A 56,538-nucleotide genomic window follows, 5' to 3' on the forward strand; every position below is an offset into this window, starting at 1 on the left:
CACAGGCTCGCGCCCGTCAAGGTCGCGGTCCTGCCGCTGTCGCGCAACGCCGACCTGTCGCCCAAGGCCAAGGATCTGGCCGCCCAGCTGCGCAAGCGCTGGAACGTCGAGTTCGACGACGCGGGCGCCATCGGCCGCCGCTACCGGCGCCAGGACGAGATCGGCACGCCGTTCTGCATCACGGTCGACTTCGACACCCTCGAGGACCACGCCGTGACCATCCGCGAGCGCGACTCGATGGGCCAGGAGCGCATCGCGCTCGACCAGGTCGAGTCCTACCTGCGTCAGCATCTCAACGACTGATCCCTGAACCGGCGGGAGGGCGAGCCTCCCCTCTCGCCGGGCTCGTCGGCGTCGGATCTGAGTACCCCTGTACTCATGTGGGCCATCTGTGGCGCGATCTACGTTTCGGCCATGAGACGAGCAATCACCGTCGGGATGGCCGCCGCGCTCGCCGTCGCGGGCGCGGCGGCCCCCGCCCTGGCGCTTCCCGCCGTCCCCGCCTCCGCGCGGACGTGCGGCTTCGAGATCCGCGACCAGCAGATCCAGATCCGCTACGACCAGCTCGGCGGCCGTGCCGTACTCGGCTGCCCGGTCGGCGACGCGCAGGAGACCTTCGAGCCTCCGGGCCGGCGCCAGTCCTTCGACTACGGGCAGATCGCCTTCTCCCACGTCAACGGCCAGATGCGGGTGCTGTCGGTCAGCTTCGTCCGGCACCAGCGCAAGATCAGGTTCATGTTCGGGCGCGCCTTCGAGGGTGGCAGGTTCTCGATGCGCATCTGGGGGAACGGCGTCGCGCGCATCCCGAGGACGTTCACCACCTCGGCGGCCAAGCCCGTCGAGACCTACGACCTCGTCGACCCCTACTCGGCTCGCACGTACCGCTTCGACGTGCGGGCCGACGTCTGCGGCACGCAGCCGGGATGCTCGACCGGCACCTACAGGCAGCCGTGGGCGTGGGCCGAGTGGAAGTACCAGCTCAAGATCGACAACGGCTGACCTCAGGCCAGGTACGTGCCGAACCAGTCCGTGAGCCGCTGGTAGGCCTGGGCCGCCGCCTGCGCGTTGTACCGCGGGCCCGTGTCGTTGAAGAACGCGTGGCCGACGCCGGGGAAGGTGACGATCTCGTGCTTGAGACCCGCCTTCTCCAGCGCGGCCCTCGCGGCGTCGCGGGTGGCGTTCACCCTGTCGTCCAGTTGAGCGTAGACGGCGAGGACGGCCGCCTTGCTGCCGGTGAAGTCGGCGCCGTCGGGCAGCGGGCCGTAGAACGGCGCCGCCGCCGACAGCCGCGGTTCGGCGTTGGCCAGCAGCAGCCACGTCATGCCGCCGCCGAAGCAGAACCCCACCATGCCGAGCTTGGCGCCCTCCTCGCGCTTGCCCAGCTCGGTCACGGCCGCCTTCATGTCGGCGACGAACCGCTCGGGCGGGATCTCGCCGAGCTTGGCCATGACCTGCGCCGTGTCGCTGAAGGACTCCGTGCCGCCCTCGCGCGACAGCAGGTCGAGCGCCAGCGAGGAGTAGCCGTCGGCCGCCAGCCGTCCCGCGACCGAGCGGATGTGGTCGTTGAGCCCGCGGTTCTCGTGGATGACCAGGACCGCTCCCTTGGGCTCCCGCGCCTTCGCCCACGCTGCCCGCAGGGTCACGCCCTCGGGTCCGGCGAACGTGACGGCCTCGGTCGGGAGCGGTGCGGGCCCGGCGGGGGAGGCGGGCGCGCTGGACGCGGGGCTGGGGGTGGGCGTGGCCGTCGCGGCGACCTCCGCATCCGCCCCGCACGCGGCCAGCAGTGCGGTGGCGGCAGGCAGGCCGACTCCGAGCAGGCCGAGCCTGCGCAGTGCCTCACGGCGGGGGATGAGCCCTTCGACATGATCGAGTGCGATCTCTTCCGCGAGGTAGCGCTTGAAGGGTGACATCATGCCCGGATCGTAAGCCGCACCAGCGAAAGCCCCGGTAAAGCTCGCCATGGCCCGAGCGGTGCGCGACCGAAAATTCCGACAAAGGCAAGCGTCACGGCTGGAAGGCGGGGCGGGTCACGGCGTCGCGCGAGGGGCGGAGACGGCGGTGCCGACGATGATTCACTCGCCGAAGGTCGTCAACATATAGGTTGGCTCGGAATACGAGGACTTCTGAGCCATTGGCGGGAAATATGCCGGAAATGCTGGACGGGCGCTACCAGCTGGACGAGCCGATCGGGCGCGGCGGAATGGGCGAGGTCTGGCGGGGACACGACCCGCGGACCGGCAGGGCCGTCGCCGTCAAGATTCTCGCGCCGCAGGTGACGCAGCCCGCGGCCCGTGAGCGGTTCGCTCGCGAGGCGCGGGCCGCCGCCCAGATCGTGCACACGAACGTGGTGACCGTTTTCGACACCGGTGAGCAGAACGGGCGACCGTACCTGGTGATGGAGCTGCTGACGGGCCGCAGCCTTGCCGACGAGCTCGCCGACGGCCACCGGTACAACATCCCCGAGGTGTGCCGCCTGATGAGCCAGGCCGCCTCGGGGCTCGACGCCGCGCACAAGGCCGGGGTGGTCCACCGCGATGTGAAGCCCGCGAACCTGCACAGGACGGCGGACGGCACGCTCAAGATCGTCGACTTCGGCATCGCGCAGGTGGCCAGCGAGACCTCCCGCCTGACGACGGTCGGGACGGTCGTCGGCACGGCCGCCTACCTGGCCCCCGAGCAGATCAACGGCGAGCCCGGCACCGCGGCCTCCGACCTGTACGCGCTGGGCTGCGTCGCCTACGAGCTGCTCTGCGGCCAGCCGCCGTTCTCGGGCGGCGCGGCCGACCTCATGCGCAAGCACGTCTTCGAGGCGCCCGCCCCGCCCAGCCAGGTACGCCCCGACGTGCCCCCAGGCCTCGACAGGCTGGTGCTGTCGATGCTGGCCAAGGACCCCGCCGACCGGCCCGCCAACGCCGAGCAGGTACGGCAGGCCTTCGCCGCCTTCGCCTTCCCTGCGACCGTGCCGAACCCGCTGCCCCATGCCGCGCCGAACCCGACGGCCGTCCTGCCGTCCCATGACCACGCGCAGACGACGGACCTGCGCGGCACCCCCGCCGTGCCCGTGACGGGCGCGATGCTGACCGGCGGGGGTGCGCCGCCCGAGCCCTCGTCGCCCAACAAGAAACTGGCGCTCCAGGCGCTCGCCGGGGTGGCGGTGATCGCGGCGGTGGCGATCGGGGTGACGCTGCTCAACAGCGGAGGAGGGACACCGGACCCCACTCCCACTCCCACGCCCACGTCCGCGGCGGTCACGACCACCGAGCCGGAGCCGGCGCCCTCCGCCTCATCCACCCCCGAGCCGTCGTCGCTGATCGAGGCGGAGACGCCGGGGCCCGACGACGAGGAGAGCGACGAGGGCGACGACCCCTACGTGGGCGACGCCGGCGAATACACGCCTGCCGACGGCTGGGTGCCGTGGCTCGAAGGCTTCGACAAGGCGGTCTTTAAGCAGGAGGCGGCGGGCGGAATCGATCCTGGCCTGGCGAAGAAGGCCCACGACCACATTCGCGAGGCGGCCCGGCTGGCACAGAGCGGCGGCGAGGCGGAGGCGCGGGAGAAGGCACTCAGGGTCACCAGGGATCTGCTCAAGGCGGAGCAGAAGGGCAAGCTGAAGAACGGCCCGGTGCTGCAGTACGTGCGCAAGGCCGGTCTGGGCTAGAACGGGAACGAACGGCGCCGGAGATCACCTCCGGCGCCGTTGTCATGTCCGCCGACCGCGTTCAAAAAATTGGTTTAAACCAATTGGTATAAACCACTGAATTTACATTGGATTAGACCGGTAGATGTACCCTGAGCAGGAGAAACATCGACTTAACCGATGAGTGCAGTTTCGGGAGGTTCTTTATCGGTAGAGTCCGGAACGGAGGCGTTCGCAAAGGAGTTGTGGTGGCCAAGTACGTTTACGACTTCACCGAGGGCAACAAGGATCTCAAGGATCTTCTCGGGGGAAAGGGCGCCAATCTGGCCGAGATGACGAATCTCGGTCTGCCCGTCCCCCCTGGATTCACGATCACCTCTCAGGCGTGCCGCCACTATCTGGCGGAGGGCGCGGTCCCCGACGGGCTCGAGGCGGAGGTCGCCGAGCACCTGAAGGCGCTGGAGTCCGCCATGGGCAGGAAGCTCGGGCAGGCCGACGACCCATTGCTGGTCAGCGTGCGCTCAGGCGCCAAGTTCTCCATGCCGGGCATGATGGAGACGGTCCTGAACATCGGGCTCAACGACGAGTCGGTCCACGGCCTGGCCAAGCAGGCGGGCGGCAACGACCGCTTCGCGTGGGACTCCTACCGCAGGCTCATCCAGATGTTCGGCAAGACCGTGCAGGGCATCGACGGCGAGCTGTTCGAGCACGCCCTCGAGTCGCTCAAGGGCTCCCGCCAGGACACCGACCTGTCGGCCGAGGAACTGCAGGGCCTGGTCGAGACGTACAAGGGCATCGTGCGCGAGCAGACGGGCAAGGACTTCCCCGCCGACCCGCGCGAGCAGATGCGGCTGGCCGTCATGGCGGTCTTCGACTCGTGGAACGCTCCCCGCGCCGTTCTCTACCGCCGCCAGGAACGCATCCCCACCGACCTGGGCACCGCGGTCAACATCGTGGCCATGGTCTTCGGCAACCTCGGCGAGGACTCGGGCACCGGCGTCGCCTTCACCCGCGACCCCGGCTCGGGCCAGCAGGGCATCTACGGCGACTACCTCCAGAACGCACAGGGTGAGGACGTCGTCGCCGGCATCCGCAACACCATCCCGCTGCAGGAGCTCGAGCGCATCGACAAGACCTCCTACGACGAGCTGCTGCAGATCATGGAGAAGCTGGAGAACCACTACCGCGACCTGTGCGACATCGAGTTCACGATCGAGCGCGGCAAGCTCTGGATGCTGCAGACCCGAGTAGGCAAGCGGACCGCCGGCGCGGCGTTCCGCATCGCGACCCAGCTCGTCGACCAGGGACTCATCACCCTCGACGAGGCCGTGACCAGGGTCAGCGGCGACCAGCTCGCCCAGCTGATGTTCCCCAGGTTCTGCGCTGACGGCGAGCGCAAGCGCATCACCAAGGGCATGAACGCCTCGCCCGGCGCCGCCGTCGGCAAGGTGGTCTTCTCCTCCGAGCGGGCCGTGGAGCTGGCCGCCGCCGGCGAGGACGTGATCCTGGTCAGGCGCGAGACCAACCCCGACGACCTGGCGGGCATGATCGCCGCCCAGGGCGTGCTCACCTCGCGCGGCGGCAAGACCTCGCACGCGGCCGTGGTCGCGCGCGGCATGGGCAAGACCTGCGTCTGCGGGGCCGAGGAGCTGGAGGTCTCCACAGGCGAGCGCCGCTTCACCGCGCCGGGCGGCATCACCGTCAGTGAGGGCGACGTCATCTCCATCGACGGCAGCACGGGCGAGGTCTTCCTCGGCGAGGTGCCGGTGGTCGACTCGGCCGTCGTGGAGTACTTCGAGGGCAGCGAGCCGGCCGACGAGCTGGTCCGCGCGGTCGACCGGATCATGCGGCACGCCGACTCGGTGCGGCGGCTCGGGGTGCGGGCCAACGCCGACAACCCCGAGGACGCGGCCCGCGCCGTGCGGTTCGGGGCGGAGGGGATCGGGCTGTGCCGTACGGAGCACATGTTCCTCGGCGACCGCAGGCAGCTGGTAGAGGACCTCGTCCTGGCCGGTGACGCCGACGAGCGCCAGGCCGCGCTGGACGCTCTCGAACCTCTCCAGAAGTCCGACTTCATCGGGATCTTCGAGGCCATGGAGGGGCGGCCGGTCACCATCCGCCTCATCGACCCTCCGCTGCACGAGTTCCTGCCCGACCTCGTGGACCTGTCGGTCAAGGTCGCCAAGGGCGACGCCTCAGACAAGGACCGCGCGCTGCTGACCGCCGTCAAGCGGCTGCACGAGCAGAACCCGATGCTCGGCCTGCGAGGCGTACGGCTCGGCCTCGTCATCCCCGGCCTGTTCGCCATGCAGGTCAGGGCCATCGCCGACGCCGCTCGCGCGGTTCAGGGAGCCAGGCCGGAGATCATGATCCCGCTGGTCGCCGCCGTGCAGGAGCTGGAGGCGGTCCGCGAGGAGGCCGCCGCGATCCTGGAGGAGGCGGGCGTCGACGCGCTCATCGGCACCATGATCGAGACGCCGAGGGCCGCGCTCACCGCAGGTCAGATCGCCGAGGCCGCGGAGTTCTTCTCCTTCGGCACCAACGACCTGACCCAGATGACGTGGGGTTTCTCCCGCGACGACGTCGAGGCCGCGTTCTTCTCCCGCTACCTGGAGATGGGCATCTTCGGCGTCTCGCCGTTCGAGACCCTCGACAGGGACGGCGTCGGCCGCCTCGTCAGGATCGCGACGGAGGAGGGCAGGAAGTCCAATCCCGACGTCAAGCTCGGCATCTGCGGCGAGCACGGCGGCGACCCCGACTCCGTCCACTTCTGCCACGAGGCGGGGCTCGACTATGTGTCCTGCTCGCCGTTCCGCATCCCCGTGGCGCGCCTGGAGGCGGGCCGCGCGGTGCTGACCGGCGAATCCTCCGACACCCGCTGAGCCACCGTGCCGCCGGGCCCGCGACGGGCCCGGCGGCGCCCGGTCAGGGGCACGCCTGAGGCGGGCCCGCTCACGAGGGGACGAAGTCGGGCTCCACGCCCAGCCCCGCCAGCCACGAGCGCATCCCAGGCACGCCCGAGGGATCGGCGACCACCTGCGCGGCGTAGTCCGCCACCAGGACCTCCTCGCCGTCCTCGAACAGCAGCCTGGCGGGTCCCGACCACGACAGCGTCCACCGCGCCTGCCCGTGCTGGATGAGCGTCGCCTCGAGCGCCTGGCCCACGACGCCCGCGAGCAGCTGCTCTGAGGTGTTCCAGCCGAGCCCGCGCAGCTCGGCCTCCAGCGCCGCGTGCTGCCCGCGCGCCAGCGCCTCGAAGGCCGCGTCGAGGTACGGCACGCCCGCCCCCATGACCCGCTGCCCCGCCACGGCCAGGTCGCGCAGCGCCTCCTCGTTGCGCATCGCGTACATGCCGTAGGCGACCAGGTCCTCCCACGACACAGGGCGCAGGGTGGTGAGCGCCTCCTGCGTCCAGAACGACTGCTCGACCGCCTGCGCGGCCACCGACGCGTCCATCAGCAGCGCCGTGGCCGGGCGAGGATCGGGGACGTGGGCGGGCTCGGGCAGCAGTTCGATCGCGGCCAGGCGTTCGGCGAGGTTGGGGTGCGAGTCGTAGGGGGAGGTCTCCTCCGGCTGTTCGGCGATCTTGGCCAGCTCCGCCTGCCGTACGGGGTCGCCCATGAGCGCGCGGAAGCCGGCGAACACCGACGCGGGCCTGTTGCCCGCCAGGCCGGCCATGCCCATGTAGCGCTCCATGAACAGCTCCCACGCCTGCGCGGTGCCGTGGATCTTCGTGAGCGCGCCCGCCATCGCCGCCCTGCCCGCGATCGCGACGGCGAACGAGTCCGCCTCCAGCTCCTGGCGGCGCGAGACCGCCTGGGAGACGCGCAGGTAGAGCTTGGCGTAGTAGGAGAACAACCGCTGCACGAACGGGTGGTTGGCGAGCCCCTGCACGGCGGCGATCAGCGCCACCCTGCCCCGGTAGACGGGCGCGCCCAGGCGGGTGTGCGCGCCGCTGTAGTGGCCGAGCTCGTGCCCGAGCACGGCCCGCATCTCGTCGACCGTGAGCGTCTGCAGCAGCGGCAGCCCGATGTACATGCGCCGCCTGGACGCCACCAATCCGAGGAAGCGGGTGTCCTCGGCGACGGCGGCGTTGACCTCGCCTACCAGCCTGATCTCGTCCGGCGGCGCGGTCTTGACCCGCTGCGCGAGCTCCTCGACCGTCCGCCACAGCTCGGGCTCCTGCTCGCGGCCGACGGCCAGCCCCGGCTCCTCGCCCCCCTTCCTGCGGCTGACCATCCACAGGGCCCGCACCAGCGCGCCGGCGGCCAGGGTGAGCACGATCGCGAACTTGAGTCCCGCGGCGTGGAAGTCGAGGAAGAGGTAGACGTCGAAGAAGACGGCACCGGCCAGGATCAGGCCGACGAGCACGTAGAAACCGGCCAGCAAGGTGAAGGCCAGCACGGCACGGAACGCGGTGGTCACGCGGATGACCTTATAGGGCTATATGCCGTCTTCTGACCGGAAGGTTGACCGCCAGCCATGCCCCGCCGCGACCCGCCTCTCGCGGTTGCTCGTGGTCGTGGCCGTCAGCCGGTCGGCGACCGCGCACGCCTGGATCGCGGGGTCGTGGTGATCCAGTGCGGCCCTGATGGGTAAACTCACAGCACTTATGGGCCAATACACCGACCATGACCAGGAGCGATGGGTTCCGGAGCCCGCCGGTAACCCCGATCGGGGCGTGTTCGAACGCGACAGGGCCAGGGTCCTGCACAGCTCGGCCCTGCGCAGGCTCGCGGCCAAGACGCAGGTGGTGGGCCCTGGCGAGACGCTCGGCGTCGGCCAGCACATCCCGCGCACCAGGCTCACCCACTCGCTGGAGTGCGCCCAGGTCGGCAGGGAGATGGGCGCCACGCTCGGCGTCGACCCCGACCTGGTGGAGACGGCGTGTTTGGCCCACGACCTCGGCCACCCGCCCTTCGGCCACAACGGCGAGACCGCGCTCGACGAGCTGGCCGCGGCCTGCGGCGGGTTCGAGGGCAACGCCCAGAGCCTGCGCCTGCTCACCAGGCTCGAAGCCAAGGTGCTGACGGGGGACGGCCGCAGCGCGGGGCTCAACCTGACCCGCGCCTCGCTCGACGCCGCCGTGAAGTACCCGTGGACGCGCGGCAGCGGAGGCAAGTTCGGGGTCTACGACGACGACCTGCCGGTCTTCGAGTGGATCAGGGACGGCGCGCCCGCCGGAAGGGTGAGCTTCGAGGCCCAGATCATGGACTGGGCCGACGACGTCGCCTACTCCGTGCACGACCTGGAGGACGCGCTCCACTCGGGCCACGTCACCCCCGAGGCGCTCAGGTCGCGGGCCGAGCGCGAGGCCGTCTGCGAGCTGACCCGCCTTTGGTACGTTCCCGACGCCACCGGCGCGGAGCTGGAGGAGGCGTTCGACCGGTTGCTCGGCTTCTCGCTGTGGCCGCGCCGCTTCGAGGCCACGCTCGCCGACCTGGCCGGGCTCAAGGCCCTGACCAGCGGGCTGATCGGCAGGTTCTGCCGGTCGGCGCAGGCGGCGACCAAGGAGGCCTTCGGCTACCGGCACCGCGCCGACCTGGTGGTGCCGCGCGCGACGAGGCTGGAGTGCGCGCTGCTCAAGGGGGTGACCGCCCACTACGTCATGACGACGGAGGACCACCACGCCAACCAGGCCAGGCAGCGCGAGCTGATCTCCGAGCTGGCCTCGCTGATCACGCTGGGTGCGCCGCACACGCTCGAACCGGCGTTCAGACCGGCGTTCGTGGAGGCGAAGGACGACGCGGCGCGGGTGCGCGTGGTGATCGACCAGATCGCCTCCCTCACCGACACCTCGGCCGTGGCCTGGCACCGCCGCCTCTCCCGCTGACCCACCCCGACCTTAGGACTCTGGGCTGCTTCCGAGCGTCGGGCCTGCGGTGACGGCGTCGAAGGACGATACTCCAGAGCATGGCAACATTTGTGATCGTCGGCGCCGGGCTCGCAGGGGCCAAGGCGGCGCAGACGCTGCGGGAAGAGGGCTTCGACGGCGAGGTCGTGCTCATCGGGGCGGAGAACGAGCGCCCCTACGAGCGGCCGCCGCTGTCCAAGGACTACCTCCAAGGCAGGAGCGAGCGAGAGAAGATCTTCGTCCACCCGCCGGAGTGGTACGCCGACAACGCGGTCGACCTGCGGCTCGGCACCACCGTCACGGAGATCGACCTCGACGGTCACCAGGTCACGCTCTCCGACGACTCCCGCCGGCCGTACGACAAGCTGCTCATCGCCACCGGCGCCAGCCCGCGCCGCCTGCCGGGACGGGGACCCGTGCGGTACCTGCGGACGGTGGGCGACAGCGAGGCGCTCAAGGAGCGCTTCGCCGAGGGCGGCAGGGTCGTGATCGTCGGTGCGGGCTGGATCGGGCTGGAGACCGCGGCGGCGGCCCGCACAGCGGGCTGCGAGGTCACCGTCGTCGAACCCGAGCCCACCCCCCTGTTCAAGGTGATGGGGCCGGAGGTCGGCGGGATCTTCGCGGACGTCCACCGCGGTCACGGCGTCGACCTGCGGTTCGGCGTCTCGGCCGAGGAGGTGCTCGACGACGGCGTACGGCTGAGCTCGGGCGAGCTGCTGCCCGCCGACCTGGTGGTCGCCGGCATCGGCGCCGCGCCCGACGTGGAGCTGGCCCGCGAGGCAGGGCTCGAGGTGCGTGAGGGCATCGTCACCGACGCCGCCCTGCGCACCTCGCACCCCGACGTCCACGCGGCGGGGGACGTCGCCGAGACCTACAACCCGCTCTACGACAGGTGGCTGCGCGTCGAGCACTGGGCCAACGCGCTCAACGGCGGTCCCGCGGCGGCCAGGTCGATGCTGGGCCAGGAGGTCGTCTACGACCGCGTGCCGTACTTCTACACCGACCAGTTCGAGCTCGGTATGGAGTTCTCCGGCGACACCCACGGCTACGACGAGGTCTTCATCAAGGGCAAGGGGCTGGAGTTCATCGCCTACTGGCTGCGGGAGGGCTCGGTCATCGCGGGGATGAACGTGAACATCTGGGACGTCGTCGGCGACATCCAGAACCTCATCCGCTCCGGCGGGCCGCTACAACGTTGAGGTGTCGTTGAGCGACGGGGTCGGGGTGGGCGACGGAGTGGCCGGCTTCTTCTTGGGCGGCTTCTTCGTCTCCTCTTCTTCCTTCTGCGGCGTGCTCACCGACCTGCCGGCGCACAGCGTCGCACAGGCGGGCGTCTCGCCGACCTTGGTACGCAGCTTGAACGTCTCGTCCTTGGGGGAGAGCGTGCGGTTGCCCTTCAGCCACGCGTCCAGGTAGTCCCACGGCTCGACCATGCCGCGCCGTACCCACCAGAAGGCGGGGCCGGTCTTCCACGAGATCGCGAAGTAGAGGTTCGGGGCGGTGTCGCGGGCGTTGCCGGAGTTGCCGATCTGGCCGAGCTTCTGCCCCGCCTTCACCTTCGAGCCCGGCTTGAGCTTCGCGGAGACGGTGTCGAGGTGGCCGCCGAGATAGCGGACGCCGTCCTCCCCGATGATCGAGACGAATTTGCCCTCACGGTCGGGGCCGCGGTCGGTGGAGGGCGACCAGCGGTTGCTGAGGTTGATCTCGTCGACCACGCCGTCGATGGGCGCGATGAACGCGCAGCCCTTGTCGGCCCAGATCGTCGTCTTGGGAAGGATGAGCAGCTTACGCTGGTAGCTCGCCTTGCAGCCCTTGACGGGGAAGGCGTACTTGTACTTGGACACCTGGGGCGGCGGCACTTTCACGGGGTCGGCGGCGGCCGGGCGCTGCACGCTCGACTGCTCGTCGGTGCCGGGGGTGCCCGAGGGCGCGGGGGTGAGGGCCACGGCCTCGGCGGGGGCCTTCATGCTGACGCCCGCGACGCCGGTGGCGTGCGCACACCCTCCGGTCAGCAGGACGCCGACCACGACTGCACTGAGACGCCCCGATCGCATGATCTCCACCCGTGTCACAGTATCCAACGACAACCTTTACCTTTGTAACCGACCCGGGGAGCGGTCACGACCGGTTTCCACTTATCCGTCCGTCCTCGCCCGCCGTTACGTGCCCACCCCGGCGAAACTGTCGGACAGCGCCACTAGACTCGCGGCGTGGCAGGCCGGATCCGTGACGTCGACATCGCGCTCGTACGCGAGCGTTCCCCGATCGCCGACGTGATCGGGGAGCACATCCAGCTCCGCAACGCGGGCGGCGGCAATCTCAAGGGCCTGTGCCCGTTCCACGATGAGAAGAGCCCCTCCTTCAACGTCACCCCCGAACGCGGGATGTACTTCTGCTTCGGCTGCGCTGAGGGCGGCGACGTGATCACGTTCGTCGAGAAGATCGAGCACCTGTCCTTCCACGAGTCGGTCGAGCGGCTGGCGCAGCGGGCGGGCATCCAGCTGCAGTACGAGCAGGGCGGCTACGTCCCCAAGCGCGACCAGGGAGAGCGGGCCAGGCTGATCGAGGCGCACAAGGCGGCCGCCGAGTTCTATGTCGAGCGGCTGTTCTCGCCGGAGGCGGCACCGGGGCGCAGGTTCCTGTCCGAGCGCGGCTTCGAGCGGGCCGACGCGGAGCTGTTCGGCGTCGGCTACGCGCCCAACGAGTGGGAGGCGCTGACCCGCCACCTGCTCGGCAGGGGCTTCACCGCGCAGGAGATCGTCAAGGGTGGCCTGGCCAAGGAGGGCAGGCGCGGCCCCATCGACCGCTTCCGCGGGCGGCTGATCTGGCCGATCCGCGACGCGACGGGCGACGTGATCGGGTTCGGCGCGCGCAAGCTCCTCGACAGCGACGACGGCCCCAAGTACCTCAACACGCCCGAGTCTCCCCTCTACAAGAAGTCGCAGGTCCTCTACGGCATCGACCTGGCCAAGAGGGAGATCTCCAAGCGCTCCCAGGCGGTGATCGTCGAGGGCTACACCGACGTGATGGCCTGCTACCTGGCGGGCGTGCCGACCGCGGTGGCCACCTGCGGCACCTCCTTCGGCGAGGAGCACATCAAGATCCTGCGCCGGTTCCTGCTCGACCAGTCGGCGGCCACCGGCGAGGTGATCTTCACCTTCGACGGCGACGCGGCGGGGCAGAAGGCCGCGCTGCGGGCGTTCGCCGACGAGCAGAAGTTCGTCACGCAGACCTACGTCGCGGTGCAGGCCGACGGGCTCGACCCGTGCGACCTGCGGGTCAAGCAGGGCGACGCGGCCGTGCGCGACCTGGTGGCCAGCAGGGAACCGCTGTTCCAGTTCGCGATCCGCAGCACGATCTCCCGCTACGACCTGCGCACCAACGAGGGCAAGATCGCCGCGCTCGACGCGGCCGCGCCGATCGTCGCGGGCATCAAGGACACGGGACTGCGCAAGCGCTACGCGATCGACCTCGACAGGTGGCTCGGCTTCATGGACGAGCGGTTCGTCATCCAGCGCATCGCCGAGGTCGGCGGCGCGCAGGTGGCCAGGCGGCAGCGCGCCCCCCAAGCCGCGCTCGCCGAGCCGCACGTGCGCGTGGAGGGCGAGCTGCTCAAGCTGGCCGTACAGCGGCCCGCGCTGGTGGGGCCGCGCTTCGACGCCCTGGACGCCGGGGCGTTCACCACGCCCGAGCACGCCGCGATCCACTCCGTCATCACGGCGGCGGGCGGCGCCGTGGCGGGCGGCCCTGGTGGCAGGGAGTGGGTCGACCGGCTGCTGGAGCAAGCCCCCGACGAGACGGTGCGCGGGCTGGTCACCAAGTTCGCCGTCGAGGCCATCAAGGCCGACGCCGAGGTCGAGCAGCGCTACGGCACGGAGCTGCTGGCCGCCGTCGAGGGCATCGCGGTAGACCGGGCGATCGCACAGGTGAAGTCGAGACTGCAGCGGCTCAACCCGGTGGAGGAGCCCGAGGAGCACCGGCGGTTGTTCGGCGAGCTGCTGGGGCTCGAACGGCAGCGCAAGGCGCTCAGGGAAGGCGCGGTAGGCGGCTGACGGCCCGGCCCTCCCTGGGGCGCGCGCTTCCGTACGGCCGTACCGGTACACCATTCGGGAAGGCCGTAGAGGCACGGCTGAGACACGTCCGGCCGCAGCATTGCGAACTCGATCGCGTAATTGGCTTTTCTTTCCTGATCAAACTATGGCCAAACATTAATAAGATCTCGATTCGGTAATGATGCAGGGCTTACCTCAAGTGACAAAAATGGGTCTGCCATTTTATGGAAGCAATACTGCAGACTGTGTCCCGTGGGTGCATCGGTGCTGCCAAGTGGGCCGCCATCGGTAGACCAGGTGGCGGACCTTGTCGCGAAAGGAAGAGAGCGCGGAAGCGTAACCGTCGATGACGTAGCCGCCGCGCTCGACCGCTCCGAGCTGCCGTCCGACGCGCTGGAGCGCGTCGTGCGGATGCTCGCCGAGAACGGGGTGGAGGTTCTCGAGCCGCAGGGCGACGAGGAGACCGCACGCCCTGATGAGGAGGACGTAGGCAAGCGGGCGCCGACCAGCGATCTGGTCCGCATCTACCTGCGCGAGATCGGCCGGGTCCCGCTGCTCACCGCGGAGGAGGAGGTGGAGCTCGCCAAGTCCATCGAGGCCGGGCTGTTCGCCGAGGACAAGCTGACCAACGGGATCGCCAGGCTGGCCTTCCCGGAGTTCAGGGAGCTGGTCTGGCAGGGCACGCGGGCCAAGCAGCGCCTGATCGAGGCCAACCTGAGACTGGTGGTCTCCATAGCGAAACGGTATGTCGGGCGCGGCATGCTCTTCCTCGACCTGATCCAGGAGGGCAATCTCGGACTGATCCGCGCGGTCGAGAAATTCGACTACACCAAGGGCTACAAGTTCTCCACGTATGCCACGTGGTGGATTCGCCAGGCGATCACCCGGGCCATTGCCGACCAGGCGCGCACGATTCGAATTCCCGTGCACATGGTGGAAACGATCAACAAACTGGTTCGGGTGCAGCGTCAGCTCCACCAGGATCTAGGGCGGGAGCCCGCGCCCGAGGAGATCGCGCTCGAGATGGACCTGCCCGTCGACCGCGTGGTGGAGATCCAGCGGATCGCGCAGGAGCCGGTGTCGCTGCAGTCGCCGATCGGCGAAGAGGACTCCGACCTCGGTGACTTCATCGAGGACGCGGACGCGGTGGTGCCCATGGAGGCGGCCGCGTTCATCATGCTGCAGGACCAGCTCGACGACATCCTCGCCACGCTGTCCGAGCGGGAGCAGCGCATCATCCAGCTGCGCTTCGGCCTGGCCGACGGGCATCCGAGGACGCTGGAGGAGGTCGGCAGGGAGTTCGGCGTCACGCGGGAGCGCATTCGCCAGATCGAGTCGAAGACGCTCGCCAAGCTGCGTCACCCGACCCGCGCCCAGATGTTGCGCGACTACCTGGACTAGCCGTGCGTCAGTCGAGGGAGCCCCGGGAGGCATCTCCCGGGGCTCTCCTGTCGTCGGGCCCCCTCGGTACGGCAGGCGGTCAGGAGCAGCCCTCGAACTGCGGCACCGACACCGTGCCGATCTTCAGCCCCGAGGTCCCGAACCACTTGCGCAGCAGCATGCCCGCCGTCCCGTCCTGGTACATGTCGGTGATCGCGCGGTTGACCGCCTCGCACCCGTCCACGTCGCCCTTGCGCATCCCCACCCCCGTGCGCTGCTCGTTGAACTGCGTGTTCACCAGCCGCACGCCGCCGCCCTCACGCGCGGCCAGCCCGGCCAGGATCACGTCGTTCGTCGTGACGGCGTCGATCCGGCGGGACTTCAGCATCGCCATGCACTGGTCGTAGGTCGCCACCGGCACCACCGACGCCGGGATCTGCCGCTCGTCGATCACCCGCTGCGCCGCGTTCGACCCCTGCACCTCGCAGATCTTCCGCCCCGCCAGGTCGCGCACGTTCGCGATGCCCGAGGCGTCCTCGCGCACCAGGATGTCCTGGTACGACAGGTGGTAGGGCCCGGCGAAGGCCACCCTCGTCTTCCGCTCCTGGGTGATGGAGAAGGTGGCGAGCACCAGGTCGGCCTTTCCTTCGAGGAGCACCCGCTCCCTGTCGGCGGCCAGCGCGGACACGAAACGGGGGGTGGCGCCGAGCTTGCGCGCGATGTAGGTGGCCACGTCGACGTCGAACCCCTCGAAGCGGCCGTCCTTCCTGAATCCGATCGCGGGCAGGTCCGGCCGGACGCCGATGACGAGCGTCTCCTTGCCGATGATCGACGAGGCGTCGCCGGAGCCGCACCCGCCGGCCGCCGCCAGGACGATCGCGGACGCCAGGACGGCCAGCACCCGGGTGGTCAGCGTCTTGTTCACCGGTACTCCTTCAGCCGTGGCCACACCCCTGCGAACACGCCCACCGCGATGACGAGGATCCCGATCGGCAGCAGCACCCACAGGCCGCGCAGCCCGGTCTCGCCGTCGGCGATCGCGTCGGCGAAGGTCGTCTTGTGCTGTTCGCCCAGCCGTACCAGGGTGGCGTCGTAGTCGTCGAAGGCCGAGCGCACAGGACCGGTCAGCGCCGCGGTGGCCGCCGCGCCCGACTGGGCGCGCAGGGCCTGGTCGGCCTGCTGGAAGCGCTGCCAGGCGGCGGTGACGTCGCGTCCCCGCAGCATGCCGAGGAACCGGCCGTCCTTGAGCGCGCCGACCGCGCGCTGGTAGGCGGGCAGGTTCTCGGCGGCGACGTAGACGAGCGACTGCGACTTGTCGAAGAAGGTGTGCTGGTAGGTGTCGGCGCGCACGCTGTCGAGCAGGTAGCGGCTCTGGTCGGCGTGCAGGCTGTTGCTGATCGCGCGGGCCCTGGCGAGGGTCAGCACCGAGTCGAAGCCGTCGCGCTTGGCGGTCACCAGGGCGGAGGCCTCCTGCTCGAGCACGACCGCGCCCGTGATGGCGCAGGCGGCCGTGGCCAGGGTGGCGGCCAGCAGCGCGGGCCCGAAGACCCTGCGGAACCTGCGGGCGAGATACACCTGCAGCCAGACCAGGCAGCCCAGCGCGAGCGCGCCGCTGAGGAGGGCGATCACGCGTACGGTGACCACGGTGGCGTGGCCGTCCTCGTAGGCGTGCCTGACGATGGTGCCGCTCTCCAGGGTCAGGTTGTAGGCCTGGGGGAGCAGTTCCCGTGTCATGAGGTCGGTCGCCTGCCGGTAGGCGGCCAGCACCCTGTCGTCCTTGCCCGAGCCGTCCGAAGCGCCGGGGAGGGAGCTCAGGAGGAGGGCCTCGGCGGCGAGGCGTTCGTAGCGGCCGAGACCGTCGAGCACCGAGGCGATCGTGCGGCGTTCGGCGGGGTCGGCGCCCGCCAGGCTGTGCGCCTGCAGGAGCGCCGCCCCGACCTCCTTGCGCCGCCGGTCGTAGCGGGCCAGCGCGTCCTGCCGCCGCTCGCCGAGCAGCAGGGCGTCGGCCACCTGGGCGTCCATGTCGCTCAACCCCATGTAGAGGCCCGCCGTCGCCACCACCTGCGGCCCCGCGTCGAGCCCGATCACCCGCAGCCCCTCGCGGGCCGCGGCTGTGCCGTACGCGAGGGTGGAGAACAGCAGCGCGAGAGAGGCGACGGTGACCGCGGAGATCACCTTGATGCGTCCCGGCACCGTACGGCGGGCCAGGAACATCATGACCCGCTCGCACGGAGGGTGATGACCGTCCAGGCGCCGAGGTGGATCGTGTCGCCCTCGGCGACCGGCACGGGCACGTTGACCTGGAGGGGCTTGCCGTTGACGCGGGTGCCGTTCGCCGAGCCGGGGTCGACGAGGGTCCACGCGCCGTCGGGCTGGGCCATGAGGACGGCGTGCAGGTGGGAGATCCCCGGGTCGGCGGGCGGCAGGCCCAGGTCGATCTCGGGAGCGGTGCCGCGGGTACGGCTGGCACGGCCGATGCGCACCTGCTTGCCGATCATCGGGTAGGCGCGCTCGGGGCAGTAGGGAGGGAAGACCATGGCCCGGGCGTCGGGGCCGTTCAGGGCGATGACCTCGTCGAAGTAGGCCCGGTCGGCTCCGACCACGGCCTCCCACAGCGCGGGGGCGATCGGGTCGGGCAGCGGGGACTCGAAGTCGTGCCCGTCGACCTCGCAGAACCGGCCGCTCCTCGGGGTCTGACAGATCGGGCACACCTCCGCCGGAGAGCCCGGAGAGCCCGGAGAGCCCGAAGAATCGGGGGAGCCCGGAGAGCCGGAGACGCCCGGGGTGCCGGAAGGGCCGGAAGCTGCCGGGCTACCGGAGAGGCCAGGAGTCCCCTGGTGGCCCGGAGAAGGCGAGGCGAGCCCGGGGGAGGGGCCGCCCGACGCGGGCGAGCCGGACGGCATCGGAGCGCCGGACGACGGCAGCTGGGCGCCGCACACGTCGCAGTACTCCGCGTCCTCCGACGCATGCCCGTTCGGACACGTCACCGGCATCTCAGCCCTCCTGCCGCAGCTGGCTGGTCCGCGTCGACCCCGTGTCCAGCTCGATCTCGTCCGCCTTCTCCACATGGGTGCGCAGCCTGGCCGTACCGGTGCCGGGGTCGACCTCGACCACCTTGTCCAGCAGCCTGGCCGTGTCCTCACGCCCCGAGGAGTCCGCGAGCTGCTTGGCCTTGGCCAGCCTGGCGGTCGCGGTCGCCGTGTCGCCCGCCGCGCGGGCGCTCAACCCCTCCTGGATCAGCTCGTGCAGGTCCGCCTGGCCCGTGTAGTGCGCCACCTTCTTGTTGATCCGCGTCGAGGCGGCGAGGTCGTCCGTCCAGTGCGCCAGGACGTTGCCGCTGGCCAGCACGTCGCCCGTGTCCGGCCGCACCAGCTTGACCCACGCCGCCCTGATCTCCTGGCCCAGCGCGGACGGCGGCACCTCCACGCACAGGTGATACTCCCGCTCATCCGTGCCCCACGACCCCGTCGGGTAGTCGCCGGTCAGGGGGTTGACGTCGATCCGCTTGCCCGACAGGTCGAGCAGCGTCGGCGAGACCTGCTTGACGAACTTCAGCGTGGCGTCCTTGGGAATCCACACGCGCAGCGCGAGCTCGGCGATCGTCTTGCCCATCGACGCCTCGGTGATCCTGGTGAAGAAGGCCGCCAGGTCCTTCTGGTCGCGCACGAAGTCGAACGAGCCGAGCAGCGCCTCGGAGACCTTGCGCAGCTCGGCCGGCACCCAGTCGTCGCCCACGCCGAGGCTGTCGCAGACGAACCTGCCCTCGCAGTGCTTCAGCGCCTGCGCGAAAGCGTCGTCGCCCTCGTTGTTCTGCCCGTCGGTCATGAGCAGCGCGTGCTTGATCGCGCCAGGTCTGCTCTCCAGCAGGTCGGCGGCCAGCCGCAACCACTGTCCTATGGAGGTGCCGCCGTTGGCGTCCAGGTTCCCGATGGCCGTCTTGGCGTTGCTCCGCGTGCTGTAGTTCGCCGTGGCCAGCTTCTTCCCACGCGGGTAGATCATGCGGGCCGAGGTGTCCCCCGCGATCACCGCGAACTCCACCCCTTCGCGGAGCGCGTCGACGGCCGCCTTCGCCGCCTGCCTCGCCTCACGGATCTTGCTGCCGGTCATCGACCCCGAGGTGTCGATGATGATCACTTCGGCCGCCTCGGCGGGCTCGGGCGCCGCCGCCGCGCCCGCGACGGTGAGGACGGCGTGCACCTCCCTGCCGCCGATGGGCAGGTCCTTGTTCTGGTCGACGAACAGTGTGAAATCACTCATCAGGCTCTCCTGACCGGTATCAGAACGACGGTGACGTTGTCGCGCCCGCCGGAGGCGAGCGCGTGATGCACGAGCGCTCGGGCCCCTTCGACGGGTACGGCGGCGCGGATGGAGACGGGATCGTCGAGGTAGCCCCACAGCCCGTCCGTGCACACCATGAGCAGGCCCGGAGAGTCGGGCACGAAGCCGAGCGCGCGGCAGCCCGCGTTCCTGGCGTCCGCGCCCAGCCATGCCGTCAGTACTCCCGCCGTGGCGACGTCGTCGTCGGTGAGCAGGACCGCGGCCCCCTCGTCCGGCAGCCAGTAGGCGCGGCTGTCACCGACCCAGCCGACCGTGACCAGCTCGGGCCCCGCCACCGCCGAGACGTAGGTGCAGGCGGGGGCGTCGTCGGCGGAGGTGCCGAGCTCGGCGACGGCACGGGCGGCCCGCGCGTACGCCGCCCTGGTGGCCGCCTCCTGACTGGAGCCCGCCTTGAGCTCCTCGGCCAGGATGGCGACGCCGGTCTGCGCGGCCAGCGTCGAGGCGGTCTCGGGACGCGGCGACTGGGACACGCCGTCGCAGACCACGGCGATGACCCGCCCTTCGGCCTCGCCCAGCGCCATCGCGTCCTGGTTGCGGCTGTGGCGCAGGCCCCTGTCGCTGGCGCCCGCCGCGCCCGAGTCGAGGACGAGCTCGACATGGTCGGTGACGGCGGGCGCGCGCAGGCCGCACTGGACGCAGTAGCCGTCGGCGATCTCGCCGCCGCATGCCGTACAGGAGGCTGGTGGGCCCAGCGGGGAGCCGCACTGCTCGCAGAAGGCGTGGTTGGGCAGAACGGAGGCTCCGCACGCCGGGCAGTTCACAGCCACGTCCTGGGCCGGACCGTGTTGGCGCGGTCGACGAGGTCATGCCTTTCCCGCCTGGTGGCGGCGGCCCTGGCCAGCTCCCGGTAGACGCCTTCCAGCCTGCCGCGCACGCCGCGCTGGGTGAGCGGCGCGCCAAGCAGCGTCGTGGCGTGGGCGGGTGAGGGCGCGAACGCCGTCAGCCAGGTGAGCGCTGCCTCCAGCAGCTCGGCCGCCAGCTCGCCGCGGCGCCGCCCTTCCAGGTGTTTGAGCTGGTCAAGCCGCTCGCCGGCGGCGATCAGGTCGGCGGGGGCGAGCTCGGCGGCGGGCCGCCTGGCGGCGAGCGCTACCAGTGCGGTCTGCGCGGCAAGGTGCTGGCTCGACGAGGCCGGCACCTGGTCGAGGGCGGCCGCGGCGTCCCTGCCCTCGCCTGTCGCCAGCTTGGCCCTGGCCAGGCCGAACGCGGCGCTCACGTAGCCGCGGTCGGTGCGCCACACCGTGGCGTACCAGCGGGCGGCGGCGCGGTGGTCGCCGGCCTGCTCGTGCGCGAACCCCAGCGCCAGCTTCACGGCGGGCTCGCCGGGCAGCAGGCCGAAACACCGGTCGAACAGCGCGAGGTCAGGACTTCCCGACGCCAGCGTGCGCACCGCCTGATACCAGGTCACCCGCCAGTCGCCGTGGAGCGTGCGCGCCGCCTCGTCGAGGAAGTCGTCGCCGAGATCGTGCTCGGCCACCACCCTCGCCTTGGTCAGCAGTGTCTCGGTGGTGGCGGGCAGCGCCGAGACCCTGCTGAGCAGCTCGCGCGGGTCGCGCGCGATCAGCCCGGGCAGCAGGCCGGCCGCGGGGTCGGCGGGATCGACCAGCGGCACGGGCAGCGCCGCCACGGCCGCCTTCGGATCCAGTGGCTCGAACACGCCGGTGACGCCCTCCGCGACCCGCTCGGGCCCGAAGACCGCCGACTGGCTCGGGTACGGCACGCCGTCCTCGGCCGCGCGGACCTCCCTCAGCACCCCCGTGAGCTGCTCGGCCATGTCGGTGGCGTCGGGGAAGCGCTGGTCGGGATCGGGATGCGTCGAACGGACGAGGAAGCGGTGGAAGGACTCGTTCCCCCACGCCTCCGGCCCTGGCAGCGGCACCTCCGCACCGTCCCGCGCGGGGCTGAAGGGATGGCTCAGCACGGCCAGCGTCCGCGCCACCGTGTAGAGGTCGGAGGTGATCGAGGGCCCGGACGTGGCGATCTCGGGAGCGTGGTAGCCGACCGTGACGTAGGAGCTGCCGGTGCGCGCGCCGATGCGCTGGACGGCGCCCAGGTCGATGACCTTGAGCTGCTGCCTCACCTGGATGACGTTGGCGGGTTTCAGGTCGCAGTAGACGAGCCCGTTCTCGTGCAGGTAGTCGAAGGCCTTGAGCATCTCCAGCGCGTAGGGGATCGTCTGGCGCAGCGGCAGCGCCTTCCCCTCGCGCAGCCGCTGTTTGAGCAGGTCCTGCAGGGAGGGGCCGCCGACGTACTCCATGACGATGTAGCCGGCGCCCTCGTGCCGCTGGAAGTTGAAGATCTTGACGATGTTGGGGTGGTCGACCGTCGTAAGGAACCTGCGCTCGGCCTCCGCCGCCGCGAGCGCCTCGGTGTCGGCGGCGTTGAGTAGGCCCTTCAGCACCACCCATCGGCCGTCGAGGTTCTCGTCCGCTGCCAGGTAGATCCAGCCGAGACCGCCGTGCGCCAGGCAGCCGAGCACCCGGTACTGCCCCGCGACCAGCGCGCCAGGCGCGAGCTTGGGGGTGAAGCTGTAAGGGGAGCCGTCGTGCGGGCAGAATCCCTCGGTACGGCCCGGCACACCCTCGCGGCTGCGTCCCACCGGCCTGCCGCACGCCGAGCAGAACCGCTTGTCCTCCGGCACCTCAGGGTCGTCCATGACGGCGTCGGCCGGATCCCGGTACGGCGTCGGAGGCACGTCGACCAGGCCGTGCCCGAGCACGCCCTTCGACCGCCTGGCGGAGGACGACCTGCTGCCCGACGACACGCCGCTGGACGGCACGCTTCCCGATGGCACGCCGCCCGACCACACGGTGGACCCGCTCGGCGCGGACGCCGCGGGGCCGCTGCCCGCCGTCGCCAGAGGGGTGGGCGGGCTCGCGGCATGCCCGCAAAGGTCGCAGAAGCCGTCGTCGATCGTTCCCGTGCAGCCCGGCTGCCCGCACCTGGTCATCGGCGCCCTCCATGGATCGCGTCCTGGTAGTGGTCCACCGCGTCCGCCGCCTGGTTGAGGTCGCACGGGGCGGTCCACAGCAGCTCGTGGGCCCGCGTGAAACGGCGGGCGCTCTCGGAGTCCTCCGCGAGGCCGACGCGGACGGCCTTGGCCTGGGTGGCCAGCAGACGTCCGCGTAACTCGTCCCTGCGGGCCATCAGCCCGAGCAGGGCCGAGGTCGTGGTCTTGGCCCGGGTCAGCGCGTCCCGGGCGGCGTGCTCCACGCTCGACAGGCGTCTGGCCCGCTCCACCCATCCGCCGCCGGCGAGGGCGTCGCCCGAGGGCAGGGCGCCGGCGTCGGCGGCGAGGCGGTCGCTCGCGGGACGCGGCCTGGTCGAGGAGGGAAGGAGGATCTTGACCGCGACCAGCGTGTAGGTTCGGCGCGCCTCCGCCTCCGCGGTCCTGACCAGGGCGATCAGCTCGATCAGGGCGGTGTGCCGCGGGCCGTACGAACGTCTGAGGGCGTCGGCGCGGGACAGGTCGGCCAGCCGGGAGTCGAGTGCCGCGCTGAGCCTGTCGAGGTCGGCGGGGGAGCAGCCGAGGGGGTCGGCGGTGGCGGTGGAGCGGAGGCGGGCGAGCTCGGCCTCGTGCCCTGGTGCGAGGGGCGGCTCGCCGAGGTCGGCGGTGAGGCGGGTGATCTCGTCGAGGCGGGCCGCGGCCGACTCCAGCGGGGGCAGGAACGCCGTCCACGCCGCGTCGATCTCCGTCAGCGCCTCGCCGACCGAGCGGAACGCCTCGTCCATCTGGGCCACGGTCTCGTCGAGGCTCAGGCCTTGCACGGGTAAGGGGCGTAACGACCTCCGCTCGACCGGCTCGGCCTCGGCCGGCGGCCGTACGGAGGGGCCTGCGAGAAGGAACGTCAGCTCCTCCAGCTCGGCGGGCCCAGGGCGGGCGCGGCGGGCCCTGACGTCCTCGGCCTGCCGCAGCACCCCGCGGTAGGCGTCGTACAGCGTCCAGATCCGCGTCATGGCCTGCTGGGCCGACGTCCACACGGTCAGTGTCCTGCCGCGTAACGTGGCGCCCTTGAGCAGCTGGAATGAGGTGTGGGACTCCAAATCGAGCAGGTCGCCCGAGATTCGGTCTCGCTCCTCGCCGCGCGTGCGCAGGGCGTGGTCGGCGCCTTCCCTGCTCATCGGCGGCCCGGTCGGTTGCATCAACGTTCCCCCGTCGAAGTGAGGAGCCCCGCACCTCATTTACCGGGTCAACGTGTGACATGTCCAGAGGGGTTCCTGACCCTGAGAGGGTCTCCCTGACTTGTCCCTGATTCGCCCCGCGAACCAGGCCGCCAAGGGCCGCGGGGCCCTAGCGTGGACCACATGGCACGCATCCTTCTCATCATCGCCCTGGTCATTGTCGGCCTCATGCTGCTCGGCCCGATCCTGGGCTTCGCCCTCACGCTCCTGAAGTGGGCCCTGATCATCGGCGGCGTCGCCGTGGCCGCGATGTTCGTCTCCCGGTGGCTCAAGACGCGGTAGGTGACGAGCCCCGCTCTCGCGGCGGGGCGGTTCTCCTCGCCTGCAGGCGCGATCCCGAGCGCGGGTTCATCCCGATCACGGCCTGTGGGGATGCCCGCGCAGAGCGGGTCCTGGGGTCAGGGCCTGTTCAGCTAGGACAGACCGGAGCATAGTGGGCAGATGGAGGCGCGGCCCGCGGTCGATGACGCCGCGCTCGGGCGCGAAGCCCTGCACGTGCTCGAGGCGAACTGGATGGGGTCGGCCACCGTGCCCGCTCCAGGCCTCTACCCGCACCAGTGGAGCTGGGACTCCGCCTTCGTCGCCATCGGCCTGGCCAGGCACCGGCCCGAGCGCTCGATGGCCGAGCTGAACGGCCTGCTGCAGGGCCAGTGGGCGACGGGGATGATCCCGCACATCGTCTTCCACACCTCCGAGGCGTACTTTCCCGGGCCATCCGTCTGGCGCTCGTCCGACCACGCCGACGCGCCATCCGGCATCCTCACCTCTGGCCTGACCACCCCGCCGCTGCACGCGCTCGCCGTGTGGTGGCTGTGGCGCCACACCGCCGACACGGCCTACGTCAGGCGGGTCTTCCCCGCGCTCGCCGCGCAGCACGCCTACCTCGCCACCGCCCGCGACCTGGGCGGCGGCGGGCTGGCCTCGATCGTCCACCCGTGGGAGTCCGGCATGGACGACAGCCCCACGTGGGACGAGCCGCTGGCCGCCCTCCCCGAGATCCGGTACGGCTACCGCACCCCCGGCATGGACGAACGCCATCCCGCCAGCGACCACGACCGCTACGTCTGGCTCGCCATGCGCTACCGCGACGCCGGCTACCGCCACGAGTACCTGCGCGACGAGCACCCGTTCGCGGTCGAGGACCCGATGTTCAACGGCGTCTGGCTGGCCTCCTGCCACGCCCTGGCCGAGCTGGCCCCGCTCGTCGGCTTCGACCCCGCCCCGCACGCCGAACAGGCCGCCAGGATCAGGGCGGCCCTCGCCGAGCGCCTGTGGAACGGCTGCTTCTTCGCCCGCGACGTGCGCGCGAACCGCCTCATCCCGGTCACCACCGTCGGCGCCTTCGGCCCGCTGCTCGACCCCGAACTGCCCCGCGACACCGTCACCAGGCTGGTCGAGATCCTGGAGTCGGCCCGCTTCATGGGCGCCACCGGCTACCCGGTGCCGAGCTGCGAGATCCGCGCGCACCAGTTCGACCGCACCCGCTACTGGCGCGGCCCCTCCTGGGTCAACACCAACTGGCTCCTGCGCCGCGGGGCCATCCTCCACGACCTGCCCCAACTGGCCCAGCTGCTCACCGCAGGCACCCTCCGCCTGGTACGGCAGGCGGGCTTCCGCGAGTGCTTCGACCCCTTCGACGGCAGCGGCAGAGGGTGCAGGGACTTCTCGTGGAGTGCGGCGCTCACCCTGGATCTGCTCGCCGATACCTTGGCCTCATGAGCTTCTTCCGCCGCCTGCCGTCCGACGTGCGCAAAAGCCTGGCCACGACGACTGGAGAGCGCGTACTGACCTTCGCCCAGGCCGACGAAGGCTACGTGGTCGCCACCGACCTGGCGCTCTTCCTGCCCGACGGCGAACGCGTCCCGTGGGAGACGGTGGAGCAGGCCGGATGGGACGAGGACGGGCTCAACCTGACCACGTCGGACGGGCGCCGCCTGTCGGCGCGCATCGCCGAACCGCACCGGCTGCCCGAGGCGGTGCGCGAACGGGTCAACTCCACGATCGTGGTCAACAAGTACGTGCAGCTGCCGGGCAGGGGCGGGGTGCGCCTGGTGGCCCGCAGGACGCCCGGCGCCGACGCCTTCACCTGGACCTTCCACTTCGACGAGGGTCTCGACCCTGACGACCCGGGACTGCGCGCCCAAGCCGAACAGGCGTTGGAGGGCCTCAGGCGCAGCATGGGCGTCTGAGGCGGGTTCCGTCGAAAGGGGCCCGGCTCCTCCGGGCCCCCGCGCCTCTAGTACGACACGCCCGTGTCGTCGGCCTGCGCCTCTTTCTTGTCGTCGCCAGGCTTCTTGGACTCCGGCCAGCCCGTGCCCGTGTCGAGATGGTCGACCTCGCGCCCGTTCCTTCCCAGGAAGGGAATCTTGTCGACGAGTGTGTCGCCGACCTTCGCCCGCGCCACGCCGGCCACCTTCGAAACCTGCGCGCCCATCAGGCCCGCGGCCTCCTGCACCGTCGGACTGTCGGCGACCCGCTGGGCCGCTCGCTTGATCTGCTCGTAGCGTTCGCGACCAGCCCGGCTGCCCAGTACGTAGCCGACGGCCACACCGACAGCGAACATCATCCGATATCGCATTTTCCACCTCCGCTGTCTCCGGGCCTACCCCGCTCACGATGCGACACGCACTCCGGATGTGCGCTAATCTATTCCTGTGCCGAACGGGGGCCCCAACAGCCCGGCGGTGAGGCGCGAAAAGCTCAATCCCGTGTAGCTCAATCGGCAGAGCAGCCGGCTGTTAACCGGCAGGTTATAGGTTCGAGTCCTATCGCGGGAGCATGACAACGAGCCCGGGCCACTGGCCCGGGCTCGTTGTTTTTCACCGGCCGGGACACCGCGGAGAATATCGGCCGCCCGCGCGCGCTCCGCGGCGTCGGTCCCTCCCCGGCGGGGGTCAGGGCCGGGCGTCCCTCGTCCGGCCTCCGCTGCCGATGTAGCCGTAGACGGCCCACAGCGCCCCCACGACGATGCCGCCGATCGCCGCGAACGTGCCGATTCCATCGGTGCCCAGGATGGCCATGATCCCGATGGCGACGCCGTACAGGAAGGTCAGTGCGAGGAGGACGGTGCGCATAATGCTCTTGTTCATGAGCAACACGATCATCGATGATCGAGGCCGGTGGTATCCCCCGATCGGTGGACAGACATGCCTCCCGCAAGCCCCGCCGCGGCCCGCGCAGAGAACGCCTGGCTGCGCTCCTATCCCTTCTGGGACGGGTACTTCGCGACCGTACTGATCGCCACGATCGTCGTCGTCTCGTTCGACACCGGCGCGCCCGCCGCCAAGGCGGCGGCGATCGCGCTGTTGCTGCTGCAAGCCGCCGCCTACGTGGTCGTCGGGCGGAGCGCCGTGCGCAGCGAGGAGGTGCCCACCAGGCAGGCCTGGCAGTACGCGGCGATCACGGTCGTGCTCTTCACCTCCGCCGACGTGCTCGCCTCCGCCGCGGCGTTCGCGCTGTCGGCGTTGGTCGCCCAGTTGTTCATGTCGCTCAGGACGCACCAGGCCATCGCCCTGCTCGCGCTGCTGTTCCTGACGCCCGCGATCAACCTCTTCCGGCTGACCGGCATGGACCCCTTGGTGGCCACGGTCACCGCCATCACCATCCTGTCGAGCAGCGCGCTCCTCGGCACCTTCATCCAGCGCCTCGCCGTGCAGAACACCGGCCGCGCCCGCCTCATCGCCGAACTCGACCGCACTCGCGCCGACCTGGCCGAGGTCAGCAAGGAGGCGGGCGTGCTCGCCGAGAGGGAACGGCTGGCCGGCGACATCCACGACACGCTCGCCCAGGGCTTCGCCGGCATCATCACGCTGCTCCAGGCGGCCGAGGCCCAGCACGGGACCAGCAGGTACCTGTCGCTCGCCCTACAGACCGCGAAGGAGAACCTGGCGGAGACGCGGGCGCTCATCTCCGCGCTCTCGCCGCCCGCGCTCAGGGACGCCTCGCTCGACCAGGCGCTTCGGCGGCTGGCCGACGGCTTCGAGCCGCCCGCCGAGGTGAACGTGACCGGCACGCCCGCGCCGCTGGCCGCCACCACGGAGGTGGTGCTGCTGCGCGCGGCCCAGGAGGGTCTCACCAACGTCCGCAAGCACGCCGCCGCCCGCACGGTGCGGCTCACGCTGCACTACGCCCACGACACGGTACGGCTCACCGTCACCGACGACGGGGCAGGTCTGTCCTCCAACGGCGACGGCTACGGACTCGGCGTCATGAGGCGGCGGGTCGAGCAGGCGGGCGGCACGATGCGCCTGGAGAGCACGCCCGGCCAGACCATGTTGTCGGTGGAGGTGCCGTGCTCGGCGTGATGATCGTCGACGACCACCCGATCGTGCGCGAGGGGCTGCGCGGCATGCTCGCCGCCGAACCCGACATCACGGTCGTCGCCGAGGCGGGCTCGGGGCACGAGGCGGTGGCGATCGCGAGCAGGGCCGGGGCCGACGTGATCCTGATGGACCTGCGGATGCCTGACGGCGACGGGCTCAGCGCGATCCTGCGACTCGGCGCGACGTATCGGGTGATCGTCCTGACCACCTACGAGAACGACGCCGACATCCAGCGGGCGATCGCGGCGGGGGCGGCGGGCTACCTGCTGAAGGACGTCTCGCGGGCCGATCTGGCGGTGGCGGTGAGAGCGGCGGCCTCGGGCGAACGCGTGCTGGCGCCGGCCGTGGCGGCCCGGCTGTCGGCCAGGCCCGCCGCGGCTTCCGTGGTGCTGTCGCCCCGGGAAAGGGAGGTGCTGTCATTGGTGGCGGCGGGGCTGACGAACGTGGAGATCGGGCGGCGGCTGTTCATCGGAGAGGCGACGGTCAAGACGCATCTGCTGCGGGTGTTCGGGAAGCTGGGTGTGTCCGACCGCACGTCGGCGGTCCTCACGGCGATGGACCTCGGCCTGCTCTGACGGACCGGAGTCCTGGCCGGTTCTCCCGGTCCTTCCGGCGGGCGGGGCCGGGGTCAGAGGGGAGGGAAGCGGGGGGCGCGGCGTTCGAGGAAGCTGGCCACCCCCTCGGCGAAGTCCGGCCGCTCGAAGGAGGCGAGCATCTCGCGGACCGCCGTCCTGGCCGACTCCTCCAGTGTGTGGTCCCAGTCGCTCCACACCTGACGCTTGATGACGTCCATGGAAGCGGGCGAGCTGTGCACGGCCAGTTCGCGCGCGTACTCCTGCGCCACCGGCAGCAGCTCGTCACGCGGGACGGCCCGGTTCACCAGACCCATGGCGCAGGCCTCCGCGCCGGTGAACACCCGGCCCGACAGCAGCACGTCCATGGCCCGCTGCTGGCCCATGAGGCGCGGAAGCACCCACGACAGCCCGTACTCGGCCACCAGCCCCCTGCGCGGGAAGGCCGTCGTCCACTTGGCGTCCTCGGCGGTGAAGACCAGGTCGCACACCAGCGCGTGCACCATGCCGAGCCCCGCGCAAGCCCCGTTGACCGCGGCGATGATCGGCTTGCGGATGGTGGTGGGGAAGGTGTTCGGCCTGGAGTCGGGCTCCTCGTCGTAGGTGCCGGACCGGATCGCGTCGAGCGTCTGGAAGTCGGCGCCCGAGCAGAAGCCCTTGCCCGCGCCGGTGACGACGATAGCCCGCACCGCGGGGTCCTTCTCGGCCTGTTCGAGCAGGTCGAAGTAGCGGCGGCCCATGGCGTCGGTCCACGCGTTGAGGCGCTCGGGGCGGTTGAACGTCAGCGTCATCACGCCCTGGTCGATCGACGACAGCACCGGCTCCGACATCGCACACCCTCCAGGCGAGACCCTGTTACAGAACAACGTTCTACACCAAGGGGGGCGCCGTTGCCCACCCCGGCCGCGCGCGCCCGGGGAGCGTCCCTTGGACGGGCGGGACCCCGTGCCGGGCGGGGGCGCCTTCCCGTGCCTGCCGTACGGGAAGGATCGCCTGCCACCCGGCGACGGACGGCTACGCGTGGGCGGGGACGAAAGCCGGCGTGAGGCGGCGCTGGTCGTAGTAGCGGTGGAAGACGGGCGTGGCCGCGCCCGACATCGGTGGCACGATCCACGACCAGTCGGCCGGGCAGGCCCTGCCCGCCTTCTCCTCCCGCTCCAGGTGGGTCAGGAAGCGCCTGGACTCGGTGTGGTGGTCGGTCATCGTCACCCCCGCCGCCTCGAACGAGTGCAGCACGGCCACGTTGAGCTCCACCAGCGCGTGGTCGCGCCACAGGGTCCGCTCGTGGGAGGTGTCCAGCCCCAGTCGCCGGGCGATCACCGGCAGCTGGTCGTAGCGGTCGTGGTCGGCGAGGTTGCGGGCGCCGATCTCGGTCCCCATGTACCAGCCGTTGAACGGCGCGCACGGATAGCAGATGCCGCCGATCTCCAGGCACATGTTCGAGATGGCGGGTACGGCGTGCCAGCGCAGGTCCAGCTCCTCGAACCAGCGGTACTCGGGATGCCTGATCGGCACCTCGAGGATCGCGTCCCCCGGCACGTTGCACAGCAGCGGCCGCCCCTTGGCGGGCTGGACGACCAGCGGCAGCACGTCGAACCTCGTTCCCGCGCCGCCGCGCCAGCCCATCCTGAGCACCTGCTCGGTGAAGGCGACGTTGCGCGGGTCGCCGAGCACGGTGTCGTCCTTTCGCCGGTATCCGGCGTAGCGGATGAGCTGTTCGTTCACGACGCGCGGGCCGGGGCAGCCGGGGTGGTCCTGGGCGAACACGGTGATCATCGGTCTGATCCTGCCGCCGCCCGTCGCCTCTCTCAGGTGGGCGACGCATTCGACTGCCACGCCTTCGGCGCTGGAGACGTCCCTGCGGTCCCTGACCTTGAGCGAACGCCAGTAGAGCCGCCCGATGCAGCGGCTGCTGTTGCGCCAGGCCACTCTCGCGCCGAACTCCAGCTCCTCGGCGGTGTGGGTGTAGGTGCCGAACTTGGCCGCGTCCCGCGCGATCTGCCGCAGGCGCGCGTGGACGTCGCCCCCGGCCGGGTTCTCCGCGTGGAACAGGCGGATGAAGCGCTCCGCCTCACGGAAGTCGACGGTTCTCTCAGTGACGGTGTGGACATCGAAGGGACGAAGAGACCTCATCCACGTAAGCACGCAGCAACCAGCGCATTCCGGGTTCGCGGATCGCGCGACCGATTCCGGGTCGGAGGCACGGTCCTGTTGGCGTCGCCCTCACCACGTCGCCCTCATGTGGTCCGCAGCAGACCACATCTTCACCCGCGCAACACGATTTGTCCCCTAAACCGGGAAAACTGCGTGATCGCAGCACTCCGGAGCGTCACTCTCTCGGCGCGGATCAGGGGGTGAGCTTGTGAGCGCCCCTGGCCGGAGTGGCGGGCAGGAAGCGGGGCTCCTTCCAGCCGCGCTCCGCGTAGGCCCCCAGCACCGACTCCCGTACGGCAGGCACCCGCTCCTCCGCCACCAGCGCGATCGCCGACCCGCCGAACCCGCCACCGGTCATCCGCGCTCCACGGGCCCCGCCCCGGATGGCGGCCTCCACCGCGACGTCCAGCTCGGGGGAGGACACCTCGTACTGGTCCCGCAGCGACAGGTGCGAGGCGTTCAGCAGTGCCCCGATCTCGGCGACCGCTCCCGCCCGCAGCAGCCCGATGACCGCCTCGACGCGGTGGTTCTCCGTGACGACGTGCTGGACGCGCTTGCGCTCGTCACCCTGGAGCACGGCCAGCGCCCCGGCCAGGTCCGTCACGTCACGCAACGCGGCGACGCCGAGCTTGCGGGCGGCGGACTCGCAGTCGGCGCGGCGCTTGGCGTACTGGCCGTCGGCCAGCTCGTGGTGGACGCCGGTGTCGATGATGACGATCCGCATCCCGTGCGCGGCCACGTCGAGCGGGATGTTGCGGAAGCCGAGAGAGCGGCAGTCGAGGAACAGGGCCCTGCCTTCCTCGCAGAGCGCCGATGCCGCCTGGTCCATGATGCCGCAGGGCATGCCGACGAAGTCGTTCTCCGCCTTCTGGCCGAGCAGGGCGATCTCCATGGGGGTCAGGCCCAGGCCGTACACCTCGTTGAGGGCGGAGCCGATGACGACCTCGAGGGCCGCGCTGGAGCTCAGCCCCGCGCCCGCGGGCAGGTCGCCGTCGATGACGATGTCGGCGCCCCTGGTGCGTGAGCCGAGCATGGCCAGGACGCCGACGACGTAGCGGGTCCAGCCCCTCGCGGTGTCCCACGAGGCGATGACCTCGGGGTCGCCGGGGGACTGCAGCGACATGAGCCTGATCGTGCCGTCCGTGCGCGGGCTGAGCGCGGCGGTGATTCCCCACGGCACCGCGAAGGGCAGCACGAAGCCGTCGTTGTAGTCGGTGTGCTCGCCGATGAGGTTGACGCGCCCAGGCGCGCGCCACACGGTCGCCGGCTCGGCGGCGTAAGCACCACGGAAAGCTTCAACAACGCGCATAATCGAACACTCCTCAACAACGGTTCGACCGTAGACTAGCGCGATGGAGGAGATGAGGGATCCCCGGCTCGGGACGGTCAGGCTCTTCCTCAAGCACGACGACAACAAGACCCGCAAGCTCAAGTACAACCTGGGCCACCCGCGCGTGCTCAGCTTCGGCGGCGCCTACTCGGGGCACCTGCGCGCGCTGGCCAGGGCGGGCATGGAGCACGGCTTCGAGACGATCGGCGTGGTGCGCGGCGAGGAGCATCTGCCGCTCAACCCCTCACTGGCGTACGCCAGGGCGTGCGGGATGCGCCTGACCTATCTCGACAGGGCCGCCTACCGGCTCAAGCACACCCCGCAGGTCCTCGACGGGCTGCGCGAGGAGTTCGGGGACGTCGCGATCCTGCCAGAGGGAGGCAGCAACGCGGCGGCGGTGCGGGGCTGCGCCGAACTGCCGGGCGAGATCGACCTCGACTACGACGTGATCTGCTGCCCCGTCGGCACCGGCGGCACCCTGGCCGGCATCGCGGCCGGGTTGCCGGAAGGCAGGCGCGCGCTCGGCTTCGCCGTGCTGAAAGGGGCAGGGTTCCTCAACGACGAGGTGGCCAGGCTGCAGCGCGAGGCCTGTGGCACGGTCACCGGCAACTGGGCGGTCAACCTCGACTACCACTTCGGCGGCTACGCAAGGACCTCGCCCGCGCTGGACCCTTCCTTCGAGCAGGTCTACGTCGCCAAGATGATCTACGGGATCCTCGACCTGGCCGGGCAGGGCGCCTTCGCCCGCCACACCCGCGTCGTCGCCGTCGTCACGGGTCAGCCCTCGACTCCCGTCGCGCCATGGGGCGCGCCGACCGGTTTCGACTCGGGCGACCCGCGCTGACGCAGATAGATCGAGAGCACCACCATCGAGGCCACCGCGAGGAACTCCGACTGCCAGTTCTGCAGCGTCCTGCTCCAGAAATCGGCGCCCGTGACATAGGCGCCCCAGCTCTGCGGGTCGCGCAGTTCGGCGAGCCGCTGCGCGTTGTTCGCCGCGAGCCCGGCCACCGACTGCGCCAGCCACGACAGCACGAACACGGTGCCCATCACCCATCCGAGCGAGTTGCTGAACAGCGCCCTGCGCCAGCCGTCGGCCGTGGCCCATCCGGGTGACTCCCCCTGCGCGTGCCTGCCGACCATCTGCTCCTTGTCGGACCCGCCGCCCTCCTTGCCGACCTCCTTCGACTCGGGTGAGCCTCGCTGCACCAGCCACACCGTCGCGAGAATGAACAGGAGGAACTGCAGGTACTCCGACTGCCAGTTCTCCGCCACGTCGACCGCGAAGTCCGACGTCGTGACGTATTCGACCACCGAGATCGGTTGCCCGCCGTCCACGAGCCGCTGGTCGTTGTACTCGGCGTTGCCGGCGAACGCCTGGCCGATCAGCGCGAGAGCGAAGATCAGTAGGAAGAACAGCGACAGGGAGTTCTCCTTGAGGAAACGCTTCATCGGCGCATCAACCCCATCGCGAAGAACCAGGTAAGCCCCACGACGATGATGAGCATGGTCGTGACGAACACCGTGCGCATCAGTCCTCCACCTCGCACTCGTACGGCAGGTCGTCCCCCCGCGGCGCGCATCCCGCGGCCTTGACCCGCCAGCCGCCGCCGAAGCGGTGCAGGAAGAGGGTGTCGCCGTCCAGCCGTACCTGCGCCTCGTCGCCCCACACGGCGACCGACTTGACCGCGCCGCCGCGCAGCCCCACCTCGACGAGCGCCTGCGCGCAGGTCTGGCCCTTGTCCGGCAGCTTCTCCGCGGTCCTGCGGGCAAGCAGTTCGCAGGCGATCTCACCCTGCTGGGTGGTGGCCGCCGCGAGGAACCGCTCCGCCGTACGCGCGGGAGGGCCCGTGTCCACGGCGCATCCGGTGGCGGCGAGCAGGGCGAGCAGGACGACGGCTGTCTTCATGGCAGGGAGCTACCCAGGATGACTGCTGAGAAGCTTGGGACATGAAGAGAACAGATGTTCCACCACGGTGGGACGAGCGGGCCACCCTCCAGACCTTCCTTTCCTACGCGCGCGCGACCGCGGTGGCCAAGTGCGAGGGGATGAGTGACGAGGACGCGAGGAAGGCGCCTCTGCCCGACTCGCCGCTGATGACGGTCGCGGGGCTGGTCAGCCATCTGCGCTGGGTGGAGCACTGGTGGTTCGAGGTGGTGTTCCTCGGAGAGGAGGAGCGGGCGCCCTGGACGAAGGAGGCCCCCGACCTGGATTTCACGCCCGACCCCGCGCGGACGCTCGCCGACGTGGTCGCCGAGTACACCAGGGCCTGCGCGGAGATCGACGACAAGCTCGCCTCCGCCGACCTCGACGCCCTGTCGGCGGGCAAGGGCCGCGAGGGCGACGCGTTCACGCTGCGGTGGGTGATCGGGCACCTGATCGAGGAGACCTCGCGGCACAACGGCCACCTCGACGTCGTGCGCGAGCTGGTCGACGGGGTGAAGGGCGCCTAGAAGCGGTCGAGCAGGGGTGCGAGCAGCGCGTTGAGCTCCTTGACCAGCACGGCCAGCGCCCGATGCGCCGCCTCCTCCACACCGTCGTGCGGGCCCTGCGGCGCCGGTGGCAGCTCGTCCAGCGGGATCGGCGCCTGCACCAGCAGGGAGGCGCGCACGAACGGACCACGCGAGAGGTCCTGCTGGGTCGGCTCGACGTACTGGCCGAAGATCTCCTGCCAGCCCCGCCAGCCCCGGTCCCGCCACCACTCCCTTGAGCTGGTGAGCTGCTCGGGCAGCGGCGAGACGATGCGGACCTCGGCGATGAGCGTGCCGTCCCATGTGTTGCGCACGCAGGTCGCGTCGAGGACGCGCCTGTCCCACCTGATGTGCCCCGGTGAGATGGCGGGAGGGACGGCCATCCGCCACGCGGCGCAGGCGAAGGTCACGGGGGCGATGTCCCCCCACGCCTCGGCGAACTCGTCGACGTTCTTGCGGACGTGCGCGCCGTAGCGGCCGTCCCTGTCCCTGTCGAGCTCCTGGTCGATCCAGAACGCCTTCGCCATGCGGTCCACGCTACCCCGAGATCACGAGAGGGTGGTCATTGAATGACCGAATGAGTATATTTGGTCAAACAATGGAGGTGGGTATGGCTCGTCCACCGGCGGATCCCGGACGGCAGCTGGAGCGGGCGCACCGCATCCTTGACGCCGCGTCAGAGCTGATCCAGCGCTTCGGCTACGACAAGACCACGATCGACGACATCGCCAGGGCGGCGGGGGTCGCCAAGGGAACGATCTACCTGCACTGGAGGACGCGCGACGCGCTGTTCGCCGCCCTGCTGCGCCGCGAGCGGGTCCACCTGCTCGACGACGTACGGCGGAGCGCCCCCTCGACCCTCCACGACCTGCTCCACGGCCTGGCCCGCGAGCTGCTGCGCAGGCCGCTGATGAGGGCCAGCCTCCTCGGCGACTCCGAGGTGCTCGGCAAGCTCACCCGCCACAAGCGCGAGAGCGGCACCGCGCCGCCGACGGGCGAGCTGTTCGAGACCTACATCGACGCCCTGCGCGACCACGGCGCGCTGCGCGCCGACCTGACGACCCCCGAGCACCTGACGGTCTTCGCCTCCACGCTCTACGGATTCCTGACGGCGCAGCGCTACCTGCCCGACTCGATGAAGGTGCCGGACGAGCGGCTGGCCGAACTGCTCGCCGACGTGGGACGGCGTGCGATGGAGCCGGGCGGGGCAGGCGACGCCGTGGCCGTCGCCAAGGCAACACAGGAGTATCTCGACACCGCCGTGACGATCGCGCAGGACAAACTGCGCGAATCGCTCGGCACTAAGGAGTATGCGACGTGAGGGTGCTTCCTCTCGACGACGCCGCCGCCACGCTCGAGGTCGCGGGCGGCAAGGGCGCCTCCCTCGCCCGGCTGGCCAGGGCGGGCCTGCCGGTGCCGGCCGGATTCCACATCACCACAGACGCCTACCGCGAGTTCGTCGCCCCCTTCCACGACCGGATCCTCGCCTCGCTCGACGAGCCCGCCGCGATCGCCGCCCTGTTCGCCGAGCACGAGATGCCGGACGAGACCGCGAAGGCCGTCCGCGAGGCATACGCGGCGCTCGGCGACGACGTTCCCGTCGCCGTGCGCTCCTCGGCCACCGCCGAGGACCTGCCCGGCATGTCCTTCGCCGGACAGCAGGATACCTACCTCAACGTCCGCGGCGACGCCCTCCTCGACGCGGTCAGGCGCTGCTGGGCCTCGCTGTGGACCGAGCGGGCCATCGCCTACCGCGGCCGCAACGACGTCTCCCATGGCGAGGTCGCGCTCGCCGTCGTCGTGCAGGAACTGGTCGCGGCCGACGCGGCGGGCGTCATGTTCACCGCCAACCCCGTCAACGGCGCCCGCGACGAGATCGTCGTCAACGCCGCGTGGGGCCTCGGCGAGGCGGTCGTCGGCGGCCAGGTCACCCCCGACACCCTTGTGGTCAAGGACGGCGCGGTCACCGACGAACGCGTCGCCGACAAGACCGTCATGACCGTGCGGACCGGCTCAGGCACCCGCGAGGAGCCCGTGCCCGAGGAAAGACGCCGCCTTCCCGTGCTCGACGGCCCTCAGGCCGTACGGCTGGCCGAGCTCGGCACCACCATCGAGCGCCTGTACTGCACGCCCATGGACGTGGAGTGGGCGATGCGCGACGGAGAGCTGTTCGTCCTGCAGGCCCGCCCCGTCACCGGTCTCCAGCAGGAGGTCGAGGAGTGGAACGACAGCCGCAAGGGCGACTACCTGTGGACCGCGGGCAACCTCGGCGAGGCCATCCCCGACGTGATGACCCCCGCCACCTGGTCGTTCGTGCGGATCTTCATCCACGAGGCGATGTCCGCCTCCGCGCTGCCCGGCTTCGACCTCGTCGGCAACATCGGCGGCCGCTTCTACATGAACCTCAGCCTCACCGTCTCCATCGCCAAGGCGCTCGGCATGGGGTCCAGGCTGAGCGCGGTGGAACAGGTCTTCGGCAAGTTCCCTCCGGGCCTGGACATCCCCCTGGTGAAGACCTCGCGGTGGAAGATCGTCAAGCTGACCCTGCCCATGGCCTTCCGCATCAGGAAGCGGGTCAAGGACAGCCTCGCCACCATGCCCGCCTTCCTCGCCACCGCGCGGCGGCGCAACGAGGAGCTGCGCGCCACGATCGAGGCCGCGGGGAGCGGCACCGAACTGGCGCAGGTGTGGGAAGGCGAGCTGCTGCCGTATCTGATCACGGCCTGCAGGATGCTCGAGGCGGCGGGACGGCAGGGCGGCGCCACACTGGTCTGGACCCGCGACAAGCTGCGCAAGATGATGGGCGAGACCGACGCCGAGGCCATGCTGACCGGCGTCAACGCGGACGGCTCCGGCGAGCTGGCCAGCCTCGGGCCGATCATCGGCCTCGACCGGCTGGCCAAGGGCGAGATCACACGCGAGGAGTTCGCGCTCGCCTACGGGCATCGGGGGCCGCACGAGTTCGAGGTCTCCCGCCCCAGGCCCGGCGAGGACCCTGAGTGGATCGACGCCCAGCTCGCGGGGCTGTCGACCGCGCAGGCCGACACCGGCGCGCTGCTCGCCAGGCAGGCCGCCGCCCGCGACGCGGCCTGGGCCAGGTTCGCCCAGCGCCATCCGGGCAAGGAGGCCGCGATGCGGGCCAGGATCGCCCGCTGGAACGCCGTCGTCCGCGACCGCGAGACGACCCGCTCGGAGGTGATCCGCGCGTTCTGGGCGCTACGCGCCTTCGTGCTCAGGGCGGGGGAGCTGACCGGGCACGGCGACGATCTGTTCTTCCTGCCCGTCGACGAGATCCTCTCCGTGCTGCGCGGCGCCGAGCCCACCAGGGTCGCGGTACGGCGCGCCACCTACGAGCGCTACGCGGCGCTTCCGCCGTACCCGACGCTGATCGTGGGCTACTTCGACCCCGTCCGCTGGGCCGCCTCGCCCGACCGCCGCGCCGACCTCTACGACGCGCGCGGCATCTCGGTCGAGGTCGCCGACGCGGTCACGGGCTTCCCCGGCGCACCCGGCGTCGTCGAGGGCGTGGCGAGGGTCATCGCGGGACCCGAAGAGGGCGAACGGCTCAAGCAGGGCGAGATCCTCGTCACGACGCTCACCAACATCGGCTGGACACCGATGTTCCCCCGCGCCGCCGCCGTCGTCACCGACATGGGAGCGCCCCTCTCGCACGCCTCGATCGTCGCGCGCGAGCTCGGCATCCCCGCGGTCGTCGGCACCGGCAACGCCACCATGCGGATCAAGGACGGCGACCGCGTCCGGGTCGACGGCGAAAAGGGAACGGTCGAGGTTCTGCCAAGTTGAGGCCCCGCTCGGCGAGCCTCGGCCAGGATGCGTCGCATGACTGCGCGCATGACAGAGGAGGAGCGGGAGCTCGAAGCCAGATGCGAGGCCTACCGCAGGGCGCGGCAGGACCTCGACAGAGTGAGACCGTTTGAGCCGTGGATGCCCGCAGACGAGGAAACGCCCGCCTGATCCTGGGATCGGGCGGGCGTTTCCCCACGTGCGCGAACGGTGTGCAGGTCGCCTCTCGGCGGAAGGCACAACACGGCTCCAGCCGAACGGTATTCCGTGAAGGCAATAGGTGAGGCCCGGGGACACTGGGCACACCGGCCACGATGCATGTAACCACGAGCACCCGGCATCCATTCCCCCCGGCGCCTGGCGATCTTCCACTGTCCGCTCCCGCACGGTCCCGTGGAGTTACTTCGCAGGCTCAATGCGGTGGGTTGAGCCTGGAGCGCGGGGGATGCGATCTATGCTGGCAAGCGCGAGATTTTGTGGGAGACTGCACTTTCGCAGGGGGCGGTAGCTCAGCCGGTCAGAGCATCGGACTCATAATCCGTGGGTCGTGGGTTCAAGTCCCACCCGCCCTACTCTTCCATACCGTGTTTGACCTGGGGTTTCACGATTCTCCAGACCCTCCGCGCGAGTTGTCGATCATGTTTGGTTGCTCGCTGGTTGCTCGCATGTACGGATCGTGTACATCGGTAGATCGCTTAGACAGACATTGTCAACTCAGCCCCCCGCGACGATCATCAGAAGGCCAAGCCAGAACGCCGCTCAAGGCCGTGACATCGGCGGCATCCATGCGATCACTCAAACGTTCTCCAAGCCAGGTTTCCTGCCAAGTGGGCCGTGACCAGGCTGGCCGCAACGGCCCCCGGACACCGCAACGCCGCCCGCCTGGGATGTGACCGAACTCAACGACCTGCGCGCTCGCCACCTCAGGCGATCAGCGCGGCCAAGAGCAAGCCACGACGCCCAAATCGAAGCTTCCTGGAGGGAACGCGCCCTCAACGCCGAAGGGGCTCTCAGCACGGCGCACCGAGAGATCGACACTCAACGAGACCGGATCGGTCTGCTGCTCGGCCAGATCCGCGACCTCGAAGCCGATTACACCGAACAAGCCGCGCAACGCATCGCCACCCAGAACGCTGACCTGAAACGACAGGTCAGCGACCTCTCCCCGGCGAACCGGAATCTTGAGGAGAAGCTCGCACTCTCACGCTCCAATAGCCGCTTCCGCGACAAACGCATCGCCGATCTTGAAGCTCGGCAGCTCGAAGACCTAGCTACGATTCCCGAGTGATCAGCACCGCAGGTTCCGCGCTCGGTACACGCGCAGCCCACCGACTGGCCCAGACGGGATTCTGGCCGATCGAGCCAGGGTTGACCGACGCGGAGTTCGCCCGCATCGAGCACAAGTACGGCTTCGAATTCTCCGACGATCACCGAGCGTTCCTCGCCGCAGGGCTGCCGACCGGCTCCCCTCCGCCCGAGCCGGGAGTGTTCCAGAGCGAAACACCCTGGTCCGACTGGCGCAACGGTGACCCTGTTGAACTGCGCGAAAGGCTGAACTGGCCGGTGGACGGAGTTCTCTTCGACGTCGGGCACGGCTACTGGCACGACACTTGGGGCGAACGGCCAAACGACCAAGCTGAAGCAATCAGTGCAGCCCGCCTGAAACTCAGCGAAGTCCCGCGCATGGTCCCCATCTTCAGCCACCGATACCTGCCAGCCGGACGAGGAACCTACGGGCACCCGGTCTTGTCGATGCACCAGACAGACATCATCTACTACGGCCCCGACCTCTTCGACTACATCCAGCAGGAGTTCGGTGGTGCCAGCCTCGACATCGCCCCAAACTGGACTCCGCCGGCAGCCGTCCCCTTCTGGCGAGACTTCCTCTGACCAGAGGTCGGCTCGGACTGGCTACAAACACACGACACACACATGTTCGCGACGTGACCAGCAGGTCGAACATAGATTGAACCGAAGGCGATCGGTAAACCGACCACGTCAACCAAGCAAAAGGCGATAAGGACCCGTCCGACTGGAAGCGTCCGTTGACGAGCTGCTACTGCGTGTACGCCCGCTCGTGGATCGACGTGAAGTTCGACTGGGGCCTGACGTTCCAGGTGAGCGAGAAGGCTGCACTGGAAGACATGCTCACCTACTGCTGACCGAAGCGAACGGCTCCACTCTGCCGAAGCCGAGCGGCAAGACCCCCTCCTGCGGTGGCTGACGACGTTATCGGCCGCTGCGGGACGTGGCGGGCGCTCGGGCTCAGCGCGGCATGTGTAGCCGACTCAAGATGAGAGGTCACACCCAGCGACCATCGTGCCCAGGCGGTCCGGCGTCCGCAAGGTGGCGGCGTCATACGGGCCGCACCAGGTCATGTGCCCGATTCGGGCGGGGCTAGCCGCGGTCGACATCTCGGATAGGCCCGCATTCCGCTGGACCGTCCGGCACGACAACCTGTGCGAGGAGGTGCGGGTGCCGAATATTCATCCGTGCAGGTCATGGAGGTGATGCACTCTTGCGCTCCCGTCGTAGCCCCTCACGGCATGATGGCTCTCAGTGGGTGGTTTATGTGGTGATTATCAGTTGATGATTTAGGTGGAGCACCTTTGCGGCATGCGGAAGAAACTTGCTCCTATCGCGGTCGTCGCGGCCGTCCTGACACTGCTCGCCGCTCCGGCTGGCGCCGCGGTCGGTCCCCCGGTCCCGCCGCCCGGCCATCCTGCGCAGGTGCCCACCCCGCCCCCGCTCACGCCGGAGGAGGCCGAGAAGCACGACGAACAGGCTTCCGTCACGCAGGCCGCCGAGGCGTGGATGTCCTGCACCCGGCTCTGGAGGAACTTGCGGGTGCCGAAAATTCATCCGTGCAGGTCGCAGGAGTGACGGGCGACCACGTGCTCCCGACTGGAAGTCGCGAGAGCTGTACCAGAAACGGCATGATGATCGGTCGTGCTGCTGCGCTCGGCCTACCTCACCGTGACTACCACCTTCTCGTTCCTGCGACTGCTGCCCAGGAGCGATCACGACAAGGACATGGAAATTCTGGTGCTCCGGCACCAGTTGACGGTACTGGAGCGGCAGGCGGCAAAGCCGGCGCTCACGCCGGAGGACCGGTTTCTCCTGGCAGGACTGCTCTGCCGTCCGCCGATGGACCAGTTGCGGCACATCACGTTGCTGGTGCACCCGGACACCGTCCTGCGCTGGCACCGTGATTTCCTGCGGCGACGGCACGCCGCGGCCAGTGCATTGCGGCGGCGTGGACGCCCGCGCACCGTTCGGTCCATCCGGATCTCGGTACTGCGGCTAGCACGGGAGAACTCCTCGCGGGGCTACCGGCGCATCCACGGTGAACTGGCCGGGCTCGGCGTCAAGATCGCTGCCTCCACCGTCCGGGGAATCCTCAAAGGCCACGGCATCGACCCGTCGCCTGGGCGGACGGCGATCACATGGTCCGCGTTCCTGCGCAGCCAGGCAGGTGCGCTGGTGGTGTGTGACCTCGTCGAGGTCTCCACGCTGACCGGGGCGCGCCTGTACGTTCTGGCAGTCGTCGAGCACGCCACCCGTCGCGTTCGCATCCTCGGCGTCACCCCGCACCCCACTGGGCAGTGGGTCACTCAGCTCGTCCGCAATCTTGTCATGGACCTGCCGGGCGCGGGCAGGACCGCGAAGTTCCTGATACGGGATCGGGACGCGAAGTTCACCGCGGCCTTCGACGCCGTCTTGCTCGATGCCGGGATGCGGGTGGTCAAGACCGGTGTTCGGATACTGCGGATGAATTCCATCATGGAACGCTGGATCCAGACCTGCCGGCGCGAGCTGCTGGACCGGACCTTGATCTGGAACCAGCGCCACCTTCTGCACGCGCTGCGCGAGTGCGAGACCTTCTACAACGAACACCGGTCGCACCGGCTCTTGGACAGGCAGCTCCGCTGCGACCGCTTCCCGATTCGGGTGCTGACCCAGCCCGGATCACGCTGCTCGATATCCGCCGACATGATCGACTTGGCGGGTGCACTCAAGGAGTACCGACATACGGCTTGACCTGGCCGGATGATTATTCGGCACCCGCAGGTCCGGGAAGAGATCGAAGAGGCTGCTACGCAAGAGAAGGTGTAGCTCGGTGGTGAATTCGGTCATGTTCGTCACATCAATACCTAACACAGCGGCCAGGATGCCACTAGCTGAATGTCTTTCCTTGGGGACATGCGTTGCCGTTGCTGAGCCGTATTTGAGGTATAGCCCGGAAGTGGCTTTGGCTTTCCTGAACTAACCTTCATTCATCCGATTACTGTACTGAGATTCGATCGTCATAGATCTTGTAACGAGGTCTACGCTGGGCGCTTCTAGATCACTCGATGTGCCTTGTCGCCCTTATTCGTCGGGGCTACAGGGTCGGACGTGCTGGGAAGTCGGCACGACTTTGGCAGCGGAGATTACAGCGTGGACGCATGACCTTCGGGAGTGAATTGGTGTCGGTAAGCGGTGATCGAGAGATGGGCGGTGTGGAGGAAATCCCGGTGATGGATATTCCCATCGCTGATCTCGTGACCGGTAATCACGTTAGGGCATTTGGCATCAGCGAAGAGCACGTGCAGATTTTGGCCGATTGCGACGAGGAATTGCCTCCCATACTGGTGCAGAAGCAATCCCTGCGGGTCATCGACGGTATGCACCGCATACTTGCGGCCGAGTTGCAGGGGCGCACCGAGATCAGGGCTCGGCTCATGGACGTCGGGGACGCGAATGCGTTTCTTTATAGTGTTAGCGCGAATATTGCACACGGATTAGCTCTGTCATTGTCGGATCGAAGGAATGCGGCTGTTCAAATCATCAGACTGTATCCAGATTGGTCGGATCGAGCCGTCGCTCGGGCGGCAGGGCTCTCCGGCAAGACGGTCAGCGCATTGCGCGCCCGCCAGAGCTCTGTCGCGCCACCGGGGCGCCGACTCGGTCTTGACGGACGGACGAGGCCGGTGAACAGTGCTGCCGGCCGGGCGATCGCGCAGGAGCTGCTCGCGAAGAAGCCCGAGGCATCCCTGCGGGAGATTGCGAAGGAAGCCGGAATCTCGCCAGGCACCGTCCGCAGAGTCCGTGCTGAGTTGCAGGGGAAGGCAGAGCAGAGACCCTCGAACGGCGACGTGTCAGTGCGAGTCGTGCGGCGTCGAGTGACCCTAGAGAGAAACAGCGCTCCAACTCCCAGCGCCCACAATCCATCGTTCGGGCCAACCGCGGCCGACTGTGAGGCCATATTGGAGATTCTCCGGAATGACCCCTCCCTGAGATACCGGGATACAGGACGAGGACTTCTGCAACTACTCCATCATCAGCGACCCGTGTTCGCGAGAACCACGAAGATCATGGACACTATCCCTCCCCATTGCAGGCCTGCGGTCGCCGTCCTGGCCCGGATCTACGCACAAGGTTGGCTTGAGCTGGCGCAAAATCTTGAGGAAACGGCCTCGCGCTCTGCGAACACCAGACGCTCAGAGAGCGCATGATCCCGTGGCGTGCAACTGAGGAAACGCGGCAGTTGCACGCCACACGCTCGGGGGTGGGCCCTCATGGCCAGGTGATCTCCTGTTTTGGTGGTCAGAGCGGCGGGGTCACCCCCTTGCCGGTGAGGGCCTCGGCGAGGCAGTGGGAGTCTCCGCTGGTCCCGACGAGGTGGGCGTGGCGCAGCAGCCGGTCGACAGTGGCGGTGGCCAGTGGCTTGGGCGCGATCGTGTCGAAGCCGGATGGGTGGATGTTGCTGGTGACGACGCTGCGCTGCTCGCAGGCGGCGTCGACGATGCGGTAGAACGCCTCGGCGGCTGTTGGGGTGTTCGTGAATGCCTCGCTCGCTGATATTCTGCGTGTGATTGAGGGAGTTCGCCTGGACTGCGTCCAGTTGCACGGAGATGAGGGACCGGAGTTTGCCGAGAAGCTCCCGGTGAGAGTCATCAAGTCGATCCGGGTCGGCTCGCGCGAGGACTTGGCTGGCTTGGAGCGGTACCACGTAGACGCATTCCTGCTGGATGCGAAAGTCGACGGGCATTTTGGCGGCACCGGTCGACGCTTCGACTGGTCACTGCTCGAGGGAGTAGAACTGGCGAGACCACTAATTTTGGCCGGTGGCCTTGATTCCGAGAACGTTGCTGACGCTGTGAAGCAGACTAGGCCGTATGCCGTTGACGTGTGCAGCGGCGTGGAATCCGCTGTAGGGGTTAAATCCCGCCAAAAGGTACGTGCATTCGTCGAAAACGCCCGGCGCGCGGCATCGCTTGGCTAGCCCTGCGGTTGCGCAGTGGATTTCGCCAAGCTGAGAGGGCGCATTTGACTATCGGCAGGACGCCTTCGCCACGCTCAGAGCCTATCGTACCCCTGAAGCCGCACGGCCTTCTAGGCGCGCTGATCGATTTCTGTGGCGCCGATGGAGCAGGCACACCGACTGCGATCAATTTACTCCTTGGCGAGATTGATTGATAGCGGGATTTCGCCATCACGGATGGTCGCGCTATGCCAGCCGTCGGATTGATGGCGGTCCGCCTTGTGTGAACGGCACGCTCTTCGGCGATGGCAACGGAGCTGTCGCGGAAGAGAATATCCTTGGTATTTTTGGTGTGGTGGATCGCTTAAGCCGGCAGGCGTTTGATATTGAGCCAGCGCTCGCTGCCAGGCAATTCGTTCTGGTAGACCGTTATGTAAATTACACGCTGGCTTACTATGCGGTGAAGCATGATTCGTCGCTTCAATACCTAGCGTCGATCTGTTCGCCTATCCACGAGCCTGATGCTACATCCGTGTTGGACTGCACTTCCGAGGTCGCGATCGATCGTGTCGTGCAGTCCAGAGAGTGCTGACCAGCAGATCGGCCCAACAGCAAGGTTTATTGACGCATATAGTTCAACTGCGGCGAGTAATGGGGCTCTTCGATTTTGAGGGGGATGGTCACCCTCACGCCGCTGCGTTGATCATTTTTTGTGTGCAGGCCAACCGTACTCGTCGGCGTTGGTTGGTCAGGTTGCGGAAGCCGAACGCCACGCGGGCGGCGTCCTTAAAGAGACGGTTCGTTCCTTCGGTGCGGGCGTTGGTGACCCGGGTGGTGATGAAGGCCAGCGTCTCGAGCCACCACGCGTCGATCGTCTCGGCCAGGGTGACCAGCTCCGGGAGGTCAGAGGTCGCGCACCAGGGGAAGAAGTGGAACAGCCGGTGGGAGATCACTGAGCGTGGCGCTTGTTGGCGGGCGCAGGCCAGCAACGCGCGTAGTTCCTCCTTGGCGATCCAGGCGGTGAGAATCTGCCCGGTCGGCTCGTGGTCGATGAGCGCGTTCCACATGCCGATGAAGGCCCGCTCAGACAGGTTCTCCCGGGCACGGGGCAGACGGTGGCGATTGGCCCATTCCGGGTCGGCGGCCCGGCCGCGGCGTCCACGTTGCTCGCGGGTGACGCGCTGGCGGATCGCGGTGAGTGCCTTGTTGGCCAGGGCGATGAGGTGGAAGTGGTCCACCACGATGATGGCGTGCGGCAGCGCTCGCCGGATGGCTGTGCGGTAGCACGCGGCCGGGTCGATCGCGACCACTCGCACGGCAGCCTTCCACGCCAGGCCGCGTGCCGCCAGCCAGTCGATGACCGCGGCGCCGGTGCGGCCGGCGGCCTGGCCGAGCAGCCCCTGCTCACTGGACAGGTCGACGAAGTTGGTCTCGAACCGCTCCAGCTTCTCCCAGCTCCCATCGGGCATCTTGCGCCAGCGTGCCCGTCCGCGACGGGTCTCATCGATGCCCAGCACCTCCACCGGCTCCGGCTCGGCCGGAAGCTCGTCAGCCAGCGCGACGAAGTGGCGGTGCACCAGCGGCCAGGCTAGGCGATACTCCCGGCACGACTGCGTCACCGATGCACCGGAGGCGACGCGACGAGCCGCTGCCCGGCACAATCGGCCGGTCACCCGTGCCCGGGGCGGGGTCTCGGTCACCGACTCGGTGAATGCCTTGCGTCGGCACTGGTCCTCCTGGCAGGCGAACTGCCGCTTGTGCCAGCACACCAGCAGCCTCTCCTCGCCGTAGGGCAGGTCCCGTGGCCTTGTCGTGCGGCGCTGGCGAACCGTGGTGGAAATGACCCCGCACTCGGGGCAGGCGGCCCACTCCTCAGGTCGTCCGATATGCGCGACTCGCACAGGTTCACCGCGCTCATCGGCGACGCGTTCGACCTTGAGCACTGCGATGTCGGGCATGCCGAACAGGATCGAAGTACTGTCGTTCACAGCTCGTGGCCCCCGTCACTAACTGTCCTTGATCAACAGCTAGTGTGGTGGGGTCACGAGCTCTCGCGCGTCAGGCCACGCCGACGCCCTTCTCCCTCAAGATCGAAGAGCCAGTAATGGTGTGACTGTTATGTCGTCACTGAACCCATTTCAGCGGGCCTCACGGAGTTGTGGAACGAGGACAGCTGTGGCGAGTTGACCTGCGAGAAGAGGACAGCAGCGAATACTCCGGCCTCATTTGGCCGTTTCTTCCGGAAGCTCCCTGATGATAGCCGGATCTTCGCCTTGCTGGGCTTGACACAATCGGACGGATAAGCTGATCGATCAATTGATCGCGGCGCCAGTGGAGTCATTGTCAGCGTAGGCATTCGCCTGTCGTCGATACAGTTCGGCGTAACGGCCCGCCGAGCTCATGAGTTCATGATGGGAGCCCTCTTCTGCAATGACGCCCTGATCGAGGACGACAATTTTGTCCGTCATGCGGACGGTCGAGAATCGATGCGAAATCAAGATGGCGATCCCGCCGCAGTTGGCGATCATTTCCCGAACCTGCTCGGCGAATCGTTGGAAGAGCTCGTGTTCGGCCGCCGGGTCGATCGCGGCGGTCGGTTCGTCCAGGATCAGCAGGAGGGGCTCGCGCCGCATCAGGCCGCGGGCGACGGCTAGCTTCTGCCCCTCGCCCCCGGACAGCTCGACCCCGTTGAACACCGGGCCGAGCTGCGTCTCCAAGCCGTCGGCGAGTTTCGAGACGAGCGCCGTGGCGCCGGCGCGGCCGACCGCCGCGGTCACCGCGTCGCAGTCATCGAGACAGGGAAGGTCACCGACCCCGACGGTCTCGCGGACGAGCGTCTGGAACTTGGCGAAGTCCTGGAACACCGCCGTGCACCGCGCGGACCACTCCACAGGGGACAGCCCGGGCAGGGGGACTCCGTCGATCAGAATCTGGCCGGCAGTCGGCTCGTTCAGGCCGGTCAGGAGTTTGATCAGGCTCGTCTTCCCGGCGCCGTTGAGCCCCACGAGGCCCACGACCGTCCCGGGGGCCAAATGGAGGTCGATGCCGTCGAGAACCGGGTGGTCAGAGCCCCGATAGGAGTAGGACACGCCGCGGAGCTCGATGCCCCGCGCCAGCCTGCCCGGGGGAGAGGCAGCACCGCGGCGAGCTCGGGCCGCGTACTCCATGAACCAGACATAGTGGTCGATCGTGCGGGCGCTCTCGGTGAGCCGTCCCAGGCCGTACACGGCGATGGACACCTGCTGGGTGAGCTGGCCCATGAGCGATATCAGCATGACGATGTCCGCGGGGGTCGCCCGCCCCTCCTGACGAAGGTTGATCAGCGCCGTGAACGCCGCCGCCATCGCCGCGAAGAAGCAGATCCAGCCGGCCAGCTCCCAGCGGAGGGCCCTGATTCGGGCGCGGGACTCGGCCCGTCCGGCCTCCGTCCAGAGCGCCGCGGCACGGTGCCCGAGCTCGGCGGCGCTTCCGGCCACCCGGATCTCCTTCCCGGACTCCGGACGTGTGCAGAGCTCGTGCAGTTCCTTCTCAAGCCGCGCTGCCGACGCCGACGACTCCCGCGCCTCACGGACCAGCCTCCGCGCCCGTGAGGTGCAGTAGAGCATCGGAGCCGCCGCGAGCATGACCGCGGGAAGCAGCGGATCGACGTGCGCCAACAGCCAGACGCCGAACGCCAGCCCCAGGATCGCTCCGCTCGTCTCGGCGGCGAACCAGCAGGTCTCGGCCATGTCCCGCGTCCCCTGGCGCAGCCTCGTCAGCCGGTCGGCGTACTCGGGATGCTCGAGGTGCTCGATCGTCGGGACGTTCGCTGCCGCGGCCAGGACCTCCTGGTCGAGGTCGCGGGCGACGAGCTCGCCCAGGTCCGAGCAGCGGAGCTGGCGCAGGCGGGTGAGCGCGGTCTGCGCGGTCATGACCGCGATCCCGAGCGCCGCGGCCAGCAGCACCGTGGTCGTCGAACTGCTGCCGGAGCCCTCCACGAGCCATCGCTGGGCGGCCGCCGTCCCGGCCAGTGAGGCCGAGGCCGCCAGGATCAGCGAGGCGACGAGAAAGACGCCACCGCGATCGGCGCGCAGCCCGAGCAGGAACAGATGGCGCGCGGTCTGGAATCGCTTCGTCATGACGCGGCCGCCTCGGTGTCGAAGTGCTCCGATTGGAGCCGGAACAGGGTCGCGTAGGCACCGTCGCGGCGCATGAGGTCGGCATGACGGCCGGATTCGATGATCTTTCCGTCCTGCAGGACCACGATCCGGTCGGCATGCCTGATCGTGGAGAGCCGGTGGGAGATCAGCACCGCCGAGGCGTCCCCGATGGCCTTGACGACCCGCTGGAAGAACTCCGTCTCGGCCCGGACGTCGAGGTTGGCGGTCGGCTCGTCGAAGACGACCAGGCGGCGGCCGTGCGCCACCCCGAACAGCGCACGAGCGATCACGACGCTCTGCCACTGCCCGCCCGACAGATCCCGTCCGGATTCCCCGCTGCGCCACAAGGGGGTGTCGAGGCCGCGAGGAAAGGTCCGCACAAGCGCCCCGGCACCCGCCCGTTCGAGTGCGAGGAGGACGGCTTCGTCATCGGCGGGGTGTTCGGGGGCGGCGAGCGCGACGTTGTCGCGCAACGACGCGGGATAGCGTATGAAGTCCTGAAAGACCACGGTGAGCTGGCGCCGCCAGTGCTCGACGTCGACCTCGGCCAGATCGGTTCCGCCCACGGTGACCCGCCCGCTCGTGGGCTTGTACAGCCCGGCCAGGAGCTTGATCAGGGTGGTCTTCCCCTCGCCGTTCGCTCCGACGACGGCCAGCACCTCGCCCGGATGGATCTCGAGCTCGAGGCCGTCGAGAACCTTCCTCGACGCCCCCGGATAGCTGAAGGAGACCGCCTCGAAGTGGACGAGCGCCCCCGTCCCGACCCGGGTCCCTGTCTCCGCGTCAGGCGCCCGGTGCGAGAGCTCCAGCCGCCTCAGCGCCTGAACCGCGCCGAGGCCGTACGCCAGGTCTAGGTCTTGGCCGAAGAGCGCGCCGATGCCCCAGACCGTCATCGCCGCCACCAGACACGTCGCCAGCTCACCGGCGTCCAAGACGCCCTGGACAGCGGCGACACCGGGAACGACGAGCACACCGACCGCGGAGAGAGCGGTGAGGCCGATGGTCGTCCCCTGCCGGCGGACGACCTCTCGCCGTGCCGCCCACCGGACGGACATCCACGCGTGATGCTCGGCGCGACGCCTGCCAACGATCCACCCGGCCAACCCGAACAGCCGCACCTCTTTACCCGACGCGGGCCCGGCGGCCACCTCCGACCAGTACTCGGTCTTCCGCTCCCCGTCGATCGCCTCGTCCTCGACCCCGACGAGATGAACCCACTGCCGCCGAACCACCGCCCGATTGAGCAGACAGACCACCAACAGCACAACGGACAGGAGCGGAAGGTACATCGCCAGCACCGCCGCCGCCGCGACCGTACTGGTAAGCCGCCCAAGCAGATGCACCTGCGCCGTCACAGCCGTCCCGGCAGACCGCTTCCGCCAGGTGAACCCCAGATCCGTCGCCCGCTCGGCATCAGCCATGAACTTCTGCTCCGACAAATGACCGATCTCCCGCGGCGTCGCCGCCAGCTCCCGAATCCGCCGCCGCACACCACCATCAATCGCCCACGAAACCCGATGGTCAAGGATCTGCTGAACGGCCAAGGCCCCCTGATACAACAACATGGCGCTAAGGAGGATCCCCAGCGCGGGTATCGCCCCCGCCAAACCCCTCGTACGCGCGACCGCCCCGACCAGCTCACCCGCAGCCACCGCCATCAGCGGCGCCGCCAACACCAGCACCCCCGTAACCCCAACAAGCCCAAGAGAATCCCCTCGCCCAGCCCAGGCAAGGAACCGCAACAATCCCCACCGCTCAAGCACCCGGCCCCAAACGGCCCTCGCCCACAACCTCCATCGCGAATAAGCCGCGTTCTCCTCCATGAAAGCCTCCGCTCCGTGAACGCTCCGAGAGCATGTTCTCGCCCTCATCACTGTCAATCGAAAACCCCGAACACCGCACCCTGTGAACCACCTCGGCTTTGATAGAGAGCTCAGGGGGTGATTCCATCGGTCGTGTTGGGCTGGTATTGAGCGCAGTAGAGGGCTTCTTATTCCTCCGGCGGGGTAGCTGAGTCGCTGCTATCGAGTTCGCGCAGGGTGCCAGCAGGAATCACAGAGATCATCCAATCGGTAGGGCCACGACGAGCGACATCCGGAACGGTTCAGCGCTCAGCAGGAAAATTGATACAGAAGTTTTCGGAAATCGTTCGGCAGCTACGGCGGCGATGCAGCAAGAACCCTTGATGAAACGCTGGCCCAGCTGTATGTGAAATCGAGGACCCGGGTACCTTGCCTCAACCCGGGGCTCTCCGGCAAGACGGTCAGCGCATTGCGCGCCCGTCAGAAATCTGTCGTGCCGCCGGGGCGCCGACTCGGTCTTGACGGACGGGCGAGGTCGGTGAAAGTGCTGCCGGCCGGGCGATCGCGCAGGATGGTGAGGGAGCAGCAGAATTTCCATGTCCTTGTCGTGATCGCTCCTGGGCAGTAGTCGCAGAAAAGAGAAGGTGGAGGTCACGGTGAGGTAGGCCAAGCGCAGCAGCACGACCGAGCATCATGCCGTTTCTGGTACAGCTCTCACGACTTCCAGACGGGAGCACATGATCGCCTGTCACCCCTGCCGAATTGGCTCGCTGGTGCTATCTAAATTGCCGACACGAAGAAGCGGACCAACTCGTGGCGCAGGCCCTGAGCTTGGCTCGCGCGCGGGTCACGTCCAGCGAAGTGGTGTATGAGTTGACCTTCGCGTGATCCTGTTTCTGCAGGTTATGCCGTAAGTGTCTGCGGCAACGGGTTCTGTGCCGTGGTTGAGAAGAACCGGCATGCCGTGAGCCGGTGCTCCGCGAGGCCGGGGACAACCGGAGCGGCAGACGATGGGACAGCTCGCAGAGCACGACGCGTGATGACGGCGCACAGCACGGTCTTCACGGTGAACGCGGCAGGCGAGGTCACGGTCGAAACAGATCCGCTCACCCACAAGACCACGATCGCCTACGACCTGGCCGGCCGCATCGCGAAGATCACCGACGCGCTCGGCAACGCCACCCAGACCGACTACGACCTGGCCGGCCGCAAGACCAGCGTCAAGGACCTCAACCCCGCGGGCACGGTGCTGCGCACCACCGGCTACGGCTACGACGCCGCGAGCAACCCCACCAGCACCACCACCCCGGAAGGCCGCACCACCCGGCAGACCTTCGACGCGCTCAACCGAGTTACCTCGCTGATCGAACCCGTCTCGGCCACTGAGACGATCACCACGAGCTTCGGCTACGACGCGGTGGGCGCCCGTACCCGGCTGACCGACGGTCGCGGCAACGCCACCTGGACCAGCTACAACAGCCTCGGCCTCCGGGAGACGTTGACCGAGCCGTCCACCACCGCACACCCTGACCTGGCCGACCGCACCTGGACGAGCGTCTACGACGCGATGGGCAACAAGACGGCGACCATCCAGCCGGGCGGGGTGCGGATCGACCGGGTCTTCGACCATCTCAACCGCCTGGTCACCGAGAGCGGCAGCGGCGCCGAAACCACCACCTCCGACCGGACCTTCGGCTACGACCTGACAGGCCGTCGAACCAATATCGGCGATCTCACCGTCGACTACAACGACCGCGGCCTGCCCCAGACGATTAAGCGAGGGACGACGCACCAGACCGGCTACAGCTACGACGCGCTCGGCAACCCCACCCAGCGCATCGACGTCGCCGGCACCTCCGCCTTCACCTGGGACAACGCCAACCGCGTCGCCACCACCACCGACCCGGTCACCGGCCGTACCCTGACCTACGGCTACGACAACGCCGACCGGCTCACCTCCATCACCCCCACCAGCGGCCAGGCCGGAACCCAGACCTACACCTACGACGACCTCGACCGCGTCAAGACCCACACGCTCAAGAACGGCGCAGGCACCCAGCTTGCGAAGATCACCCACGGGTGGGACAACGACGACAACCTCACCAGCAAGACCACCGCAGGGACTGCCGGCGCTGGAGCCAACACCTACGGTTACGACCACGCCGGACGCCTGACCTCGTGGACCGCCCCCGGTGGGGCCACTACCACCTACGAGTGGGACGCCTCCGGCAACCGCACCAAGGCTGGCTCCAAGACCTTCGCCTACGACGAGCGCAACCGCCTCACCTCCGGCGACGGAGTCGACTACACCTACACCCCGCGGGGCACCCTGGCCACCGAGACCAAGGGCGGCACCACCCGCAACCTGACCTTCAACGCCTTCGATGAGCTCGTCAATGACGGCGATCTCGCCTATATCTACGACGCGCTCGGCCGCCTCACAGCTCGCGCCAAGGCCGGGGCAACGCAGCACTACACTTACTCAGGGCTGGCCAACGACGTCGCCACCATCACCGACAACGCCGGAGCTGTCCAAGGTAGATACGGCCGTGACGTGGCCGGTGGGGTTCTCGGCCTCCAGGAGAACGGCGGCGCGGCGGTCAGCGCGCTCACCGACCTCCACGATGACCTGGTGGCGACCTTCAACGCCGCCGCACTGGTCGACTCCACCGCCTACGACCCGTTCGGCCAAGGCGTGGCTCAGATGGGAGCAAAGCGAAATCTGGGGTATCAGGGCGAATACACCGACCCGGAAACCGGCAAGGTCAACATGTATGCCCGCTGGTACCAGCCCGGCACGGGGGGCTTTGCAAGTCGAGACACCGCTACCCTGTCCCCGAATCCGTCTGTGCAGACTAACCGCTACACGTATGCCAACGCTTCACCGCTGACCGGAGTCGACCCTACCGGGCATGCCACGAAGTTGATTGACTTCGGCACGGGCGACTCTTCCTTCGGGGGAGGCTCGGTGCCAGGAGGCTCGCTGATGGAATCTGGATGGGCCAGCGGGGGCTGCGTCGGCGGTATGGGCGGAGGCAGTATCTGTCATGAGACAGCCTCACATGCGAAGTGGTGGAGCGACTTCACTACCGCCCCGGGTTACGACTGGCTCTACGGCCCTGGGCTCTCCGACTCGGAGATCGAGCGTCTCGGCTACAAGTACATGCCCAACGGACGCCCCGTGGACCAGCCGTACTTTTACCACAAAAACGTGTCGCATGAGGTCCGTGATGGATACATGTCTACCTGGTCCCCCGCCGCGAACGACATGACCCTTATGAATAACTGGGCCATGGCTGGCGGGCTGACATCGACCCACGGACTATATGGCGGGGGGCTCTCGCCCTCCATGCAGAAAGCTCCCGAGTTCAAGTACTACAACACGTACTCGAAACTGCTTAAGTATTATGGAACAATCGAAAAGGCGGCCGGGAATCACGGCATTAGTAAAGAATCTCTGACTGCTGTTCTGCTGTGGGAGATCAATACGACGGCTAACAAGTTCGGCAATGTATCCCTCACCGCGGACTTCTATCTCGGGATCTACGGCGATAGCAAGACAAAGAACAAGGGAGTGGGGGCGTCCGTCGGGCTGGCTCAGTTGGAAATCTACAAGATCCGAATGATGATGATGAAGCACTACGGGAGTAAGGAGTGGGGGCGAAGGCCTATTGGCGATTACGTAAAGGAGGGGCTGAACCCGCACAGATCCATACATCTCGCTGCTGCCTGGATGGCACACCTGAAGGAGAATGTATCTTATCAGAAGGATGGAGCCACACACTGGCTGACTGATAGGGAGGCGGCAATTGCCTATTGTGGGTGCTCGGGAGTGTGGGTGGATAACCCTGCATCTGGGAATACGAGACTCAACGCCACCCGATTCATAGAATGGGCGGAGAGTGGCTTTAAAGACAAGGCGCTCCGCGTTTCGAACCCCGATACCGGAATTGAACGCCGAAAGGCATTGGAAAAGTGGTGGGCTCCGGGCGGTGCGGTCGACGAATACTGCAATAGAGTGGGCTGGAAGGATTGCGACTAAAAATATCGTTCGCGGAGAAAGCGGTCCTCATCGGCCGGATGACTATCGTTGTCCTTACTGTAGTCCTCCTGGGTTCGGGATGCATATGGTCCTCACCTGCACCTTCGGTGCTGCGGGTTGCCCCTGCCGCTCTCGACGATCTTCGTGGCATAGGCAAGGTGCAGGAGGAGATCACCACTGAATATGAGAGGAACGGCCGGACGCAGATAGCGAAGATGTTGGTGATCGATGTTGGAGCGACGAGTGGCCCGCACGCGCTCGATAAGGCTGCTGAGCTTCTGGTCGCCCGTAAGTGGGTGATCAGCGCGGAGAACCGGCCTACGATCGTGTCGATGGATTCTGCCCGTTGGCAAGGCACGCACGTGGTCGTGCGTCCGTTTGCTCCTTTGTACTTCGAAGACCACCCAGAGGTTTTGGAGCGGCTTAAGGAGTCATCTGTCCAGGAGGAATCGCTGGTGTACCTTGAGGTGTTTCACGGCACGCTGTGATGGCTATCGCAGGCCCAGGCAGGCAACGTCCGGGGCAGCACGCCGCCGCGCACCTGAACGCGCCGTCGGCACCGCCGCCCGTCCCTCCACCAGCCATCGGGTGACGGGCCGCTCCTCTGCCCGGATGACCGAAGCGCGTGGATCGTCGACATCGACGGGACCCTCGCCGAGCGCGACGAAGGGCCAGGCGGGCGCGGACCGTACGGCTGGGACCGGGTCCACGAGGACGCACCGAACCAGTCGGTCGTCGCCGTGGCGCGGGCGTCCTCGTGCCGAGGATCGACGTCAGGCGGATTGTCGCCGAAGACGACCTGGTCGTCACGCACAACCTGATGACGACGGTGGGAGGCGACAGGGCACCGCCGCCGAATCGATGGCGCATGGTTGCTCGATGGGCTCGTGCGCGATGAGGCGTGGCCCTGCGCGGCGGTGATCTGGGATGCGGACAAATGACGCACAATGCCGACGGGAAAGGATGCGCGGTTGCTCGGTGGTTGCTCGCGTGTACGGGATACGGCCCGGCACGCATTGGCACTGCCCAGCACGACGGCGGAGATAATGCCGGACAGAGCGACAGAAATCGGCTGTACCGCGTCAAAACTCGCGCATAGGGACTGAGCTGGTGTTTCTCCGGCCGACTATGCGGCTCGGCGGTACTCGTTGATCGCTCCTCCGAGGACCTTGCGGCGTTCGATCCGGCCTACCATCGGCACCACCACCGGCTCGTCTTGATCGGGTGGTCGTTGCCCACGAGCCTGATGCGGGCGATGCCCGTTGTAGTGATCGAGCTATTCGTTCAGGACCGAGCGAAGGTGACGTCACGCGCCGCGTATGAACTTCCATGACGAACAACACGTACAGACGTTTCAGAAAGATCGTGTCAACGTGGAAGAAATCGCCGGCCAGAAGTCCTTTGGCCTGTACTCGCAGGAAGGACCGCCAGGAGGTGTCGAGATGTCGAGGCGCCGGGCCAAGGCGGCGCGAGCGCAGAATGCGCCGCACGGTCACCTCGCCAACCTCGTAACCGAGCCGCACCAACTCACCATGCACCCGTCGATAGCCCCACGCGGGGTTCTCCCTCGCCATGCGAACGATCAGGTCCCGGATCTCCCGACTTGTCCTTGGGCGCCCGGGCCGATGGGGGTAGGTCCAGGCCCGGCGGAGCAGACGACGATGCCATGCCAGCAACGTCGCCGGGGTGACCAGCCGATGAGCGCGCAGCACCGCCGGCAACCACCGGGCCAACGCCGCGAGAACGGCCCGATCGGCCCAGTCCGGCTTCGGGCGGGCGACCTGACGCCGCAACACCGCCACCTCATGCCGCAACGCCATGATCTCCACGTTCTTCGACGCTTGGCTGCGACCCAGCAACATCAGCCAGCCGAACACCCGAACCGTGATCAGATAGAGCAGGCGAACAGGCACAAGGCGTGATCTTGTCGTCAGGGCTGGACGCAGTCAAACCACAGCTCAGAGCCATCGCGACTGAGTTTTGACGCGGTACAGGTTGCTGACACAACGGGCATGATCAAAAACAGACACCATCACACCACGAACCAGAGCCGCAATCCGAGTTAACCAGCAGAGTCCTACAGGCCTCTGGCGTACACCTTGAGCAGGTCGTGGTAGCGGTAGCGGCCGGGGGCGGGTGACTCCAGCAGGCTGAGGCCGACCAGCGACTCCAGCAGGTGCTCGCCGTCCGGCTCGGCCAGGTCGAGCAGGGCGC

The 56,538-nt window shown here is 68.6% G+C and carries 51 protein-coding genes and 2 tRNA genes (2 of these 53 only partly in view); 29 read left to right on the forward strand and 24 right to left on the reverse strand.

Going from position 1 to position 56,538, the window contains the following annotated elements; all coding sequences use genetic code 11:
- Window positions 1-303, forward strand: partial view of a glycine--tRNA ligase gene (locus AB0B45_RS32795; protein ID WP_358138484.1) — the end only. It extends 1,083 nt beyond the left edge of the window; 303 of the gene's 1,386 nt are visible here — the last part of the coding sequence; the start codon falls outside the window, past its left edge; its stop codon occupies window positions 301-303.
- Between the two features lie 111 nt (window positions 304-414).
- The gene (locus tag AB0B45_RS32800) at window positions 415-999 is read left to right on the forward strand and encodes a hypothetical protein (protein ID WP_358138485.1); all 585 of its coding nucleotides are present in this window, start codon (window positions 415-417) and stop codon (window positions 997-999) included.
- Window positions 1,000-1,001: 2 nt separating this feature from the next.
- On the opposite strand, the gene AB0B45_RS32805 is transcribed toward AB0B45_RS32800, so the two are convergent.
- Window positions 1,002-1,913: a dienelactone hydrolase family protein gene (locus AB0B45_RS32805; RefSeq protein ID WP_358138487.1), complete on the reverse strand. Its 912-nt coding sequence runs from the start codon at window positions 1,911-1,913 to the stop codon at window positions 1,002-1,004.
- A gap of 230 nt (window positions 1,914-2,143) precedes the next feature.
- On the opposite strand from AB0B45_RS32805, the gene AB0B45_RS32810 reads away from it, so the two are divergent.
- Both AB0B45_RS32810 and ppdK read left to right on the forward strand, forming a co-directional pair.
- The gene (locus AB0B45_RS32810; protein ID WP_358138488.1) at window positions 2,144-3,658 is read left to right on the forward strand and encodes a serine/threonine-protein kinase; all 1,515 of its coding nucleotides are present in this window, start codon (window positions 2,144-2,146) and stop codon (window positions 3,656-3,658) included.
- A 227-nt stretch (window positions 3,659-3,885) separates the two neighbouring features.
- Window positions 3,886-6,519, forward strand: a complete 2,634-nt coding sequence (gene ppdK, locus AB0B45_RS32815; protein WP_358138490.1) for a pyruvate, phosphate dikinase — start codon at window positions 3,886-3,888, stop codon at window positions 6,517-6,519.
- A gap of 70 nt (window positions 6,520-6,589) precedes the next feature.
- Here the strand turns inward: ppdK and AB0B45_RS32820 are convergent, their stop codons facing one another.
- Window positions 6,590-8,062: a M48 family metallopeptidase gene (locus AB0B45_RS32820; RefSeq protein ID WP_358138492.1), complete on the reverse strand. Its 1,473-nt coding sequence runs from the start codon at window positions 8,060-8,062 to the stop codon at window positions 6,590-6,592.
- Between the two features lie 187 nt (window positions 8,063-8,249).
- Between AB0B45_RS32820 and AB0B45_RS32825 the strand changes: the two genes are divergently transcribed.
- Both AB0B45_RS32825 and AB0B45_RS32830 read left to right on the forward strand, forming a co-directional pair.
- Window positions 8,250-9,470 carry a deoxyguanosinetriphosphate triphosphohydrolase gene (locus AB0B45_RS32825; protein ID WP_358138494.1) on the forward strand — a complete coding sequence of 407 codons (1,221 nt, stop codon included), beginning with the start codon at window positions 8,250-8,252 and terminating at the stop codon, window positions 9,468-9,470.
- Window positions 9,471-9,550: 80 nt separating this feature from the next.
- The gene (locus AB0B45_RS32830; RefSeq protein WP_358138496.1) at window positions 9,551-10,690 is read left to right on the forward strand and encodes an FAD-dependent oxidoreductase; all 1,140 of its coding nucleotides are present in this window, start codon (window positions 9,551-9,553) and stop codon (window positions 10,688-10,690) included.
- Here AB0B45_RS32830 and AB0B45_RS32835 read toward each other — a convergent pair.
- Complete coding sequence (locus AB0B45_RS32835) at window positions 10,679-11,545, reverse strand: M23 family metallopeptidase (RefSeq protein ID WP_358138604.1); 867 nt, start codon at window positions 11,543-11,545, stop codon at window positions 10,679-10,681. The two genes, AB0B45_RS32830 and AB0B45_RS32835, sit on opposite strands and share 12 nt — an antisense overlap.
- Window positions 11,546-11,701: 156 nt before the next feature.
- Between AB0B45_RS32835 and dnaG the strand changes: the two genes are divergently transcribed.
- Both dnaG and rpoD read left to right on the forward strand, forming a co-directional pair.
- Window positions 11,702-13,543: a DNA primase gene (gene dnaG, locus AB0B45_RS32840; protein WP_358138497.1), complete on the forward strand. Its 1,842-nt coding sequence runs from the start codon at window positions 11,702-11,704 to the stop codon at window positions 13,541-13,543.
- 297 nt (window positions 13,544-13,840) lie between these two features.
- Entirely contained in the window at window positions 13,841-14,944 is a 1,104-nt protein-coding gene (gene rpoD, locus AB0B45_RS32845; protein ID WP_358138499.1) for an RNA polymerase sigma factor RpoD, read from the forward strand.
- 79 nt (window positions 14,945-15,023) lie between these two features.
- On the opposite strand, the gene AB0B45_RS32850 is transcribed toward rpoD, so the two are convergent.
- From AB0B45_RS32850 to AB0B45_RS32880, 7 genes are all read right to left on the reverse strand, one after another.
- Window positions 15,024-15,848: a transporter substrate-binding domain-containing protein gene (locus tag AB0B45_RS32850; protein WP_358138500.1), complete on the reverse strand. Its 825-nt coding sequence runs from the start codon at window positions 15,846-15,848 to the stop codon at window positions 15,024-15,026.
- The gene (locus tag AB0B45_RS32855; RefSeq protein WP_358138502.1) at window positions 15,845-17,140 is read right to left on the reverse strand and encodes a hypothetical protein; all 1,296 of its coding nucleotides are present in this window, start codon (window positions 17,138-17,140) and stop codon (window positions 15,845-15,847) included. The genes AB0B45_RS32850 and AB0B45_RS32855 overlap by 4 nt, the downstream gene beginning before the upstream one ends.
- Entirely contained in the window at window positions 17,137-17,634 is a 498-nt protein-coding gene (locus AB0B45_RS32860) for an FHA domain-containing protein (RefSeq protein WP_358138504.1), read from the reverse strand. The genes AB0B45_RS32855 and AB0B45_RS32860 overlap by 4 nt, the downstream gene beginning before the upstream one ends.
- Window positions 17,635-17,917: 283 nt before the next feature.
- Window positions 17,918-19,180 (reverse strand): VWA domain-containing protein, encoded by a 1,263-nt coding sequence (locus AB0B45_RS32865; protein WP_358138506.1) that lies wholly within the window; start codon window positions 19,178-19,180, stop codon window positions 17,918-17,920.
- Window positions 19,180-20,022 (reverse strand): protein phosphatase 2C domain-containing protein, encoded by an 843-nt coding sequence (locus AB0B45_RS32870; RefSeq protein ID WP_358138508.1) that lies wholly within the window; start codon window positions 20,020-20,022, stop codon window positions 19,180-19,182. The genes AB0B45_RS32865 and AB0B45_RS32870 overlap by 1 nt, the downstream gene beginning before the upstream one ends.
- Window positions 20,019-22,208: a tetratricopeptide repeat protein gene (locus AB0B45_RS32875; RefSeq protein ID WP_358138510.1), complete on the reverse strand. Its 2,190-nt coding sequence runs from the start codon at window positions 22,206-22,208 to the stop codon at window positions 20,019-20,021. Before AB0B45_RS32875 ends, AB0B45_RS32870 begins: the two co-directional genes overlap by 4 nt.
- Window positions 22,205-23,380 carry a hypothetical protein gene (locus tag AB0B45_RS32880; protein WP_358138512.1) on the reverse strand — a complete coding sequence of 392 codons (1,176 nt, stop codon included), beginning with the start codon at window positions 23,378-23,380 and terminating at the stop codon, window positions 22,205-22,207. The genes AB0B45_RS32875 and AB0B45_RS32880 overlap by 4 nt, the downstream gene beginning before the upstream one ends.
- Before the next feature lie 183 nt (window positions 23,381-23,563).
- Here AB0B45_RS32880 and AB0B45_RS32885 point away from each other — a divergent pair, with 183 nt between their 5' ends.
- The 3 genes from AB0B45_RS32885 to AB0B45_RS32895 all read left to right on the forward strand — a co-directional run bounded on the left by AB0B45_RS32885 (window position 23,564) and on the right by AB0B45_RS32895 (window position 25,629).
- Window positions 23,564-23,722 carry a hypothetical protein gene (locus AB0B45_RS32885; protein ID WP_358138514.1) on the forward strand — a complete coding sequence of 53 codons (159 nt, stop codon included), beginning with the start codon at window positions 23,564-23,566 and terminating at the stop codon, window positions 23,720-23,722.
- A gap of 159 nt (window positions 23,723-23,881) precedes the next feature.
- Entirely contained in the window at window positions 23,882-25,159 is a 1,278-nt protein-coding gene (locus AB0B45_RS32890) for a hypothetical protein (protein ID WP_358138516.1), read from the forward strand.
- Complete coding sequence (locus AB0B45_RS32895; protein ID WP_358138518.1) at window positions 25,156-25,629, forward strand: hypothetical protein; 474 nt, start codon at window positions 25,156-25,158, stop codon at window positions 25,627-25,629. Before AB0B45_RS32890 ends, AB0B45_RS32895 begins: the two co-directional genes overlap by 4 nt.
- Window positions 25,630-25,676: 47 nt before the next feature.
- Here AB0B45_RS32895 and AB0B45_RS32900 read toward each other — a convergent pair whose 3' ends face one another.
- Window positions 25,677-26,018, reverse strand: coding sequence for a YtxH domain-containing protein (locus AB0B45_RS32900; protein WP_358138520.1), 342 nt, complete (start codon window positions 26,016-26,018; stop codon window positions 25,677-25,679).
- A 126-nt stretch (window positions 26,019-26,144) separates the two neighbouring features.
- On the opposite strand from AB0B45_RS32900, the gene AB0B45_RS32905 reads away from it, so the two are divergent.
- Window positions 26,145-26,217 (forward strand) — tRNA-Asn (locus tag AB0B45_RS32905).
- 117 nt (window positions 26,218-26,334) lie between these two features.
- Here the strand turns inward: AB0B45_RS32905 and AB0B45_RS32910 are convergent.
- Entirely contained in the window at window positions 26,335-26,529 is a 195-nt protein-coding gene (locus tag AB0B45_RS32910) for a hypothetical protein (protein WP_358138522.1), read from the reverse strand.
- A 57-nt stretch (window positions 26,530-26,586) separates the two neighbouring features.
- Here AB0B45_RS32910 and AB0B45_RS32915 point away from each other — a divergent pair, with 57 nt between their 5' ends.
- Both AB0B45_RS32915 and AB0B45_RS32920 read left to right on the forward strand, forming a co-directional pair.
- Window positions 26,587-27,744: a sensor histidine kinase gene (locus AB0B45_RS32915; RefSeq protein WP_358138524.1), complete on the forward strand. Its 1,158-nt coding sequence runs from the start codon at window positions 26,587-26,589 to the stop codon at window positions 27,742-27,744.
- On the forward strand, window positions 27,732-28,337 hold the full coding sequence (locus AB0B45_RS32920) for a response regulator transcription factor (RefSeq protein ID WP_358138526.1): 606 nt from the start codon (window positions 27,732-27,734) through the stop codon (window positions 28,335-28,337). Before AB0B45_RS32915 ends, AB0B45_RS32920 begins: the two co-directional genes overlap by 13 nt.
- A 53-nt stretch (window positions 28,338-28,390) precedes the next feature.
- Here AB0B45_RS32920 and AB0B45_RS32925 read toward each other — a convergent pair whose 3' ends face one another.
- The 3 genes from AB0B45_RS32925 to galK all read right to left on the reverse strand — a co-directional run bounded on the left by AB0B45_RS32925 (window position 28,391) and on the right by galK (window position 31,797).
- Window positions 28,391-29,164, reverse strand: coding sequence for an enoyl-CoA hydratase-related protein (locus AB0B45_RS32925; protein WP_358138527.1), 774 nt, complete (start codon window positions 29,162-29,164; stop codon window positions 28,391-28,393).
- A gap of 184 nt (window positions 29,165-29,348) precedes the next feature.
- On the reverse strand, window positions 29,349-30,467 hold the full coding sequence (locus tag AB0B45_RS32930) for a nitric oxide synthase oxygenase (RefSeq protein ID WP_358138529.1): 1,119 nt from the start codon (window positions 30,465-30,467) through the stop codon (window positions 29,349-29,351).
- Between the two features lie 214 nt (window positions 30,468-30,681).
- On the reverse strand, window positions 30,682-31,797 hold the full coding sequence (gene galK / locus AB0B45_RS32935) for a galactokinase (protein ID WP_358138530.1): 1,116 nt from the start codon (window positions 31,795-31,797) through the stop codon (window positions 30,682-30,684).
- 43 nt (window positions 31,798-31,840) lie between these two features.
- On the opposite strand from galK, the gene AB0B45_RS32940 reads away from it, so the two are divergent.
- Window positions 31,841-32,662 carry a 1-aminocyclopropane-1-carboxylate deaminase/D-cysteine desulfhydrase gene (locus AB0B45_RS32940; protein ID WP_358138532.1) on the forward strand — a complete coding sequence of 274 codons (822 nt, stop codon included), beginning with the start codon at window positions 31,841-31,843 and terminating at the stop codon, window positions 32,660-32,662.
- Here the strand turns inward: AB0B45_RS32940 and AB0B45_RS32945 are convergent.
- Both AB0B45_RS32945 and AB0B45_RS32950 read right to left on the reverse strand, forming a co-directional pair.
- Window positions 32,596-33,270 (reverse strand): DUF6766 family protein, encoded by a 675-nt coding sequence (locus AB0B45_RS32945; protein WP_358138533.1) that lies wholly within the window; start codon window positions 33,268-33,270, stop codon window positions 32,596-32,598. The two genes, AB0B45_RS32940 and AB0B45_RS32945, sit on opposite strands and share 67 nt — an antisense overlap.
- A 79-nt stretch (window positions 33,271-33,349) precedes the next feature.
- On the reverse strand, window positions 33,350-33,727 hold the full coding sequence (locus tag AB0B45_RS32950; RefSeq protein ID WP_358138535.1) for a hypothetical protein: 378 nt from the start codon (window positions 33,725-33,727) through the stop codon (window positions 33,350-33,352).
- A gap of 41 nt (window positions 33,728-33,768) precedes the next feature.
- Here AB0B45_RS32950 and AB0B45_RS32955 point away from each other — a divergent pair, with 41 nt between their 5' ends.
- A complete protein-coding gene (locus tag AB0B45_RS32955; protein ID WP_358138537.1) occupies window positions 33,769-34,272 on the forward strand; it encodes a DinB family protein in 504 nt (167 codons plus the stop codon).
- On the opposite strand, the gene AB0B45_RS32960 is transcribed toward AB0B45_RS32955, so the two are convergent.
- On the reverse strand, window positions 34,269-34,817 hold the full coding sequence (locus AB0B45_RS32960) for a hypothetical protein (protein WP_358138539.1): 549 nt from the start codon (window positions 34,815-34,817) through the stop codon (window positions 34,269-34,271). The genes AB0B45_RS32955 and AB0B45_RS32960 overlap by 4 nt on opposite strands.
- Before the next feature lie 83 nt (window positions 34,818-34,900).
- Between AB0B45_RS32960 and AB0B45_RS32965 the strand changes: the two genes are divergently transcribed.
- From AB0B45_RS32965 to AB0B45_RS33005, 9 genes are all read left to right on the forward strand, one after another.
- Complete coding sequence (locus tag AB0B45_RS32965; RefSeq protein ID WP_358138541.1) at window positions 34,901-35,611, forward strand: helix-turn-helix domain-containing protein; 711 nt, start codon at window positions 34,901-34,903, stop codon at window positions 35,609-35,611.
- Window positions 35,608-38,094: a PEP/pyruvate-binding domain-containing protein gene (locus AB0B45_RS32970; RefSeq protein ID WP_358138543.1), complete on the forward strand. Its 2,487-nt coding sequence runs from the start codon at window positions 35,608-35,610 to the stop codon at window positions 38,092-38,094. Before AB0B45_RS32965 ends, AB0B45_RS32970 begins: the two co-directional genes overlap by 4 nt.
- A gap of 36 nt (window positions 38,095-38,130) precedes the next feature.
- Complete coding sequence (locus AB0B45_RS32975; protein WP_358138544.1) at window positions 38,131-38,265, forward strand: hypothetical protein; 135 nt, start codon at window positions 38,131-38,133, stop codon at window positions 38,263-38,265.
- A 327-nt stretch (window positions 38,266-38,592) separates the two neighbouring features.
- Window positions 38,593-38,666: transfer RNA gene (locus AB0B45_RS32980), tRNA-Ile, on the forward strand.
- 317 nt (window positions 38,667-38,983) lie between these two features.
- Window positions 38,984-39,382 (forward strand): hypothetical protein, encoded by a 399-nt coding sequence (locus AB0B45_RS32985; RefSeq protein WP_358138546.1) that lies wholly within the window; start codon window positions 38,984-38,986, stop codon window positions 39,380-39,382.
- Complete coding sequence (locus AB0B45_RS32990) at window positions 39,379-39,984, forward strand: hypothetical protein (RefSeq protein ID WP_358138548.1); 606 nt, start codon at window positions 39,379-39,381, stop codon at window positions 39,982-39,984. The genes AB0B45_RS32985 and AB0B45_RS32990 overlap by 4 nt, the downstream gene beginning before the upstream one ends.
- A 726-nt stretch (window positions 39,985-40,710) precedes the next feature.
- Window positions 40,711-40,977 carry a hypothetical protein gene (locus AB0B45_RS32995; RefSeq protein WP_358138550.1) on the forward strand — a complete coding sequence of 89 codons (267 nt, stop codon included), beginning with the start codon at window positions 40,711-40,713 and terminating at the stop codon, window positions 40,975-40,977.
- A 66-nt stretch (window positions 40,978-41,043) separates the two neighbouring features.
- Window positions 41,044-42,135 (forward strand): hypothetical protein, encoded by a 1,092-nt coding sequence (locus AB0B45_RS33000; protein WP_358138552.1) that lies wholly within the window; start codon window positions 41,044-41,046, stop codon window positions 42,133-42,135.
- Window positions 42,136-42,542: 407 nt separating this feature from the next.
- Window positions 42,543-43,592, forward strand: a complete 1,050-nt coding sequence (locus AB0B45_RS33005) for a ParB/RepB/Spo0J family partition protein (RefSeq protein WP_358138554.1) — start codon at window positions 42,543-42,545, stop codon at window positions 43,590-43,592.
- Between the two features lie 91 nt (window positions 43,593-43,683).
- On the opposite strand, the gene AB0B45_RS33010 is transcribed toward AB0B45_RS33005, so the two are convergent.
- Entirely contained in the window at window positions 43,684-44,034 is a 351-nt protein-coding gene (locus tag AB0B45_RS33010) for a hypothetical protein (RefSeq protein WP_358138615.1), read from the reverse strand.
- Here AB0B45_RS33010 and AB0B45_RS33015 point away from each other — a divergent pair.
- On the forward strand, window positions 43,949-44,362 hold the full coding sequence (locus AB0B45_RS33015; RefSeq protein WP_358138556.1) for a phosphoribosylanthranilate isomerase: 414 nt from the start codon (window positions 43,949-43,951) through the stop codon (window positions 44,360-44,362). The two genes, AB0B45_RS33010 and AB0B45_RS33015, sit on opposite strands and share 86 nt — an antisense overlap.
- A gap of 262 nt (window positions 44,363-44,624) precedes the next feature.
- Entirely contained in the window at window positions 44,625-44,933 is a 309-nt protein-coding gene (locus tag AB0B45_RS33020) for a hypothetical protein (RefSeq protein ID WP_358138558.1), read from the forward strand.
- A gap of 94 nt (window positions 44,934-45,027) precedes the next feature.
- On the opposite strand, the gene AB0B45_RS33025 is transcribed toward AB0B45_RS33020, so the two are convergent.
- The 3 genes from AB0B45_RS33025 to AB0B45_RS33035 form a co-directional block, all read right to left on the reverse strand.
- Window positions 45,028-46,299 carry an ISL3 family transposase gene (locus AB0B45_RS33025; protein WP_358138560.1) on the reverse strand — a complete coding sequence of 424 codons (1,272 nt, stop codon included), beginning with the start codon at window positions 46,297-46,299 and terminating at the stop codon, window positions 45,028-45,030.
- Window positions 46,300-46,653: 354 nt separating this feature from the next.
- Window positions 46,654-48,459, reverse strand: a complete 1,806-nt coding sequence (locus AB0B45_RS33030) for an ABC transporter ATP-binding protein (protein WP_358138562.1) — start codon at window positions 48,457-48,459, stop codon at window positions 46,654-46,656.
- Complete coding sequence (locus AB0B45_RS33035) at window positions 48,456-50,303, reverse strand: ABC transporter ATP-binding protein (RefSeq protein WP_358138564.1); 1,848 nt, start codon at window positions 50,301-50,303, stop codon at window positions 48,456-48,458. The genes AB0B45_RS33030 and AB0B45_RS33035 overlap by 4 nt, the downstream gene beginning before the upstream one ends.
- A 1,018-nt stretch (window positions 50,304-51,321) precedes the next feature.
- On the opposite strand from AB0B45_RS33035, the gene AB0B45_RS33040 reads away from it, so the two are divergent.
- Both AB0B45_RS33040 and AB0B45_RS33045 read left to right on the forward strand, forming a co-directional pair.
- The gene (locus tag AB0B45_RS33040; RefSeq protein WP_358138606.1) at window positions 51,322-54,324 is read left to right on the forward strand and encodes an RHS repeat-associated core domain-containing protein; all 3,003 of its coding nucleotides are present in this window, start codon (window positions 51,322-51,324) and stop codon (window positions 54,322-54,324) included.
- Window positions 54,325-54,482: 158 nt separating this feature from the next.
- Entirely contained in the window at window positions 54,483-54,812 is a 330-nt protein-coding gene (locus AB0B45_RS33045) for a hypothetical protein (protein ID WP_358138566.1), read from the forward strand.
- Between the two features lie 594 nt (window positions 54,813-55,406).
- On the opposite strand, the gene AB0B45_RS33050 is transcribed toward AB0B45_RS33045, so the two are convergent.
- Window positions 55,407-56,237: a helix-turn-helix domain-containing protein gene (locus tag AB0B45_RS33050; RefSeq protein WP_358138568.1), complete on the reverse strand. Its 831-nt coding sequence runs from the start codon at window positions 56,235-56,237 to the stop codon at window positions 55,407-55,409.
- A 164-nt stretch (window positions 56,238-56,401) separates the two neighbouring features.
- A protein-coding gene (locus AB0B45_RS33055) for a BTAD domain-containing putative transcriptional regulator (protein WP_358138570.1) crosses the window boundary here: on the reverse strand, window positions 56,402-56,538 show its end. 1,576 nt of this gene lie beyond the right edge of the window; the window shows 137 of its 1,713 coding nt (coding positions 1,577-1,713); its start codon lies beyond the right edge, outside the window — the gene reads right to left on this strand; it ends in the stop codon at window positions 56,402-56,404.

Origin of the sequence: Nonomuraea sp. NPDC049152 (assembly GCF_040648355.1) — a bacterium.
Taxonomy (GTDB): domain Bacteria; phylum Actinomycetota; class Actinomycetes; order Streptosporangiales; family Streptosporangiaceae; genus Nonomuraea.

Bases quoted from the DNA above. Each gene is read 5' to 3' on its own strand.
- AB0B45_RS32800 (WP_358138485.1), top strand. From the start codon at position 415: ATGAGACGAGCAATCACCGTCGGGATGGCCGCCGCGCTCGCCGTCGCG.
- AB0B45_RS32805 (WP_358138487.1), bottom strand. From the start codon at position 1,913: ATGATGTCACCCTTCAAGCGCTACCTCGCGGAAGAGATCGCACTCGAT.
- AB0B45_RS32810 (WP_358138488.1), top strand. From the start codon at position 2,144: ATGCCGGAAATGCTGGACGGGCGCTACCAGCTGGACGAGCCGATCGGG.
- AB0B45_RS32825 (WP_358138494.1), top strand. From the start codon at position 8,250: ATGGGCCAATACACCGACCATGACCAGGAGCGATGGGTTCCGGAGCCC.
- AB0B45_RS32830 (WP_358138496.1), top strand. From the start codon at position 9,551: ATGGCAACATTTGTGATCGTCGGCGCCGGGCTCGCAGGGGCCAAGGCG.
- AB0B45_RS32835 (WP_358138604.1), bottom strand. From the start codon at position 11,545: ATGCGATCGGGGCGTCTCAGTGCAGTCGTGGTCGGCGTCCTGCTGACC.
- AB0B45_RS32855 (WP_358138502.1), bottom strand. From the start codon at position 17,140: ATGATGTTCCTGGCCCGCCGTACGGTGCCGGGACGCATCAAGGTGATC.
- AB0B45_RS32865 (WP_358138506.1), bottom strand. From the start codon at position 19,180: ATGAGTGATTTCACACTGTTCGTCGACCAGAACAAGGACCTGCCCATC.
- AB0B45_RS32875 (WP_358138510.1), bottom strand. From the start codon at position 22,208: ATGACCAGGTGCGGGCAGCCGGGCTGCACGGGAACGATCGACGACGGC.
- AB0B45_RS32880 (WP_358138512.1), bottom strand. From the start codon at position 23,380: ATGAGCAGGGAAGGCGCCGACCACGCCCTGCGCACGCGCGGCGAGGAG.
- AB0B45_RS32885 (WP_358138514.1), top strand. From the start codon at position 23,564: ATGGCACGCATCCTTCTCATCATCGCCCTGGTCATTGTCGGCCTCATG.
- AB0B45_RS32890 (WP_358138516.1), top strand. From the start codon at position 23,882: ATGGAGGCGCGGCCCGCGGTCGATGACGCCGCGCTCGGGCGCGAAGCC.
- AB0B45_RS32895 (WP_358138518.1), top strand. From the start codon at position 25,156: ATGAGCTTCTTCCGCCGCCTGCCGTCCGACGTGCGCAAAAGCCTGGCC.
- AB0B45_RS32900 (WP_358138520.1), bottom strand. From the start codon at position 26,018: ATGCGATATCGGATGATGTTCGCTGTCGGTGTGGCCGTCGGCTACGTA.
- AB0B45_RS32910 (WP_358138522.1), bottom strand. From the start codon at position 26,529: ATGAACAAGAGCATTATGCGCACCGTCCTCCTCGCACTGACCTTCCTG.
- AB0B45_RS32915 (WP_358138524.1), top strand. From the start codon at position 26,587: ATGCCTCCCGCAAGCCCCGCCGCGGCCCGCGCAGAGAACGCCTGGCTG.
- AB0B45_RS32925 (WP_358138527.1), bottom strand. From the start codon at position 29,164: ATGTCGGAGCCGGTGCTGTCGTCGATCGACCAGGGCGTGATGACGCTG.
- AB0B45_RS32930 (WP_358138529.1), bottom strand. From the start codon at position 30,467: ATGAGGTCTCTTCGTCCCTTCGATGTCCACACCGTCACTGAGAGAACC.
- galK (WP_358138530.1), bottom strand. From the start codon at position 31,797: ATGCGCGTTGTTGAAGCTTTCCGTGGTGCTTACGCCGCCGAGCCGGCG.
- AB0B45_RS32940 (WP_358138532.1), top strand. From the start codon at position 31,841: ATGGAGGAGATGAGGGATCCCCGGCTCGGGACGGTCAGGCTCTTCCTC.
- AB0B45_RS32945 (WP_358138533.1), bottom strand. From the start codon at position 33,270: ATGAAGCGTTTCCTCAAGGAGAACTCCCTGTCGCTGTTCTTCCTACTG.
- AB0B45_RS32950 (WP_358138535.1), bottom strand. From the start codon at position 33,727: ATGAAGACAGCCGTCGTCCTGCTCGCCCTGCTCGCCGCCACCGGATGC.
- AB0B45_RS32955 (WP_358138537.1), top strand. From the start codon at position 33,769: ATGAAGAGAACAGATGTTCCACCACGGTGGGACGAGCGGGCCACCCTC.
- AB0B45_RS32960 (WP_358138539.1), bottom strand. From the start codon at position 34,817: ATGGCGAAGGCGTTCTGGATCGACCAGGAGCTCGACAGGGACAGGGAC.
- AB0B45_RS32965 (WP_358138541.1), top strand. From the start codon at position 34,901: ATGGCTCGTCCACCGGCGGATCCCGGACGGCAGCTGGAGCGGGCGCAC.
- AB0B45_RS32975 (WP_358138544.1), top strand. From the start codon at position 38,131: ATGACTGCGCGCATGACAGAGGAGGAGCGGGAGCTCGAAGCCAGATGC.
- AB0B45_RS32995 (WP_358138550.1), top strand. From the start codon at position 40,711: ATGCGGAAGAAACTTGCTCCTATCGCGGTCGTCGCGGCCGTCCTGACA.
- AB0B45_RS33005 (WP_358138554.1), top strand. From the start codon at position 42,543: ATGACCTTCGGGAGTGAATTGGTGTCGGTAAGCGGTGATCGAGAGATG.
- AB0B45_RS33010 (WP_358138615.1), bottom strand. From the start codon at position 44,034: ATGACTCTCACCGGGAGCTTCTCGGCAAACTCCGGTCCCTCATCTCCG.
- AB0B45_RS33025 (WP_358138560.1), bottom strand. From the start codon at position 46,299: ATGCCCGACATCGCAGTGCTCAAGGTCGAACGCGTCGCCGATGAGCGC.
- AB0B45_RS33030 (WP_358138562.1), bottom strand. From the start codon at position 48,459: ATGACGAAGCGATTCCAGACCGCGCGCCATCTGTTCCTGCTCGGGCTG.
- AB0B45_RS33035 (WP_358138564.1), bottom strand. From the start codon at position 50,303: ATGGAGGAGAACGCGGCTTATTCGCGATGGAGGTTGTGGGCGAGGGCC.
- AB0B45_RS33040 (WP_358138606.1), top strand. From the start codon at position 51,322: ATGACGGCGCACAGCACGGTCTTCACGGTGAACGCGGCAGGCGAGGTC.